Raw genomic sequence first — 41,857 nt, forward strand, 5'->3', positions numbered from 1 at the left:
AAAAGTAAAAAGCGCCACGGTTTATTTTAATGCCGCCGAAATTTCACAATTAGCAAGTGCCAATTTACCCGCAGGAACTAGTGAAATTGTCATAAAAAATGTCGCTGTTGATTTAAACGAAAGTTCGATACAAATAGGATCTCCTTCGACAGTTACGGTGCTTTCGGTTCAGTTTACCAATAACTATATTTCAGAATATGATACAGATACAAAATCTCCTGAATTAAAACGAGTGCGGGATAGTATTGTAATCGTACAAAAAGAAATTCAGAAAGTGAATAATACCATTAATTCTGAAAATAAAACAATTCAGCTTTTAGACAAAAACCAGCAAATCTATGGCGTTAATTCAGGTTTAAATGTAACCGAATTGATGAAAATGGTGGAGTATTATAAAACGAAGCAAATCGAGATTGCCAATAACATTAATACGCTTTCAGAAAAACAGCAAAAACTAAACGAGATCCTTTATAAACTACAAAGTAAACTGGAGATTAACGCTAACAAAGAGGAAAAAACTTCGTCAGGTAAATTAATTGTTCAGGTCATGAATGAAGTTGCGGGAATCGTTCCTTTAGACATTTCATACTTAACAAATAATGCTGCGTGGACTCCGTTTTATGATTTACGTGCCGAAAGTGTTACGGCACCAATTAATATGATGTACAAAGCACAAGTTGTTCAAAATACCGGAATCGACTGGAAAAAAGTAAAACTTACTTTGTCAAGTGGAATGCCAAATCAAAACAATCAGGCTCCAATACTAAGTTCATGGTTTTTAAGAGATAATAGTTACGCTCAAAATGGTTATGGATCGCAAAGAAGCAAAATGAACCAATTGCAAGGACGAGTTGCGGGAGTTGCTGTTGAGGAAAAAGAATTACAGGAAGTTGTTATAAGTGCAGCGCCTATTATGAAAAAATCATCTGTTTCAGATTTCACAACTGTTGAAGAAAATCAATTGAATGTTTCGTTTGATATTGATATTCCGTATGATATTTTATCTAACGGAAAAGTTCATAGTGTTTCTTTAAAAGAAATAAAATTACCAGCATCTTATAAATATTATGCTGCACCAAGAGTGGAAAACGAAGCTTTTCTTCTAGCCGAAATAGCAGATTACAGTAAATACAATTTATTAAGAGGTGAAGCGAATATTATTTTTGAAGGCATGTATGTAGGCAAAACTTTTATAGAACCAAATCAAACGAGTGATACTTTGAATTTAAGTATGGGACGCGACAAGAAAGTATCTATTAAACGTGAAAAAGTAGCCGATAAATCAGGAACTAAGTTTTTATCTTCAAAAAAAGAACAGACTTTCACTTATGATATCACAGTAAGAAATAACAAGAAGGAAAACATTGAACTTTTACTGAAGGATCAATATCCTTTGACTACTAATAAAGAAATCGAGGTTGAATTATTGCAAAGCGACAGTGCAAAAGTGAATACCGAAACAGGAATTTTAACCTGGCAATTGCAGATGAAACCTAATGAAGTCAAGAAATTCCGAATTAGTTACAGAGTGAGATATCCTAAAGATCAGGTTTTGAATTTATAATAAAATAAAATCCCGATAAAAACTTATTGTATCGGGATTTTATATTTTTCTAATGAAACTATGTTGAAGAAACCTGTTAGGTTTGTCGAATCACTTAATCAAAATTATTACGGTGCCGGATCAGGAATTATTGCCTGAACAGCAGCAATTTCGGTCAGAACTTCTTTTGATAAAAACACATCAATTGTATCAATGTTTTCTTTTAATTGCTCCATTGTTGTTGCACCAATAATCGCGCTGGTTAAAAATGGCTGTTGCAATACAAATCCCATTGCAAGTTCTGTCAAAGTCAAGCCGTGTTTTTGTGCAATTTCCTGATACAGTTTTGTAGCTTGTGTACATTGCTCGCTGTTGTAACGTGTATATTGAGGAAAAAGATTGATTCTCGCATTTGGATGTGCTTCTCCCGATAAAAATTTACCAGTTAAAACTCCAAACGCTAATGGAGAATACGCCAATAAACCAACATTTTCATATTTTGAAACTTCGGCAGAACCTACTTCAAAAAGGCGATTTAATAAATTATACGGATTTTGAATGGTTTTAATTCTTGGAAGATTCTGGTACTTGCTTTCTTCAAGAAGACGCATCATTCCCCAGGCATTTTCATTAGAAACTCCAATGTGTTTTATTTTTCCCTGTTTGATTAAGCCATCAAAAGTTTCAAGGATTTCTCTAAAATTATCTTCCCAGGCATCATCATGACCTCCAAAACCACGTTGCCCGAAATAATTAGTATCTCTTGCCGGCCAGTGCATCTGGTACAAATCGATATAATCTGTTTGAAGGCGTTTTAAGCTATTTTCTAAAGCATATGTAATACTTGCCGGAGAAAAATCTACTTTCTCACGCATGTAAGTGAAATTTGGATTTGGACCTGCAATTTTAGAAGCAAGAACTACTTTCTCACGATTTCCGGTTTTCTTAAACCATGTTCCTATAATTTTTTCTGTACTTCCGTACCTTGCTTCGTTTGCCGGAACTGAATACATCTCGGCAGTATCAAAAAAATTAATGCCTCTTTCAAGCGCATAATCCATTTGTTGATGTCCGTCGGCTTCAGTGTTTTGCTGTCCGAAAGTCATTGTTCCGAGGTTGATTTTACTAACCTTTATGTCGGTATTGGGTAAAGTAGTGTATTTCATTTTTCTTTGAGGTTCTAAGTTGCTGAGTGAATAAGATTCTAAGTTATCAGCTTTCAATTATACAACTCAAAGATACGACGGGATTTTTCAAACGAAAATACGACAAAAGTTAAAAAAAGGATAAGGTTTTTTTAAAGGGGCTAAGTTTTAAAGTTCTGAGTTGCTAAGTTTTTTTTTGGACTGTTTAATGATAATTTAATTTTCCTGTCATGTTTAGCCATTATTCTTTATCCCAATCTTGCATTTCTTTCGATAAATCTTCTTTTGAAATTATTCGATTGTATTTCTCATCATTCAAACCTTCTTCAACTTTATTATTATATTCAGATAAAGTCAAAGGATTTCCCTGCGCATCATATGAAACCACCTCATTTAAGTAATTATCAAAAACAGAAGAAACAATTCGCAATACTCTTTCATCAGCTAAATCTAATTGATGGCGTATTTTATCTTTTAATTCTGGAAGTCCCATAATTATAATTTTAGAAATTCAAAGTTGCGAAATAATAAGAATGGAAATTCCAATTTTTAAATTCCAAATTCCAACCAGGATATCAATAAATTTCGTTGCATCTTTTGTAATAAAAACAAAAAAGGCTCAAAGTAAAAACTCTGAGCCTTAAATCTTAGAAACTTAGTCCCTTAGAGACTTAGCATCTTAATTAATACTATTAAGCATTTCAGCGATTTCATCTAATCTTGGTGTTAGGATGATTTCGATTCTACGGTTTTTCGCCTTTCCTTCCGGAGTTGCATTGCTTGCAAGTGGAGAAAATTCACTGCGTCCGGCTGCTGTTAATTTTTGTTTGTTGATTTTAGCGTTTTCGCTTAAAATATTTACAATTGCTGTAGCTCTTTTTGTAGATAAATCCCAGTTGTTTGCAATTGGACCTGAACCTGCATAAGGATCATCATCTGTGTGACCTTCGATAAGAACCGAAAGATCCGGATTATCACCTAATACTTTTCCTAATTCTACAACTGCTTTTCTACCTTCTACTCCTACTGCCCAACTTCCCGAGTTGAAAAGTAATTTGTTTTCCATAGAAACGTAAACTTTTCCATTTTTCTGTTCAACCGTTAATCCCTTACCTTCAAAACCGTTTAAGGCTTTTGATAAAGTTTCTTTCAGTTTGCGCATTGCCTCTTCTTTAGCGGCAATCATTGCTTCAAGTTCGTTTAAACGGCTTGCCGTTTTATCCAGACGTGCTTGTTCATCAGCTAATTTTTTAGATTTTGCTTCTAATTGCGCTAACAATTCACGGTTTTTAGCCATGTTGCTTTCTAATGCATCGTTGCTATTTTTCTCTAATGCATTATAAGAATCCTGTAGCACTTTATACTTTTTTTGCTGAGCCGCTAAATCTGCTTTTTGTTTTTCAAGATCAGATTTTGTTGCGCTTAAATCTTTTGTTAATGCATCGCGATCTAATTCAAGCTGATTTTTTGATTTTTGTAAATCGGTATTTTGATCAGCAATTGAACGGTTTTCTTTTTTTAGATCTGAATATTTAGTTTCAAGATCGTTGTAAATTTTCTTGGATACACATGATGTCATAGACATTGCTACAACCAGTAATCCGATGGAGGCCTTTTTAATCATTTTCTTTTCGTTTTTATTTGGGGCGCATTAATAATCCAACAATGTCAAAATTCAATATCAATGACAATATTAATTTTTGAAATTTAAACTCGCTATCCTCTCAACAACAACAATACCAAAATTATTCAATTTCGACTAAAACCGGACAGTGATCTGAATGTACGGCATCCGGAAGAATCACGGCACGTTTTAATCTGTGCTGCAGTGAATCGCTGACTAAATTGTAATCTATACGCCATCCTTTATTGTTTCCTCTGGCTCCGGCGCGGTAACTCCACCATGAATAATGATGCGCATCTTTGTTGAAATGGCGGAAACTGTCGATAAAACCGGATTTCATGAATCCGTCCAGCCAGGCACGCTCTGAAGGTAAAAATCCCGAAACCGTTTTGTTACGAACCGGATCATGAATATCGATCGCTTCATGGCAAATGTTGTAGTCGCCGCAAATAATCAAATTCGGAATTGTTAGTTTTAGCTCGTTAATGTAGGTTTGAAAGTCATCCATAAACATAAATTTATGGTCTAATCTCTCAATATTTGTTCCTGACGGAAGATATAAACTCATTACAGAACAGTCGTCAAAATCAGCACGAAGGTTACGTCCTTCAAAATCCATGTGCTGAATTCCGGTTCCGTGAACTACATTATTGGGTTTTATTTTGGATAAAATTGCCACTCCGCTGTAGCCTTTTTTGGTCGCAGAATAATAATATTGATACGGATAACCCGCGGCAGTAATAGCGTCAACCGGAATTTGTTCCTCAGTCGCTTTTATTTCCTGAAGGCAAATAACATCAGGATTCGCCTGTTGTAACCATTCGATAAAGCCTTTAGTTATTGCGGCACGTATTCCGTTTACATTATAAGAAATAATTTTCATCAGTGTTTTTTTAAGGATTCCAAATGTAATAAAAAAGTGGAAAGTTTGTGTTTGAATCAACGAAAAGTAGAGTTTTTTGTTATCTTTGTTCGCTGCTCTAATAAATTAAAAATAGTACATGGGTTTAGTTACCGCGAAAGAAGTTGCAAAGGCAATAAATGTTGATAAGTACGGAGTTCTTGGTACTTTTTCAGGCTGGATTCTTATGAAGGTCCTTAAGATCTCTACCCTTAATAAAATTTACGATCATAATAAACATTTAGAAGATGTTGCGTTTTTAAACGGAGTATTAGATGAATTACAAATTAAGTTTGAAATTCCTGAAGAAGATTTAAAACGTTTGCCTAAAGAAGGCGCTTATATTACCATTTCAAATCATCCGCTTGGAGGAATTGATGGGATTTTGCTTTTGAAATTAATGCTTGAAAGAGAACCTAATTTCAAGATTATAGCTAACTTTTTATTACACCGAATTGTTCCGCTTAAAAAATACATCATGCCGGTTAATCCTTTTGAGAATCATAGGGATGCTAAATCCAGTGTGGTAGGAATCAAGGAAACGTTACGCCATTTAAGCGATGGAAAGCCGTTGGGAATTTTCCCTGCAGGAGAAGTCTCTACTTACAGAGATGGAAAACTGGTTGTTGACAAACCTTGGGAAGAAGGTGCTTTGAAACTGATCAGAAAAGCCAAAGTTCCGGTTGTGCCGATTTATTTTCACGCTAAAAACAGCCGATTATTTTATTGGCTTTCTAAAATCGATGATACTTTAAGAACTGCAAAATTACCATCTGAATTGTTAACTCAAAAAGATCGTGTAATTAAAGTTCGTATTGGGAAACCAATTTCTGTAAACGAGCAAAACGAATTTGAATCGTTTGAAGATTACTCAGAATTTTTAAGAAAGAAAACTTATATGCTGGCAAATCCTTTTGAAAAGGACAGCAAATTATTAGATACTGCAAGTTTAAAAATACCAAAATCTCCTAAAAAAATTGTAACTCCTGCAAGCGAGCCAAAAATGATTGACGAGGTTAATGCTTTAAGAAACAGCGATTGTCGTTTACTGCAAAGTAAAAATTATGAAGTATTTTTTGCAACAGCAAAATCTATCCCAAATATTCTGCATGAAATTGGTCGTTTACGTGAAATTACTTTTCGTGAAGTAGGCGAAGGAACAAATGAATCTATTGACTTAGATAAATTTGATCAATATTATCACCATATGTTTTTATGGGATGATGAAACTAAAAAAATTGCCGGCGCTTATCGTATGGGATTGGGTTCTGAAATTTACCCAAAATACGGAATTGAAGGTTTTTATTTGAATGACTTATTTAGATTTGAGCCTGAATTGCATGATATGATGCATAAATCAATAGAAATGGGCCGCGCTTTTATCATTAAGGAATATCAGCAAAAACCAATGCCTTTGTTTTTATTATGGAAAGGTATTATTCATACCACTTTGCGTTATCCTGAACATAAATATTTATTAGGTGGTGTAAGCATTAGCAATCAATTCTCTGATTTCTCGAAATCATTGATGATTGAGTTCATGAAATCTAATTATTACGATCCGTATATTGCTCAATATATTCATCCGAAGAAAGCATATAAAGTTAAACTGAAAGATGCCGATAAAGATTTTATCTTCGACGAAGCTGAATCTGACTTGAATAAATTTGATAAAATCATTGACGAATTAGAACCGGGAAATTTACGTTTACCTGTTTTAATTAAAAAATACATCAAGCAAAACGCACGTGTTGTAGCTTTTAACGTCGATCCTTTGTTCAACAATGCCATAGATGGTTTAATGTACATTAGAATCGCAGATATTCCTGAAAGCACTATGAAACCTGTAATTGAAGAGTTTCAAATAGAATTAGAGCGTAAATTAGCTGAGAAAGAAGATTAAATTCAAAACCAATATTAAAAAGAAAAATCCCGTTTGCTGAGGCAAATGGGATTTCTCTTTTTATATAATAATTACTCTTTTCCAATTTCATCCATTTCATCAAATATATTTTTAGGATCATTTCCGTAATCATTTCTACTTTGATCTCCTTCTTTACAAAACAAAATCAGCAACCAAATTACTCCTATCAAAGGAATTAATACTATAAAAGAAAACCATCCACTTTTATTTATATCATGTAATCTTCGAACTGAAACAGCCAAACCCGGCAAAAAAATAGCCAAACCATATACCAGTCCTAATATTCCAGTTTTAGCAACTCCAAAAGTTAAGCCTGAAACCTGGTCAATTATCATTAAAACAATCGAGATAATTAAACCCGCGAGATTATAAAACCAAAATTCTTCTCTTCTTGCTCTTCCGTTGAAATTCGCATAGTTTTCAAAAACTACTTTTTTGTACCATTCAATCATAATTATTTATTTACAAAATTATTCCCTACTCTTTTGGATTTCGGTTACTCCTTTTGATACTTATATAAAAACATAAGATTAAGGAATCTAAATTCGCGCGGGGATTGTAAAAGTTTTATTTGTAATAGAAAAAGGTATTATAAAGCGGAATGAACTATAAAATTGAAGGAATAAATTCTCCATAAAAAAATCCCATTCGAAAATGGGATTTTGTATGTTTTAAAACCAGATAGACTGATGTAATATATCATCAAAAGAACTGTTTCTAATAAAAAGAACCAATCTTATTAAATGATAAAAGGCTAAAAAGTAAGCCAAACTATATGCCAGTTTTCGATTGTATAAAAGCCCGGTAAAGTATTCTTTTTTGGTAATAATTTCTGTCGTTAATACAATAATCGTTAACCAGCAAAATACAATAACAAAAGGACCTAAAATATGATAACTGACAGACTTGTACAAATCACCCTGATAGAAATAAACCAATGATTTCGTAATCCCACAACCGGGACAGGGAAAACCCGTAACCATTTTGAAAGGGCAAAACGACTGATCTGATTCCAGATGATCATTGTGATTGTCAAGCATTAAAAAAAACGGAATTATCAGTGTAATTGCTGCACCGATAATTCCGTAAATTTTACGTTTTATTCTGTTATTATTTGTATAATCTATTGATGTCACCTTGTACAATCATTGCTGCTGCGATAGGAAAAAAGAATCCTAACAGAATTAATAAAGTGGATTGGTCTTTTTGAAGTTCACCGGTTTTTTCATAAACTTTTGGCAACGCTTCTTTTCCAGCCAGGTAATAAAAATAAATATTTACAGGCATACAGCATCCGGCAAAAATGGCGATAGGCTGAGAAATAACTTCTCTTTCTGCTACGGCATTAAAAACCTCAGATACTTTAATATTCCAGTAAATCAAATATAATCCACAAGTTAAAAAACCAAAAACCAAAACCATTATAGGATCTACCTTAAATACCGGAATTGGCTCGCTAACCTTGTTAGATGTTTCGTGTAAATTATTCTCCATTTTTTATAATTAATTATTACAAGTCAACTTTTCCGATTTCGTTGATTTCTTTAAATTCATTTTTAGGATCAGGACCGTATTCATTTACTCCTTTATCACCTTCTGTACAAGCTAAAATTAAATTGTAGATTGGAATAAGCAGAAACCATCCGCTTTTACCTACATCATGCATTCTTCTAACACCAACTGCAATAGAAGGAACTAAAACGGCAAGACTGTAAACATTTGCAGCCAAACCTAAAGTTGGCGAAATTAGTCCAAGAACAAAACCTAAAGCAAAACTGATAATAACGTTAGCCAGGAAAAACATCCAATATTCTTTTCTTCTAGCTCTTCCATCAAAATTTGCGTAGTTTTCAAAAACTACTTTTTTGTACCATTCAATCATAATTATAAAATTAGTTAGTTAAATGCCTACTCTTTTAGGATTTTCGGCTACTCCTTATTATCTAAAATTTTGTTAAAATCTGAAACAATATTAAAAAAAAATACTTATAAAAACTAATTCTAAATAACTTTATTCTACAGAAAAGACTTGTTATTAAAATCTAAACAAAAAGCTAAGAATTTTATTAGAAAATGGATTTGATTTTATTGACTATAACTTGTGCTAAACGTTCGTGACTTTCAAATGTCCAACCTGCTATATGAGGTGTTAGAAGAACATTTTTAGCTTCGAGCAAATATTGAAAAGCTGCAGGAGTGTTTTTATCCTGAAAAAGTGTTTCAAAAGATAACTTCTCATATTCCAAAACGTCCAGACCTGCTCCCAGAATCTTTTTAGCCTTCATTGCTTCAACTAAATCTGCTGTAACAATATTTTTACCGCGAGATGTATTAATAATCCAAAATGGCTTTGCAAATGCGTTTATAAAATCTGAATTTACCATTTTGTCCGTTTCCGAAGTCCACGGAAGATGCAGACTTAAAACATCCGCTTTTTGTTGTAATTCCTGCAACGAAACCTGTTTTGCATTTTCATCTCCTATATTTTCTACAATATCATGAAATAAAACCTCTACATCAAAACCGCGAAGTTTTTTGGCGAAAGCTTTCCCCATGTTTCCGTAACCAATAATTCCAACCGTTTTCCCGTCAAGCTCATGACCGCGATTGCTTTCACGATTCCATTGTCCGGCTTTTATTTCGGCATCAGCCTGATTTAAATTATTGAATAATGACAAAATTACTCCCAATGAATGTTCTGCAACAGCGTTGCGATTACCTTCGGGAGCAGCGATTAAATGAATTCCTTTTGCTTCGGCATAATCACAATCGATACTTTCTAAACCCGCGCCAACTCTGGCAATAAACTGTAAATTGGTCGCTTTATCTAAAAAAGTTTTATCAATTTTAAAACGGCTTCTGATTACGATTCCGTTATAATCCTGAATTTTAGCTTCAATTTCTTCTTTAGAAGATTTAAAATCGGTGTGGTTTTCAAAACCTGCGTCTTCTAGTTGTTGCCAAAGAATAGGATGATTGCTGTCGATATGTAGAATTTTTACGCTCATAAATTAAACTTTAATTAAGAAAACAAAGTAACAAAAAAATTGCCGTTTATTATTTTGACAAAATTAATTCAACAAGAAATGCGTAAATTAGCATAAAAAGGAATATGAAAACAATTGGCTTAATTGGAGGAATGTCTTGGGAAAGTTCTTCATTATATTATCAGATAATAAACCGAACTATTCAGGAAAAATTAGGTGGTGTCCATTCCGGCAAATCGTTGTTATATTCTGTAGATTTTAATGAGATAGCATTATTGCAAAAAGAAGGAAACTGGGAAAAATTGGGATATTTAATGATTGAAGCTGCACAAAAACTCGAAAAAGGTGGTGCTGATTTTATTATTTTATGTACCAATACCATGCATAAAGTATCTGACGAAATAGAAAAAAATGTGTCAATTCCGTTAATTCATATTGTTGATGCAGTTGCCGAAAAGATTGTGGAGAAAAGTATAAAAAAAATAGGTTTATTAGGTACGTCGTTTACTATGGAACAAGATTTTTTTAAAGTTCGTTTGCTTGATAAATACAAAATCGAAACTATAATCCCAAACGAGAAACAAAGAGCCAATATACACCGAATTATATATGAAGAATTAGTAAAAGGAATTATAAATGTTGATTCAAGAAATATCTTTTTAGAAATAATTACTGATTTAATTCATAAAGGAGCCGAAGGAATAATATTGGGCTGCACAGAGATTGAATTATTAATTACTAATGAACATACGAATGCTGAATTGTTTAACACTACTGAAATCCATGCAAAAAAAGCTGTTGAATTTTCATTAGAATAAAACATTAAAAACACAAAATGAAATTATCCAAAACTTTTAAATCTTTTTTTGAAAACGAAAAATCCGGAGGATTACTCTTGCTTTTTGTTACAATTATATCCTTATATCTTGCCAATTCGTCTTTTCAAATAGAATATATCTCATTATGGGAAAAAGATTTTTTTGGTCATTCGATCACGCATTGGATCAATGACGGTTTAATGACTATTTTCTTTTTACTGATTGGGTTAGAACTGGAACGTGAAATTTATCATGGTGAACTTTCGAGTTTCAAAAATGCCTCTTTGCCTATTATGGCGGCTTTTGGCGGAATGTTGGTTCCTGCAGCTACTTTTCTGGCGTTGAATTTTGGAACCGCAACACAAAACGGAGCAGGAATCCCAATGGCGACTGATATTGCTTTTGCAATTGGAATTTTATCTCTTTTAGGAAAAAAAGTTCCCGCATCATTAAAAGTATTTTTGACGGCATTAGCGGTTATTGACGATTTAGGCGCTATTATAGTAATTGCGATTTTTTATACTACTTCAATTGCTTTTGTAAATCTTGCCATAGCTTTAGGAATCTGGGCTTTCTTGTTCCTTTTAAACCGAATGAAAATTCATAACCTGATTCCTTATTTAATTGGAGTAGTTGCAATGTGGTATTTTATGCTGAATTCCGGTGTTCATGCTACAATTACCGGCGTTATATTGGCATTTGTGATTCCGTTTGGTGATGGCGGAGAAAAATCAAGTTCATATCGATTACAGCACTTTTTACACAAACCAGTCGCTTTTGTAATTCTGCCTTTATTTGCCATTGCAAACACTTGTATTGCCATACAATCTGACTGGCATCAAGGTTTAAATCATCCCAATACTCTTGGAATTATTTTGGGTTTAGTAATTGGAAAACCTTTAGGAATTATACTTTTTTCTTCAATTGGAGTAAGTGCAGGTTTATGCGCTTTACCAAAAAGTTTAAAATGGGCGCACATTCTGGGCGCAGGAATGTTAGGCGGAATTGGTTTTACCATGTCCATTTTTATCACGCTTTTAGCGTTTAAAGATCCTGAAGTTATTGTTTTTTCGAAAATTGCAATTCTTGTTGCTTCGGTGCTTTCCGGAATAATTGGTTTTGTTTATCTGAAATATATTTTGGCAAAGAAAAAAGCCGTTTAATTTTTTTGGCGTGATTTGACATTTAACAATATTGACAAACCAGAATCATAACAACATACAACTGTTTAACTATGAAATCAATACCTAATTTTCTCTTTATTCTTTTCTTAATCCTGTCTTTTTCAGCTTGCGCTAATAAAGAAAAACCTGTAGAAGAAAAAGAATCATCTGAAACCGATATCGCACTTCAAACCAATCAAAAAGAAGAATCTATGGAAGGTTTTTATGAAACACAACCAGACGAAAACAATACCGGAGAATGTAAAATTTCGGTGGAAATTAAAAAAGAGAAAAACGGTTACTCTTATTTTCTAAAAACAAACCTTAGAAAACTAAAAGGCAATGCGCGTTTTACAACTAATGAATCTGGTGAAAAATATATAGTTTTAGAAGGTATAAAATGGGATGAATTTGAAGGAGATATTAGTCACGAAGAAGAATCTGATTCTATTACAGATTCAGAAACTAAAGAACTTGAAATCCCAACAGGAATTAATGCAGGTTATGTAAAAGATACGCTGACAATTCAGAATTACGGCAATGCAATGAATTCCTATACTAAGATTTCAGAATGCGGGAGGAAGTATATACAGTTGATTAAGAAGTAAAAATCACGATAGATATTGGGATAATTCCAATATTTTAAAATTCCAAATTCCAATTTTGCTTTAAATGAAAAGAATTAATCAAATACTTTTTTCTTCGATATCAATTATAATTTTGCTTGTTGGGATAAATTATTGCTCAAGAACACGTTACTAAATTCTAAAAACAAAATTCCAAACTCCACTTATCAAAGTTGGAATTTGGAATTTTTATATTAGAATTTTAATTTATCCCTTAATCTGCTTCAAAGAAGTTTTGATTCCTTTTATCAATGATGAACTGAAACCATTATGTTCCATTTCGTTCAAACCAACGATTGTACAACCCTGAGGCGTTGTTACGCGATCGATTAATTGTTCCGGATGTACTTTTTCCTCCAGTAACATTTTTGCAGCTCCTTTTACGGTTTGTGCAGCAATCGCTAATGCAGTTTGAGAATCAAATCCTATTTCAATTCCGGCTTGCATTGAAGCGCGAATATATCTTAAAGCATAAGCTGTTCCGCATGCGCCAAGAACTGTTGCTGCGTCCATTAGTTTTTCATCGATAACCGGAGCAGTTCCTAAATCCTGAAATAAGTCAACAATTGGCAACGCTTTTTCTCTGTCCTTCTCAGGGAAAGAGATACAAGTTGCTGATTCTCCAAATTGTGCAGCGATATTGGGCATAATTCGGATTACCGGAAAAGCATTATTTGTTTTTTCCTGAAGCACTTCCAAAGACAAACCACTAACTGCCGAAGCAATTGTTTTTCCCTGAATTACCGGTAAAATCTCTGCAAAAACAGTATCAACCTGATATGGTTTTATAGTTAAAATCACCACATCGGCCTCTTGAATAGTATGTTTATTATCAGATGAAACCGTGATTCCATATTCTGATAAATATTCAATACTAGCTATATTTCTTCTTGTAACAGTAACCTGATTGTTTTTTGAGAATTTTGCAATCCCCAAGGCTATAGAAACCCCAAGATTTCCTCCTCCTATAATGTGTACTTTCATTGCTTGTTTTTTGGCTGGTTAATAGCATGTTTTTCAGCCACAAATTACACAGATTTTAGAGATCTTAAATCACTGCATTCTATTAATTTGTTGCAAAAACTTAAAACCCAAGAATCAATTTGGCTACTCCAAAATAAAGCATAATTCCAAATACGTCATTGGTTGTAGTGATAAAGGGACCCGTTGCAATTGCAGGGTCAATTTTGTTTTTATGTAAAAAAAGCGGTACTAAAGTTCCTAAAGTTGCAGCAAATAAAATCACTACAATCATAGAGATTGAAATCGCGATTCCCACTAAATACTGTTGGTACATTACGGAGTGATACGCCAGCAAAAGCAATGAAATTATAGTTCCCGAAATCATGGAAACACTAATTTCCTTACTGAAATAACCACGGCTAAATTCTTTTAAGGTTCCGTTAGCCAGACCCTGCACCACAATTGCCGATGCCTGAACACCAATATTTCCCGCGGTTGCAGAAAGTAATGGCACGAAAATAATCAAAGTTGAATATTTTTGAAAAGTAGCTTCGTTTCCTTTTAAAACAAAAGATGCGACAATCTCAATCACCATTCCTATTAACAGCCATGGCAAACGTGCTTTTGTTAATTCCAGAACACTATCGTTTGACTCAACATCTTGTGTAATACCTGCTGCTAACTGGTAATCTTTATCAGCTTCGTCCTTGATTACGTCAAGGATATCATCAATAGTAATTCTACCAACTAATCGTCCCAGTTCATCAACAACCGGAATTGCCTCTAAATCGTATTTTTGCATAATACGTGCTACCTCAACATCTTCGGTATCTACGTTTACGAAATTTAATTTTCTGATATAAATATCTCCAATTTGTGTTTTGGTCGAAGTCGTCAATAAATCTTTTAGGGATAATCTGCCTTTAAGTCGGTTTTCATCATCAACTACATAAATAGAATGTACTCTGGAAACATTTTCTGCCTGAATACGCATTTCTTTTACGCAAGTAAGTACATTCCAATTTTCATTGACTTTTACTAACTCTTTTCCCATTAAACCCCCGGCAGAATTTTCGTCGTAACGCAATAAGTCCACAATGTCCTTTGCATGTTCAACGTCAATCATTTCCGAGATAACTTCGGCTTTTATTTCCTGAGATAACTCGGCAATAATATCCGCAGCATCATTTGTTTCAAGCTCATCAAGCTCTTCTGCAATTTCTTTAGGCGAAAGTCGGCTTAAGATATTTTCACGCAAATCATCTTCTAATTCAAGAAGAATCTCTGCTGTTTTATCACTATCTAATACCTTAAAAATATAAGTTGCTTCGTCAAAATCCAGTTCGTCAAGGATTTCGGCAATATCTGCGTGGTGCAGATCGTTAAGTAAAACTTCAAGTTCTTTGTCGTTTTTATTAACAATATGCTCCTCTAACTGTTGGATTAAATCTTTACTAACTTTGAACTCCATCGGCTTCTATTTTTTGAGTCAAAACAATAAATTCCTCGACACTTAATTGCTCAGGACGCTTATCAAAGATAATGTCTAATCGCAATTCATCTGATAAATTTAATGTTTTCAAACTGTTACGTAATGTTTTTCGTCTTTGCTGAAAAGCCGTTTTTACCACTGTAAAAAACAACCTTTCACCACACGGAAGGCTATAATCCTCCTTTCGGGTCATTTTCATCACACCCGACTTGACCTTGGGCGGAGGAATAAAAACATTTTCGTCTACAGTAAATAAATACTCAGTAACATAGAAAGCCTGTGCTAATACGGATAAGATTCCGTAAGCTTTTGAGCCTTTTTTCTCGCATATTCGTTCAGCGACTTCTTTTTGAAACATCCCCGAAAATTCCGGAATCTGATGTTTGTATTCTAAAGTTCTAAAAACGATTTGCGTAGAAATATTATATGGAAAATTTCCAATTATAGCAAATTGTTTATCCTTGTAAACCTCGCTAATATTGTATTTCAGGAAATCCTGAGAGATAATTTTATCTTTTAATTTTGGATAATTTTCACCCAAATACACCACAGATTCTGTGTCAATCTCGATCACATGTGTATTAATTGGTTTGTCAAGCAAATACTTAGTCAACACACCCATCCCCGGTCCTATTTCTAAAACCTCATCGTATCCTTTTAAGCTCAAAGTATCTGCAATTGCTTTAGCTATACTTTCGTCTTTCAGGAAGTGTTGTCCTAAATGTTTTTTGGCTTTTACTTTTTCCATTTTCTTTTTTGTTCGCCTTAAAGGCACTAAGGTTTTCTTGCCACGAAGGCACTAGGGCGCAAAGTTTTATTTATTATTTATTTCTCGAAGCTGTTGAACATCAAATAAATCCTTTGTTCTATTTGCTTTAATTTTACTTGTAATCAGATCTTCTAAAGACAAAACATTCCATCTTAAAAAAGTTTTATCCTTTACAGTAATTTCCTCACTATCGTTATAAGCCTCTTCAAAACTTTTATTCACTGAAAATTTAGTTATCAACTCTAAATCTAAATCAACAGGAGAAAATTTTATTGATATATTTTGTTCTTGTTTTTTTACATTTTCAGGAAAATCTTCTATTTCATATCCCATATCATTAAAAACAGCAACCAATTTTTTAAAATTTTCATCTGTTGTTTCTATCCAAAAATCAACATCAGCGGAATGCCTCTGATATCCATGAAAATTTACCGCCCCACCACCAACCATAAGCATACGAACATTATGCTTGTCAGCCAAAGCTATAAATTCATCAATGTTTTGATCCCAAATTTTTGACATCTTATCTTGATTTTATAATAATTACAAAATTGTCTTTGTTCTTATCTACTTTATTCTTTACAGGAAATTTGCTTATACGCTCGCTTAAACGTAAAAAACTATAAAACCTTTCAACTTTAGACAACTTTAAAAATTCTTCTTGTTGTTGTTTATTACTTTCTTCCTTAGTTTGAAATCGAATTTCCATAATATTTTTTTTAAAACTGAAACTGAAAACCGAGACTAAAAACTAATGTTCCGAAATAACTTCTAATTCAGTTCTAAACGAAAGCATTTTATCAGCGAATAAATCCAAAGCTTCCTGATGAAATTTGGGTTCATCCTCAATATAATATTGTTCCAAAATTTCTTTGCTATCCGTAACATATTGAACTGAATATGTAATTCCGCCCATTTCTTCTTCAATCAAAACCCTTACAATTCTTGCCGAAGAAAACTTTTCTGTCGCCAGAATTTCCGGTATGTGTTTTTCCTGCATCCATTTCAACCATTGGTCGTGAACGCTCTCGTGTATATTTGTGGTAACGTTGTAAATTATCATTTTTTTTAGATTGTTAGATTATTAGACTACTTAGATTGTTAGACTTTTCGAATAATCCAACAATCTAAAAATCCTATAATCTGCATTATAAATTCTTATCTCCTCTTAACTCTCTGTATTTTTTTCTCGCGTCAACAAAGTAAATACTATCCTGATGGTTAAAAATCACCTTTTCATACAAAGGTTTTGCTTTTTCTGTATCTTTTAATTCGTCATTGTAAATTTCTGCCGAAAAAAACAGCGCTTCATCCACATAAATTCCGTCGCTATGATTGTCAATGATCTGCTGGTATTGGCTTAACGCCGAATTAAAATCTTTTTGACTTTCATAAATTTTACCTAAACGCAACAATGTTACAGCTTCGATTTCCTGTCCTTTAAAGGTTTTTAAAATCATCTGAAAATGACTTATAGCTTCCGGTTTCTTATTCTGATAAATTAAAAAATCACCTTTTGCGAATTGCTTTAATGCCGTTTGTGTCGAATCAGCGACAGTATTGTCATTTATCAATAAAAAATATTCCAGAGCATCATTTGCAATTAACTGTGTATTTGCCGCTTTCAGTTCTTTAAATTGTTTCAAAGCCCATTCAAAATCACCTTTATAATAACTTGTTTTTGCTGCCTTTAAACTTGCTTCGTGCGCCATGACATCATTCTTTAAATCCAACTGAATCTGCGAATAATAAATCAGCGCCTGATTGAACTTTTCTTCCAGAAGCAAAATGTCTGCCAACTCCATTTTTGCATCAGCTTGCTGATAATCGTTCAAATTTAATTCTAAGGCCTTTTTAATAATTGCCTTTCCTTCTTCAGTCTTTTTAAGATTGAAAGCCAGGAAATGCGCCTGAATTATTTGCAAAGATAAGGTAAAAGGAGTTATTTCATAGGTTGTAAGCAATTGTTGTAACTCAGTATTGATAATTGGGTAGTCTTTTTCCTGCGCTTTATCGATTTTAATTTGCATTAAATAGGAATTAGTCTGAATTAGTAAATCCAGATCTTTAGTATTTTGAAGTATAAAGTTCAAAATTTCAGTTGCCGTATCAGTATCATCTTCGTTTAAGGCAAACTGACTTAAATTGACAATACTCGAAAGTGATTCCGGATCACGTTTATAGATTGCTTTTTCCTGAATAAAGGCTTTTCCAAATTCTTTTTGCTGCACATAAAACCAACTCAAATAATGATTCCAGAATACATCCTGATCTTTTTGGGTTCTTATAATTAGCGCTTTACGCATTGCATCTTTAAAAGCAGTATTATCTGTTTCCCCATTCATGAAACGGGATAATTGCGTCTGGATTAAATTAGCGTTTTGCTGATTAGTGTACGATTCTGTTAGCAAAAGATCAATCATCTGATCTGTTTTTCCTAACTGCCCGTACAACATTCCAATCTGGAAATTAAAATTGTAATTCGGCTGAACCTGCATTGCGGTTTGATAGGATTTTAAGGCATATTCAATCAATACTTTTTTCTCAAAAGAATTCCCTATTCCGTAAACATCATTAGGACTTGTTTTTATTTTTTCAATTGCCTGATCGTAGTAATTTTTGGCTTTCGATTCGTTTTTTTGAAGTTGGAAGTTATAACCTAACTCTACTAAAAAAACACCTTGTTTGTACCTGTTATATCGCTCCTGAATTACTTTTTGAGCTAAATCAAACTGTTGTAATTGCTGATAAGATTCGACTGTTCTTAAAAAATATTGGGTATTGGATGGAGAACTTTTTAAAAGCTCTTCATAACTGATTTTTGCTTTTTCAAAATCACCTTTATCATAATAATATTGAGCCAGTTGCTCATTTTGAGATAGTGCAAAAGTAGACCACAATAAAACGATATAGATAAAGATGTTTTTCATATTCAGTTTTTTTTAGTCTGTTTTTTTAAAAGTCGCGGTTTTCAGTCGCGGTTTTCAGTCGCAGTCGCAGTCTCAGTATTCAGTCGCATTTAGTCACATCATTCAGTCCAATTAAACTGTAAACTGAGACTGTGACTGTGATTCTGACTGTGACTGTAAACTTTTCATTTTCCATATTACCAATACCAAACCTATTATTATAAACGGAATACTTAATATTTGCCCCATATTGATGAGCATATTATTCTCGAAGCTTTCTTGATTTTCCTTGAAAAATTCAATTATAAACCTTGCCACAAATAAAAGCATGAAGAAAGTTCCAAAGATTAATCCGCTGGCATTTCTGATTTTTTCAAATTTATACATGTATAATAAAATTCCGAAAATCAATAAATAAGCAAATGCTTCGTACAATTGCGTTGGATGCCTTGGGATCAAATCATCTCTTTGAAAAACAATACCCCAGTTTCCGTTAGTTGGTTTTCCATAGATTTCAGAATTCATAAAATTCCCCAATCTGATAAAAGCACCCGTAACCGGGACTCCAATTGCCATTCTGTCCAAAAGCCATAAGAACTTAACTTTATATTTTCGACAGTATAAAATGATTGCTATAAGCACTCCAATTGTGCCTCCATGACTTGCTAAACCCTGAAATCCAACAAATTTATAAACTCCGGCAACTTTCTGGATTGGTAAAAGAATTTCTATTGGATGTTGAAGAAAGTACGACGGTTCATAAAAGAAACAATGTCCTAATCTCGCTCCTAAAATTGTCCCAACGATAACATATACGAGTAAACTATCAAGATTGTCTAATGAAAGATGTTCTTTTTTGTAAATCTTTCTCACAATAGCATAACCCAATAATAATCCGCAGGCAAAAAAAGCTCCATAATATTTTAACGGAAAGCTGTCTGTTATCATGAAAATAACAGGATCTACGTTCCAATTTAAAACTCCATTCGTCATAGTCAGTTTTTAGTCGCAGTCTCGGTTTTCAGTCTCAGCGCAGTGTAAAACTGTAAACTGAGACTTCAAACTGAAACTTTATTCTTAATTTATAATATCAAATCCACAGTAAGGACGTAGAACTTCTGGTATTACGATTCCTTCCGGCGTTTGGTAGTTTTCTAATATTCCAGCCAAAACTCTAGGCAAAGCCAATGAACTTCCGTTAAGTGTATGAGCCAAATGATTTTTACCCTCTTTGTCTTTGAAACGTAATTTCAAGCGATTTGCCTGAAAAGTTTCGAAGTTAGAAACTGAACTGATCTCTAACCAGCGATCCTGCGCTGTAGAAAACACTTCAAAATCATACGTCAAAGCCGATGTGAATCCCATATCACCACCACATAAACGTAAAACGCGGTATGGCAATTTCAATTCTTTCAAAATATCTTTTACATGTTCAACCATTCCGTCAAGTGCTTCATAAGACTTATCAGGATGTTCAACACGTACGATTTCGACTTTGTCAAATTGGTGCAAACGATTTAATCCACGAACGTGTGCTCCGTAAGAACCTGCTTCACGACGGAAACATGGTGTGTATGCTGTATATAAAACCGGTAATTCAGTCTCGCTTAATAATACATCGCGGAACAAATTTGTAACTGGAACCTCAGCAGTTGGAATCAAATATAAATCATCAATTGTAGAGTGATACATTTGTCCTTCTTTATCCGGCAATTGTCCTGTTCCATAACCTGAAGCTTCATTTACCAAATGTGGCACCTGAACTTCATTATAACCTGCAGCAGTATTTTTATCTAAAAAGTAATTGATTAAAGCACGTTGTAAACGAGCTCCTTTTCCTTTATAAACAGGAAACCCTGCACCTGCAATTTTTACACCCAATTCAAAATCGATGATATCGTATTTTTTTACCAATTCCCAGTGAGGTTGTGCGCCTTCATGCAAAACCGGAATATCACCTTCCTGAAAAACATTCAAATTGTCGTCCGGAGTTTTTCCTTCAGGAACAATATCTGCCGGAAGATTTGGTAAAGTGTATAATTTATTGGTTAATTCGGTTGCAAGAGCTTCTGCTTTTTCACCTAATTCTTTACTTTTTTCTTTTAATGAAACCGTTTTTTCTTTTAAGATTGCAGCTTTAGATTTCTCTCCGGCTTTCATTAATTCTCCAATATCTTTGGATAATTTATTAGATTCAGATAAAGTGTTGTCTAATTCTACTTGCGTTGCGCGACGGGTTTCGTCTAGTTGCACCACTTCTTCAACAACGCTTTTAGCATCGATATTTCGTTTTGCTAAAGCCTTGATTACTTTCTCCTGATTCTCTCTAATAAATGCGATCTGTAACATAGCTTGATTTTTATAACTATTGTATTTTTTTATAATGGAAGCAAATTTAAGGAAATGTTTCCTAAGATTACGACAAAGTTCATCAGGAAAACATAATTGATAGTTATTCCACAGAGATATACGAAGGTTTCGCAGAGATACACAAGATTTTTTTTTTTATAAAATGGATTAAATCCATCCCAACTATATATACCGAACTTACGGCTCTCTTGTAGAAGTTCCAGAGGAATGATTTATTTTGTAGCAACGTCCCAAAGCTTCGGGATTAATCCTTTGAAAACAGTCTTTTTTTAATATTCCTTCGTGAAACTCTGTGAAATAGTTTGTGCACCTCTGTGAAATCTCCTCTTTCGAAAATAAAAATAAGTAAATTGCAATTAAAAAATTACAATATGCTTATCGATAACTTTATTGAAGATTTCTCAAAGACTTTTAGCGATTTAAATCAATCAGAACCTTGGAATATTACAAATAATCTCAAAAATATAATCGAAAAAATGATTATAAATCTTGGAGATGATTATAAAATTGAAAATAATATTGCCATTCACAAATCAGCCACGATTGAAAATAATGTCACAATAAAAAGTCCGGCAATTATTGGCGCGGATTGTTACATTGGCGCAAATGCTTATTTTAGAGAAGGTGTTTATTTAGATCAATCGGTAAAAATTGGTCCTGGTTGCGAAATAAAAAGCAGCATTATTTGTTCTAATACAGCAATTGCTCATTTTAATTATATCGGAAATAGTATCATTGGCAGAAACATTAATTTCGAAGCAGGTTCAATCGCTGCAAATCACTATAATGAAAGAATAAATAAAAAGATATCAGTACTTTATAATTCGGAAATTATAGAAACTAACTCTGATAAATTTGGATCTTTAATTGGTGATAACTCCAGAATTGGAGCAAATGCCGTATTATCTCCCGGCACAATATTAGTTAAAAATTCGATTGTAAAAAGACTGGAATTAGTTGAACAGGTGAAATAAGATTATTCCGCAGAGATACAGAAAATCACACAGCGATTTTTTTAAATTTTGAATAAAATCGAACCCCAGCGGGGTAATATATTTATAGAAACAACAAATTGATTCGATATAAAACCCCAGGGGGGTGAGATCTTTAACGCCTTAATATATCGCTCCAATCGAGCTTAAAATAAAAAAACAATAAATTTTCTATAAATATGCCGCTCCAATGGAGCTTTATTTCCAACATAAATGGCTATTACAAATACCCCTATTCTTTTATCACTTTAAAAGTTTCTACAAAATCACCTCTAGAAACTTTAAGCACATAAAATCCCGAAGATAAAGTCGAAACATCAATTTTACCATCTGTACTTTTACCTTTTAAAACCGAGACAGAATCAAAACTAAAAAACTCATAATCAAAATCAACAGAGCCAAAATTCTCCACTGAAATACTTGCAACAGCAGGATTAGGATAAACAAAAGGCTTTTTATTAATTGTAACTTCAGGTTGAACATTATTACAGGCACTCTCTAATAACGATGGCAAGTCAACCTCATCATATGCTAAAGTATAATTGAGTTCATTTGCTTGTCGGAACAGTTCGCAGGCTTTTTTGTATTTATGTTGATCGAGATAGATGATTCCGAGATTTTTCATCGCGTAAGAATTATTTTTATCCATTTCAAGCACATATTTCAAATCGGCAATTCCTTTATCTGATTCTCCAAGTTTATGATATATTAAACCACGCGTAGTTCTTAAATCCCTTCCTCCATAAGCTGTGGTTCTGTTTATTATTTCTTTTTCATATTTAAAAGCTATTGTAATATTTTCCATCGCTTTTTGATAATCGCCCATATCGCTCAATAACCTGGCAAGTGCCCATCGTGCGTGGGGTGTTTCAGATTTTTCGGCTACAATTTTCTCTAAATAATGGCGTGCCAGATCGTTTAATTTTCGTTTGTTGCAACAAAGTTGCAAAATTATATAAAATGCGTAAATCATCAGGAGCATTCTTTATTGCCTTGTAGTAATAATTAAACGCAAAACTTTCCATTTCCAGCGATGCATAAATGCTTGCTAATCTGTCATAAAGTTTACTTCTAAAAACATCCCGCTTTTTCTCTAATGAATCTGTTAGTACAATATTTTTATTTTTTGGATCTTTGTCAATAGAATATTCGACTTTTTTTAAATCTTCTAGCGCTAATGTTGTATTGCCAAGACTAATACTTAAAACACCCCGATTAAAAAGATCATTAACTCTCGTGGGATTATAATTTGTTTTGACGTTAATCTCCGTCATTAATTTAAGCGCATTTTTAACCGTTTCTTCCTTGTCTTTATTAAAAGGCAATTTATGATCTGTTCTACTTACTAATTTTCCATGCGAAAAATTCCAGGTTACCAGTTTTTCACCTTGTTTATTGAACTGAAAAGCATCTGAATCCTTTAACCCTTTATCATCATAATAAAAAATCTCATTCAATTTTCCGTTAGAATAATAGGTTTTTGTACTGTCTGGCTTTTTATCCGGTCCAAACCAAATTTCAACCGAAACAACATGGTCGTCATAAAAATAACGGGAAACATTTTCTGGCGTACTATTATTTTTTTCCTGACCTGAAAGTAAAACAGGCAGAAACAATAAACCAAAAATTATTTTTTTATACTTGATAAGTTGATTTGTCAAAGTTCACGGTTTAAATAGAAATCCAAATTACGGATAAAATTATTTCTGTTCTACTAACAATTCTTTCAAATCATTGGTTTTTAAAAATGCTGCAAAACGTCCGGACAATAGTAACATTTCACGTTCTTCGGGAGTAATTCTAAGTTTTGTTTCAACGTGCGATGCATATTCATATAGCATTAAAACTTGTTTTGCAGATAAATCCTTGAATTTTTCTTTGTCTAAAGTGGCAACAATTACAATTCCGTCTTTGTCCTTTTTAAAGGAATCTTCGCCAAATTTAGCAATCAGTTCCTGCTTGAAATTGGTATATAATTTGAACCAACTGCTCGATTCGTCATTTGTGTTTTTTAATTCAAACACTAAATCTTCATAATTATCGTCCTTTTCCATTTTCATTAAATAATCCCGAATCGTGGTAAAGCCAATAATCTGATAATTAGAAACCGGAATTTTATAACGCTCAAAAGTGTTTTCTATATCTTTATCAAAAGTCATATATCGCGTTTGAACCGTGTATAAAGAAGCGGTTTCAAACAACGAAATCAATCTGATTTTTGCGTCGCTTATATAGGGCGTTTTTTTCCCTTGTCCGAGGCAATCAATAAAAAGGGCTTTCTTGTTTTTGTCATTTACTTTTGTATCGTTATGAAGCAATTCGACCAACGTTTTATAACCCATATTATCAGATGCTCCGCCATCAACAATACACAAAATTTTATCCTGATTTTTTACGCCAAATTTCACTTTTGGCAAAACTCCCGGAAATGCTGAACTTGCCGTGATTGCATAAGTCACGGGGAAATTATAACCGTCGTTTACTTTATTTTCGTTCAAAACCATTTCGGCTTTATTGGGCGCCAAAGATGAATTTAGATTCAAACCCCGAATAATATGTGGCATAAACGGAACACGTTCGCCATTATTAAAAGCAGTTCCATTCGCCACAAACATTGGTAAAGACGGAATCGTTTTACTATCCTTTGGAATAAAAAAATCCGACAACATCATTTGCGAATCAAACTTATTGACATTATCAGGATTTATGGCATCGTATTGCAAAATATCCGAATCAATGCGTTGTGTCATCGATATTTTATCGCCTTTTTCGTTTCGGCTATTGTTTAGTAAAGACAAAATATTTGCCGATTTATCGACATAATCTTTATAGGCATCGGCTTTAGAAAAGTAGAATTCATTGAAAGAGCAATTATCAAAAAACAGTTTATTCTTGAGAATCGTCAAATAATATCCTGCAGAAAAACAACCGCCGGAAACTGTAGAGAAATAATCAATTTCGTTTAAAAAGTTACGTTGCGAATTGGTTTCCTGAATTTCTTCTAATCCTAAAAGTACGCCCATACTAAAAAACTGCGCTCGTGAACCACCGCCCGAAATCCCAATTCCCAAAGCAATATTTGGATTCTGAAACTTTTTATCCCGTTCCTGAACCGATTTATAATCGCTCAACGAAACCGAAGGAATCGAATTATAATTAATCTCTGAAAAAAGGTTGATTTTGTTTTGAGAAAATCCTATTTGAAGAAAAAGCAATATTAGGCAGTATCTGTATTTCATTTTGGGCTCTTTTAATCTCTAAATTGCTCAATGCTAAATTAATGAAGTTATTTCAGAAAGTAATGAGAACACTTCATAAAGATTCCCTAAGTTTTTTAAAGAGATTAATTTAAATCGCGCAAAAACGCAAAGGCGCAAAGTTTTATTTTCTTTGCGCCTTTGTGTGAAATTTTGTAGACATGCAAACAACAACTATGCGGGGCTTCGACTCCGCTCAGCCTGACAATATTGAGACAATAAACTTAGAATTTCTAAACCCTAATAATTATGCGCACTTAATCTTTGCGCTGATGGATTAAAATCCATCTCTACAATATAAATCAAGCCAAAGGCTCTTTCTAAAAACCTTTGATCCTTTGAACCTCTGCCTCTTTGAACCTAAAAACCTTTGTTGCTTTGAACCTTTGTCCCTTTAAACCTCTAAAAAAACTAAGCTCTCTTAATTTCATGCCCAACATATTCCTCTAATGTAGCAAACATATCATCAACCGAAAGCACTTCAAAATCAGGATGATTCTTCAGGAAATCAGCATTTAGCGTAATCAGATTTTCTTCTATTTCATAAAAAGTATCATTGTTGAGTAAATCTCTCGTTGGGTTTACGCCTTCCAATTTTCCGCTAAGAAATTTATTCAGCTTAACGCTGCTCATTAATTTTACTTTTTTGCTTAGTTGCTGGAACAATTCCAGATGTTTTTCGGCACCAATTAAAGCCAAACCTTCTTCAATAAGTTCATTCAATTCCTTATTCCAACCGGATTTATGCACAAACTGAGCAAAATTTCCTTCGGCGTATTGCGAATAGTAATAATCAAGATAATAACTCATCAAAGCATCTTCGTGAATAAACTCATCATCGACACCTTCCTCACGCATTAAATTGATTACCGAAATATTTGAGTGAATCACATCCTGAAGATTTTCACTATTCATTGCCGTTTCAGAAATTATTATTCTACCGAATTCCTCCATTTTGATTTTTTTAGATATTGATTTGCAAATTTCAGTTAAATAAAAACAGAAAAGAAATACAATCTGATTTAAATAACATCAGATTCGTCGCTATTCTTTTTCTGATTCATTTTTGTAACCAAAGCTTTCAAACGCAATGCATGCGCTTTTTTCTCTTCCTGAATTTTGGCTTTTTTCTTATTTAGCAATTTGGTATGCAAAGCCTTGTTTTTGGTGTTTTTTTCGGGACCTTTTGCCATGATTTTTGCTTTTAATTTACGTTTACAAAGATATGAAACTTGATACAAATAAATTCTTGGGCGTTTCCCTCCGGGTCGGGCTTCCCGATAACTATCGGGACGCTGCAAGTCCTCGCACTTCCTTTTTACTTCTATTCCAATATCATTAAGTTAAGCTTTTAAAAAATAAAATCATTGCAAATCAAATCCGTTTTTATCCGCGTTTTTACGAAGTAAATCTGTTTTATCCGCGTCAAAAATTAGACGCTGATTTTACTGATTCGCTAACGCAAAAACGCGGATAAAAACGGATTTTTTCTAATTGCTTTCTTGATTAAACTGTTAAGTAATTTTATATATTTCATCTTAACTTAGTGACATTCGATGCTAGCCCTAACGCGAACTCAGGATAAAATGACAAGATTGTATTGATTAAACACTTTTAAAATCCGAAATAAGTATTTCATTAATTTCACTTAACATTTCAAATTCATCTAAAGGAAACATTTGGAGAACAGTTTCTAAAATAAGACTAACATTAATAGTAGAACTTTTTTGTGCTTCGTCAATTTTATGTACTTCGTTATCAAGCGCTAAAATGCATAATTTTAACATGTTGGTAATTATACAACCAAGTTCATAATAATCTACTAACTCAATTTTAGCGGTGTGAAACTCCGTTTTGTCAGTAGATAAATTTAAAGTGGTACAATATCGGGCAGTTAATTTTCTAAGATTCTCTAAAATTTTAGTTTCTTTTGATTCCATGTGTATGTTTTTATTGTATTATTGTTAATAGGTTTAATTTTTTCCATTCTTTATAATAAGAAAAATACTACTTTTGTTTAAGGTCGCAAGTAACCATTAGATTCTATTGTTAACAACAACTTATAATGGTTTAATACAAATGAAAACTTGTGTTTAACTAAATAAAACAATAAATTTTTTAAAGAATTTTAAATACCTTTGAATTATGAGTATAGCAACTAAACCAAAACATATTGGGCGAAATATTAGCCGAATCAGAGAACTTCGAGGAATGAAACAAGAAGCACTTGCTTTTGCAATTGGTTTAAGCCAGCAATCTGTTTCTAATATTGAAGGAAGTGAAAATGTTGATGAAGAAAAATTAACTGCAATTGCTGAAGTTTTAGGCGTTTCTGCTGAGGCTATTAAAAATTATAGTGACGAAACAGTATTAAATGTTATTAATAATACTTTTACTAGCAATGATAATTCGACTATAAATGGAGTAAACTTGCAACCCAATTTCAATCCTCTTGACAAAATACTTGAATTATACGAACGTTTGGTTGAAGTCGAAAAAGAAAAAATTGAGTATTTAGAAAGATTATTAAAAGGTAAATAACCTTTTAAAATTATAATGATTGCAAAAAGAGACTTACGAGTCTCTTTTTAGTTTTAAACTAAGAAAACTAAGAAAATCCGATAGCGCGGATTTACAATCCGTGCCCGCAACGATATGACAAAATCTTAAAAGCGCAATATTTTAAATCAGTTTGCGGGCACGGATTGTAAATCCGCGCTATCGGTCGGCTTATTAGGAATCAAATACTTTATTATGAAAGTAAAAATTATACTTATTTCATTAGTTTTATTATTTCTCTTTGGTTGTAAAAAAGAAGAAGAAGTGAACGAATTTCCTTTTGATAGTTTTGTTTTATCTTATTCAGGTTTACGACATGTTGGTGCAATTAAGTTTACAAAAAGCGATACTGTTTATTTTCAAAGAAGATTTCCCGAACCAATTCAAAATTTTTACGCCATAATTCCAGCTGATAAAAAAACCAAGCTAAACAAATACCTTCAATCTTTAAATCTCAAAAAATTTGAATCTGAATACACACAAGAACATTTGTGTGATGGTGGAAGTTATCTAATAAACGTGTCAAGTAACGGTAAGAATAAATCCATTTTGATATATGGAGGTACTGCTCCAAAAGAACTTTATAAATACGCTAATTTTTTAAGAAAATTTAAAGAAGAACTGAAGTTTATTGCAACCAAAAAAGTCATTGATTTTGGAGATTTAGGTCCTATCTTACCGCCGCCACTACCGCCATTAAAAACTGAATAAAATGAAACCAACCTTCTTCCCAAATCAAGAAAATTTCAGAGAATGGCTGGAAAAGCATCACCAAAATGAAACCGAATTATTGGTTGGTTTTTATAAAGTGAACAGCAAAAAACCGTCAATGTCGTGGTCAGAATCTGTAGATCAGGCACTTTGTTTTGGCTGGATTGATGGCGTTCGAAGATCTATAGATGACGAAAGTTATTCGATCAGGTTTACACCAAGAAAGAAATCCAGTATTTGGAGCGCGATCAACATCAAAAAAGTCGAAGATCTCACAAAAGCCGGATTGATGACTGAAGCAGGTGAAAAAGCTTTCGCATTAAGATCTAAAGAAAGATCCGGAATTTACTCGCACGAAAAAGAACCTTCAATTCTTGATCCGGATTTTGAGAAACAATTTAAAGCCAATAAAATAGCCTGGGAATATTTTAATACGCAAGCGCCATCGTACAAAAAAGTAATGATTCACTGGATTATGACGGCAAAACAGGAAAAAACCAGAATTTCCCGACTTGAAAAAACAATAAATATAAGCGCAGAACAAAAACGAATGTTATAAAAAAAAGGAATGATTGTAACTTAGATCAAAATACAAACCTTAACTTTATTCTATCGAAAAATTGAAGCAAACGAAAGTTCTATCTCTGAATTATTTTTTTCACGCAGATTGAGCAGATTTTCTTTCTAATATTTGAATTTGATTTAAAATGCATAAAAAAGCAGGTTTCTATGCTCAAAACAATTAGATACAACGAGTAGCTTTTAATATGAACTTACATCACTTATATGGTGAAAAAACAACTATAAATAATGAAAGATAGAATAGCCTTAGAATATTTCGTTTTAGATGTATTCTCTAATAAAAGTTACAAAGGAAATCCGTTGTCTGTTGTTTTTACTGATGGCGATTTAGCATTAGAATCGTATCACAACATTGCAAAGGAATTTGGTTATTCTGAAACTTCATTTGTTTATTATTCTACCGCTCAAAAAGCACTAAAAGTTCGGTCTTTTACACCTACAGGTTTTGAAGTTGATGGCGCAGGACACAATTTATTGGGCGCCGTTTGTGCCGCATTACTTAAAAATATAAAAATATTTGATGAACAAAATGGAACCGATCATTTTGTCATCATGAAAGATAATCCAATCAAATTAACGACAAGTTTTGATCCGGTTACAGAATATCCGATAGTTCAAATGCACCAAAAACAAGCTGTTATTGGTCAGGAAGTGCCAGCTTCGAGAATCGCAAAAGCACTTGGATTAACAATTGACGATTTAACGGTTGATGATCTTTTGCCTACAATAGTTCAAACCGAAGTTGCTCATGTAATGGTTCCCATAAAAAACCGACGATTTCTACACGATTGTATTCCAGACAACAAGCGCTTAATCGAAATCTCAAAAGAATATGACTTCGAAGGTTTCTACTGTTTTACAATTGCCGACGAAGATCCCCAAAATATAGTCGAAGCCAGATTTTTTAATCCGCTAATTGGTATCGATGAAGATGCTGCCACAGGAACCGCTGCTGGTCCGTTAATTGGATTTTTAACTGCTAATAAATACGCTCAACCTAATATAGAATACAAAATTTTGCAAGGTGTAAAACTGAGTCAGCCTTCGTTGATTGAAGTAATGTCGAGGGAAAATGATATTTTGGTTGGTGGTTCTGCGGTTATCACTATGCGTGGAGAAATATATCTATAAAAAAAAGCCGCATAATGCAGCTTTCATATAATAACCAGAAAATAAGATTTCTTAGCTTGTTTTCATTGGTGGTAAATCGAATGCGATTGAATCGTGTTCGAAGTTATTACGGTGTCCGCCATCGCAAAAAGGTTTGTTTGCAGATAATCCGCAACGGCAAAGTCCTAATGCAGCTCTTCCTTGTAATCCGTAAACAGTTCCTTCAGCATCCATGATTTCGAAGTCACCTTCTATCTTGATAGATCCGTTTTTATTGATGATTAATTTTGTCTTGCTCATAAAATTGTCTTTGTTTTTTTTCAGGGCAAAGGTTGCAAAATAATTTTTGAAGATTTTAATTCGAGAGCTAGTTTAAACTGGTTCTATTTTATGAGGTTATTTCACAATCTATTTTAGAATTATTCCACAGAGAAAAACAGAGAAAAAGCGCTGAGATTCACAAATTTTTCTTTATGTTTTTTCAGGCTGAGCGATCCCGAAGCCCCGCAAATATTGGCGACTCCAAACACGGAGACTGGACTGAAGTCCAGCCCTACAAAATAAATCGTTCCTCAGAAACTTTTAAAGAAAACTTCGCTTCGCAACATATTGTAGGGCTGGACTTCAGGAGACTTGACAGAAGTTCACGCCTAAAAAATAAATCGTTCCTCCAGAACTTAAAAGAGAACCGCAGGTTCGGAACATATTGTAGGGCTGGACTTCAGGAGACTTGACAGAAGTTCACGCCTAAAAAACAAATCGTTCCTCCAGAACTTAAAAGAGAACCGGAGTTTCAGAACATATTGTAGGGCTGGACTTCAGGAGACTTGACAGAAGTTCACGCCCATAAAATAAATCGTTCCTCCAGAACTTAAAAGAGAACCGCAGGTTCGGAACATATTGTAGGGCTGGACTTCAGTCCAGTTTATAATATGCATTGAAATGATAAACGAATAGACGAAATAAAAAACAAGAAATTCCGTAGAGAAATGTCGCCAATCTTTGCGGGGCTTCGACTCCGCTCAGTCTGATAATTGGGGTATTGAATAAAATGCATTTTTGACAAAGTGGGGTTTTCTAGCCCCGATAGAAGTGAAAATCCTTTTGTGCCGTCCCGATAGCCATCGGGAAGCGGAATTAGCTCCTGAAAAACATCACACAAGATTTTATTTCACGCAGATTATGCAGATTGAGCAGATCTTAACTTAAAAATCATTTTAATTCTTTAATCTGTGGTATTAATTTAAAAAACTTTGCGTCTTCGCGTCTTTGCGAGATTAAAAAACTCAGCGAATCTCAGCGCTTTTTCTCTGTGAAACTCGGCGGAATAACAAAATCTCAATTCTATTGCTTATTTTTGCACTCAATAAAATTGAGTTATGATACAAAATCCAAAGAGATATACTATTACGGCGGCATTGCCTTACACGAATGGACCTATACATATTGGGCATTTGGCGGGGGTTTACGTGCCTGCAGATATTTATTCGAGATATTTACGTTTGCAAGGAAAAGACGTCGCGTTTATTTGCGGAAGCGATGAACACGGGGTTGCAATTTCGATGAAAGCCAAAAAAGAAGGAATTACACCACAAGAAGTTATTGATAAATATGACGGAATTATTAGAAAATCATTCGCTGATTTCGGAATTTCGTTTGATAATTATTCTCGAACTTCGGCTAAAATTCATCATGATACGGCTCAGGAATTTTTTAGAAAACTGTATGATAATGGTGATTTTATTGAAAAAGTGACGGAGCAATTATACGATGCAAAAGCAGATCAGTTTCTGGCAGATCGTTTTGTTGTGGGAACTTGCCCAAAATGCGGTCATGATGGAGCTTACGGAGATCAGTGCGAAAATTGTGGATCGACTTTGAATGCGACGGATTTAATAAACCCAAAATCGACAATTACTGGAGAAACTCCGATTTTGAAATCGACAAAACACTGGTTTTTACCTCTTGACCGTTATACCGAATTCTTGACTGAATGGATTTTGGTTGGACATAAAAACGACTGGAAACCTAATGTTTACGGACAAGTAAAATCATGGGTTGATGGAGGTCTTGAACCTCGCGCTGTGACTCGTGACCTTGATTGGGGAATTGATGTTCCGGTTGAAGGTGCCGAAGGAAAAAAATTATATGTTTGGTTTGATGCACCAATCGGGTACATTTCATCGACTAAAGAATGGGCGTTGCGCGAAGGAAAAGACTGGGAACCTTACTGGAAAGATGAAGACACAAAACTGGTTCATTTTATTGGGAAAGACAATATTGTTTTTCACTGTATCATTTTCCCTGCGATGCTTAAAGCCGAAGGAAGCTATATTTTGCCGGACAATGTTCCTGCAAATGAGTTTTTGAATTTGGAAGGAAACAAACTTTCTACATCTAAAAACTGGGCGGTTTGGTTACATGAATATTTAGAAGAATTTCCGGAGAAACAAGACGTTTTGCGTTATGCATTAACCTCTAATGCTCCTGAAACTAAGGATAATGATTTTACATGGAAAGATTTCCAAGCTAGAAACAACAATGAATTAGTTGCCATTTTTGGTAATTTTATTAATCGTGTTGTGGTTTTAACCAATAAATATTACGACGGATATATCCCAACTCCAAATGAATTATCTGAAGTTGATGAAAAAACGTTGGCAGAATTAAAAGCGTATCCAGCCGTAATTTCAAGTTCGGTGGAGCGTTACAGATTCCGTGAAGCTTTAGGCGAATTGATGAATGTTGCTCGTTTAGGAAATAAATATCTTGCCGATGAAGAGCCTTGGAAAGTAATGAAAGACAATCCGGAGCGTGTAAAAACTCAAATGTATGTTGCCTTGCAAATTGCTGCTGCGTTGAGTATTCTTGCTGAACCGTTCTTGCCTTTTACTGCAGCGAAATTATCAGGAATCCTGAAAAATGAAGGCAAATTGAAATGGAATGATGTTACTGAAAATTCAGAATTGATTCCGGAAGGTCACCAAATTGGGGAAGCAGAATTATTATTCGCAAAAATAGAAGACGAAGAAATACAAAAACAAATAGACAAATTGGAAGCTACAAAAACCGCTAATATTGCTGAAAACAAACAAGCAGAACCTCAAAAAGATTTAATTCAATATGAGGATTTTGCCAAAATGGATTTACGTGTAGGAACTATTATTGAAGCAGAAAAAATGCCAAAGGCAAACAAACTTTTGGTTTTGAAAATTGATACCGGAATTGACGTTCGCACGATTGTTTCGGGAATTGCAGAAAGCTTTTCGCCAGAAGAAATCATTGGTAAACGTGTTACTGTTTTGGCAAACTTAGCGCCAAGAGCTTTACGCGGAGTTGAAAGCCAGGGAATGATTCTGATGACAACAAATGCTGAAGGTAAATTGGTTTTTGTAAATCCTGATACTGATGCACCAAATGGTGAAACAATAAATTAAGGTTTTATATCCTGTTTTAAAAAGCATGAATCAATTACTGTTTAATTGATTCATGCTTTTTGCTTTTAGAAAACATCTTAAATAATTTTATAGTTTCTCTTTTATTTAAGTAAAAAATAGGATATTCGCTCAAAATTAAAAACAATTGCTAATGCTTAAAAAACTATTCTTTGCGTATGTATTTTTTAATAGTATAGTTTCTTTTTCGCAGGAAATTGTAAATTCTACATCAATTGAATTGAAAAAGAATGTTCAGATTTTTCAGGTTGTAGACGATTCCATTAAACAAACTACAATGTTTATGGCTGATGAAAACCGAATTAAAGCAATTCGTCTTGATGATAAAATGAAATTTATTGATTCTACTTCATCACCAAAACCAGAAAAAAGTTATTCTGCAATGATTGGAAATATTATTTCCGGCAATAAAACGACATTGTTTTGGGCATCATCAAACAAAAAGAAAATTCTTGCACAAATATTTGATTCAGAAAACAATAAAACGCTTGAAAAAGCTCATGTTTTAGAATTTAAAAATGAAGTATATCTTCAGGAATTTTCAGTTGGAAATAAATTCATAATTTTAACTTTACCAAAGAAAAGTAATATTTTTAAATTGTATGTTTTTGATCATCAGGGAAATTTAGAAATTAAAGATTTCGATTTAACCAAAAATAAATTCTATCATCGATCAACTTTATATGAAATATTTGAAGAAGGACTTTTGCCTTTTGAAAGACCGTTTTCACTAGTCCAAATTAATTCTGAAAGCCCAACTTCTTTAGTTAATACGGCTAAAAAGAGAAAATGTTATACACAAAATAATAAAATCATTATAACTGTTGATACTGATATTAGTTATACACTAGTAATTTCTCTTGATTTAAAAACGTATACTGCCACTTTGCAAAATATTTTAAACACATCTCCCAGTAAATTTAGTCAGGATGATTATAATATAAAATCGAATTCGTTTATAAACGGTAATAAATTGTATCAAATAAAATCATCTTCAGATAAAATTTTTATGACAATCAAGGATATAAATGGTACTTTAATAAAAGAATATTCTACGACTGAAGAAACTACTATTGACTTTAAAAATTCTGAAATCAATTTAAAAGGAGGCGATTTTGGAGGGAAAAGAGTATTAGAAACTTCATCGCAATTTTTACGAAAAGTAAACAATTTAAATCCGGGTATTTCCTGCTATCAGGTTGGAGAAAACACTTTAATGACATTAGGAGGTGTTTCACAAGAACAACAGAGTACGTCACAAGTACTATTAGGTGGTTTTGGATTTATTGGCGCTGTACTTTATTATACAGTTGTTTATAGCCCAATTATAGATAATTTTAATTCGTATGAAAGAAGAAAAGTGGTTAAAATCGAGGGATTATTTGACAAAAACGGGAATCACGTTACAGGAGATTTGCAACCTCTGGCATTTGACAAAATAAGTACATTTCTGGAAAGCAATAAAGATATTAAAGCACAAACCATGTTTAAATTAGATAGTTACTATTATTTTGGCTATTATGATAAAGATGCCAAAGAATACATTATTAGAAAATTTGCTGATTAATATAATTTTTGATTGACTCATAAACAAAACTATAATTTAAAATGAGAAATTTCTGATAATTTTATTTATACTCTGAAGTTATAGTTGTAGGTTTGTACCGACAAAACATTTCTTCGGCGAAAAATCCGAAAACTTAATTTAAGTTAACATAAACGAGCCCTCGTTCACGTTGAAGGAGCTAGTGATAGCCCTAATCTCATTCCAAGGAATGTTTTGTCACAACCGAAAACGAGGGCTTCGTGCGTTTAATATTTTCAGAAAATGACAGAAGAAAATCAAAAAACATCAGAAACAGCTGTAATTACCGCAATGGCAAAATTTCTTTCAGACCTTTGGTTTGAAGAGGATTTTAGAGATCAACCGGAACATTTGTCCGAAATTTTTGAGACAATTCTCTTAAATGAAATGGGTGATGACCAGGATCTCAGGATGACAATGATAAGTTCTATTAGAACGAGTAAATTATTGGCGAGCGCGCTTGGCTCTTTTTCGGATATGGAAATTAACAATGCCTGCAAGAAAATCATGACTGCATAATACCACACAAAAACAAGTTTTATCCTAAATTTTTATAAATGCCAATTTAAGGCAGAAATTCTGTGCCGTTAGTCACTAAATATTGCTAGAAATGATGAAATACGAATAGATTTAGCGCGCCGTAGGTACGCAATTGTCGTTTGTTGCGTACCTACGGCACGCCAACGAAATTTCATTCCTGTTTTTTTCTACCAATATTTAGTGCGTAACGGCACATTTTTCAAATTTTGATTCGGCATTATTTATTAAACACATATTCCCTCGCTAAGGTGCTGGAACAGGAAACTGTCCTAAATCTATCCTTTTGGATATTTAGTCACATCTAAAGCTGGGGGTTTATGTGTTTTATATTTTCTTTTTTTGCTAAAGAAAAAAATGAGATCTTCGCTAAAAAGTAACCAATCCTACCAATGATGAAAAAAATATTCCTTGCCTCTTTATTTTTAAGCAGTTTATACTCTTTCTCTCAGGAAATTGTAAGCTCTACACCTGTTGAATTTAAAAAAAATGTAGATGTTTTTCAAACAGTAAACAATGACAATAATAAAGTTACTTTGTTTATGAGTGACAAAATCAAGGTGAAAGCCATTCAGCTTAACGAAAAAATGCAAGTTGCAGACAGTATTTCTATTGAAAGACCAGATACTAAAATATACAAATCGATGATTGGCTATAACATTAGTAATGATAATACGCGATTGTTCTGGTCATCGTCTGATAGCGATGCTATTTTTTCTCAGTTATTTGACTTTAATTCAAGAAAAGTAGTCACAAAACAATATGCTTTAGTTTTAAAAAACGAAAAAGTTTTACAGCAGTTTAGTGAAAATGATAATTTCTATATTTTAAGCGTTATTAAAAAAAGCAACAATTTAAAACTTCATATTTTTGATAAAAATGGTGATTATAACGAGAAAACAATTTCTTTAGATGGATTTCACTTCTTTAAATTAAATTACATCAAATCTGATTTATATGGCGTTTTAGAGCAAAATTTACTTGCTTTTGAACCTCCTTTTTCCTTACCAGACATTAATGTAAATAATCCAACTTCATTAAACGAGACTGCAAAAAGAAGAAAATGCTATTTTGACAAAAAACAGCTTGTAATAACTATTGACTTAAATGTTGATTTTACTCAAGTGATTATAATTGATCTGGAGAAATTTACAGCTGCTGAAAAAATTATAAAATCAACTTCTATTTCAAAATTAAGCAGTTCCGGATTTCAAAAAAATATCAGCTCAAATTCCTTTTTTATTGACAATAAACTTTACCAAATCAAAACCTCATCTGACGAGTTTTATTTCACAATAAAAGATTTAGAAGGCAATTTAATAAAAGAATACACAACAAGTTCTGAAACTCCAATTGAATTTAAAAATTCAGAAATTACTCAGGAAGGCGGCGATTTTTCAGGAAGCAGAACTTTAGAAACCAGTTCACAGTTTCTTAGAAAAATCAACAATTTGAATACTGGTATTTCTTGCTATCACATTGGCGAAAATATTTTGGTGACGTTTGGAGGTATTTCCGGACCAAAGCAATCCGGAGGACAAGCAGCCTTGGGGCAGTTTGGATTTATTGGTTCAATAATGGGAAATGTTTTCTTTAATCCTACTATGGACAACTTTAATGCGTATGCAAACAAAAAAGTGGTTAAAATCGACGGTTTGTTTGATAAAGAAGGCAATCATATTAAAGGTGATTTACAACCTTTGGCATTTGATAAAATCAGAACTTTTTTTGATAAAAACAATGATGTATCAGCGCAAATCTTATTTAAAATAAAAGATTATTATTTAGGATATTACGACAATAAAACGAAAGAATATATCATTAGAAAATTTAACGATTAGTACTTCGCTTAATCATAAAACTCAAGTATTTAAACTCTATTAAGTTAGAAAAAGCATAAACAATGAAAATCACCAAACCAAGATTAGCCTTAATTTGCGGAATACTTTGTATTTCAATCTTCCCAATATTGGTTAAATTGAAACTAGCACCTGGCTTAATCTCGGCTTTCTACCGAATGTTTTTTGCTGTGATTTTACTTTTGCCTTATGTTGTGATTACCAAAAATTTCAAACTTCCAAATACTAGATTTTTACTTTTAGCGGCACTTTGCGGGATTTTATTCGCATCTGATGTTGCAGTTTGGAATATCGCCATTCAGGATTCAAGCGCGACTCAGGCTTCGTTGCTGACTAATTTATCTCCACTTTGGGTTGGAATTGGATCTTTTTTCTTTTTGAAAGTTCGACCTGCAACTAATTTCTGGATTGGAACCGTAGTTTCATTATTCGGGATGATTACTTTGGTTGGTTTTAGCTTTTTTATGGAGCTGAATTTCAATCAGGCTTTTCTGTTTGCGGTTTTCTCCGGAATCCTTTATTCTATTTATCTTTTGGTGAGCAAAAATGTCCTTTCAGATGTTGATGTTTTATCATTTATGACAATTAGTTTAATTGCATCGAGCATTTATTTAGGAATTCTTTGTTATGCTTTGAACGAACCTTTTACAGGATTTTCAGATACTGGTTGGTTTGTATTGCTATTGCAAGCTGTAATTTGTCAGTTGTGCGCCTGGTTATCTATTAGTTATGCCACACAACATATGCGCGCAACCAGAGTTTCATTAAGTTTATTGAGCCAGGCGGTAATTACATCCATATTAGCTTGGTTGTTTTTAGAAGAACAAATAACTTTACAAATGGTTTTTGGCGGAATTATTTTGCTTTTTGGGATAAGAATTACTTTTTACGATAAGACAATATCTCTTAAGAGGCTTTTTTCTAAGGATTGAAAGATTGCTCACGGATTATGTGGATTTAAACAGATTTACGCGGATTTACTTTTAAAATAATTCGTGAATTCGTGGCAGAAAATTTTCTCACCTTGATTTGGCAGATAAAGCAAATTTCTTTTTTAATCTTTGAATCATTTTAATCTGTGGCAAAAAGTTTTCTCGCAGATTTGGCAGATTGAGCAGATTTTTTTTAAACCTTTGAAATCATTTATCCCGATAGTTATCTGGAATGGTAAAAAAATTCGAGAAAATTAGTGCAATTCGTGGCAATTCGTGGCAAAAAAGGACAACAAAAGCAAAAACCTGAAACAAAAGAAACCTAAAACTTGAAACAAAAACATTATGTTACATAAAAACAAAATACCAAATTTAAAAGTAATCGCATTTGATGCCGATGATACTTTGTTTGTCAACGAACCTTACTTTCAGGAAACTGAACATAAATTTTGTGCTTTGATGGAAGATTATCTTTCGCATCAGGGGATTTCACAGGAATTATTTAAAATCGAAATCGAGAATTTACCTCTATATGGTTATGGAATAAAAGGATATATTTTATCAATGATTGAAGCGGCGATGAACATTTCGAACAATACAATTCCTATTGAAGTTGTTCAGAAAATTATTCAGTACGGAAAAGAATTATTGGAGAAACCAATTGAACTTCTCGACGGAATCGAGGAAACATTGCAATCATTACACGGGAAATACAAACTGGTTGTTGCTACAAAAGGCGACTTAAAAGACCAACACAGTAAATTACACCGTTCTGGTTTGGGACATTATTTTCATCATATCGAAGTAATGTCAGACAAACAGGAAATTGATTACGAAAAATTACTGGGTCGTTTAGACATTCAGTCTAATGAGTTTTTGATGATTGGAAATTCATTAAAATCTGATGTTTTACCAGTTTTAGGAATTGGAGGTTACGCCGTACATATTCCGTTTCACACTACTTGGGAACACGAAAAAATTAGTCATAAAGTCGAGCACGAACATTTTAGTTCATTCGAAAAAATTACTGAAATACTTCAGAACTTATTATAATGAAAACACTTTTAGATTTAGAAAACTGGAACCGCAAGGAACATTTCCAGCATTTCAAACAAATGGAAGAACCATTCTTTGGCGCCACCGTACAAATAGATTGCACAAAAGCATATCAAACCGCAAAAAGCCTGAAATCTTCTTTCTTTATTTTTTACTTGCATAAAACATTGGTTGCGGTAAATTCTATCGAAAATTTTAAGTATAGAATCGACAATAACGCTATTTATATCAATGATCGCGTTGACGCTTCGGCTACAATTGGTCGCGAAGATGGTACGTTTGGGTTTTCATTGATTGAATATAACCCTGATTTTACAATATTCGAGCAAACTGCTTTAACCGAAATTGAACGTATTCAAAACACAACCGGACTTTTTACAAGAGCGTTTGATAATGATAATCTGATTCACTTTTCGGCAATTCCGTGGTTGAATTTTACTTCCCTTTCTCATGCCCGTAGTTACACTTTTCCAGATAGTTGCCCTAAAATTTCTTTTGGTAAAATGATGACTTCAGAAACTGGAAAAAGAACAATTGCAATGTCTGTTCACGTTCATCACGGCTTAATGGATGGGTTACATTTAGGACAATTTACAGATCATTTTCAGGAATTAATGAACAGTTAAAAACAGCCATAATTATATTTAACCTTATTCTGTTACATTAATAACTTTTACTGGAGAACAAATCTTACAATAAATTGTTGTTTTGGGGAAAATTTAAAATCTCAAATACAATGAAAAAAATTGTAATTATTCTTGCATTTTCGCTTGGTTTAACAAACCTCCATGCACAAACAGAAACTGCTTCAAACGACTATAATAAATGGTCTGTTGAAGTTAGTGGTGGGGTTCATAAACCTCAACGCCCATTTTCTTCAGGTTATTCTACTTCAACACCAAGTTTTTTTGTTGGAGATCTTGGGGTTAGATATATGTTAAATAACAAATTTGGTTTGAAAGCTGATTTTGGATACAACAGTTTTACAGCAAAAAACAATACTGTAGACTTTGATTCAAAATACTACAGAGTAGATTTGCAAGCTGTTGCAAACTTAGGAAGAATCATGAACTTTGAAACCTGGACTAAAACTATTGGTTTGTTAGGTCACGCAGGTTTTGGTGTTGCTCAGTTAGAGAACAAAGATTTTCATGTTAAAGACAGAGTTGGTAATTTTATTGCTGGTGTTACGGGACAAATCAGGCTAACTGACAGACTTGCTTTAACTGGTGATTTTACAACTATTTTAAACGCTTCACAAGATTATACTTTTGATGGTGCTTATGTTGCGGAAAACAGAGGTTTTTCAGGACTTATTTTTCAGGGAACAGTTGGACTAAATGTTTATTTAGGAAAAAACTCAAAACATGCTGACTGGACTGTAATTTCGCAAGATTTTGATAGTTCTGCATTAGAAAACAAGATTGCTGATCTTGAAAATCTAGTTAAAAAAATGCCGGAAAAACAAGTAATTATTGAAAAGCAAATAAGTGGTCCTGTAGTTTCTGATAAAGATGTTATCAAAGAAATGATCAATGATAAATATTACAGCGTTTATTTTGACTTTAACAAATCAACTCCAATCGAAAATTCGACAGCTGCAATTGATGTTGTTTTAACTTATTTAAGAAAAACTCCTTCAGCTTCTATTGATATTTTAGGTTTTGCTGATCAGGTTGGAAGTTCAGAATACAATGATAAATTATCAAACACAAGAGCAAACAACGTTAAAACTATTTTTGAAAAAGCAGGTATTGCATCTTCAAGATTAAACGTAGTTGCTGGTGGAGCTGATACTTCTATTCAAAAAGATTCAGAAGAAGCTAGAAGATTAGCCAGAAGAGTTACTTTTAGAGTAAAATAACCCGTTGGGTGTAATTATTTCAAGTAAAAAATACGGACTAGATATTGTTCAAGATACTGAAATTCAGTATCTTGATGTCGCCAAACAAAACAATATCTATGTCAAATATAATAAAAAATTATCT

Annotated in this window: 43 protein-coding genes (1 of these 43 running past the window's edge); 18 read left to right on the forward strand and 25 right to left on the reverse strand. The window is 33.2% G+C overall.

The features are described 5' to 3' along the window. Window positions 1–1,564, forward strand: the 3' portion of a protein-coding gene (locus KHA90_RS16175; RefSeq protein WP_213302800.1) for a DUF4139 domain-containing protein. 80 nt of this gene lie to the left of the window's left edge; 1,564 of the gene's 1,644 nt are visible here — the last part of the coding sequence; its start codon lies off the left edge, out of view; it ends in the stop codon at window positions 1,562–1,564. A gap of 107 nt (window positions 1,565–1,671) precedes the next feature. Here KHA90_RS16175 and KHA90_RS16180 read toward each other — a convergent pair whose 3' ends face one another. The 4 genes from KHA90_RS16180 to KHA90_RS16195 all read right to left on the reverse strand — a co-directional run bounded on the left by KHA90_RS16180 (window position 1,672) and on the right by KHA90_RS16195 (window position 5,195). Continuing rightward, window positions 1,672–2,709: an aldo/keto reductase gene (locus KHA90_RS16180; protein ID WP_213302803.1), complete on the reverse strand. Its 1,038-nt coding sequence runs from the start codon at window positions 2,707–2,709 to the stop codon at window positions 1,672–1,674. Window positions 2,710–2,929: 220 nt separating this feature from the next. Continuing rightward, the gene (locus KHA90_RS16185) at window positions 2,930–3,181 is read right to left on the reverse strand and encodes a hypothetical protein (protein WP_213302806.1); all 252 of its coding nucleotides are present in this window, start codon (window positions 3,179–3,181) and stop codon (window positions 2,930–2,932) included. 186 nt (window positions 3,182–3,367) lie between these two features. Continuing rightward, window positions 3,368–4,312, reverse strand: coding sequence for an OmpA family protein (locus KHA90_RS16190; RefSeq protein WP_213302809.1), 945 nt, complete (start codon window positions 4,310–4,312; stop codon window positions 3,368–3,370). Between the two features lie 121 nt (window positions 4,313–4,433). Continuing rightward, on the reverse strand, window positions 4,434–5,195 hold the full coding sequence (locus tag KHA90_RS16195; protein WP_213302812.1) for an exodeoxyribonuclease III: 762 nt from the start codon (window positions 5,193–5,195) through the stop codon (window positions 4,434–4,436). 118 nt (window positions 5,196–5,313) lie between these two features. Between KHA90_RS16195 and KHA90_RS16200 the strand changes: the two genes are divergently transcribed. Next, complete coding sequence (locus KHA90_RS16200) at window positions 5,314–7,116, forward strand: GNAT family N-acyltransferase (RefSeq protein WP_213302815.1); 1,803 nt, start codon at window positions 5,314–5,316, stop codon at window positions 7,114–7,116. Window positions 7,117–7,187: 71 nt separating this feature from the next. Here the strand turns inward: KHA90_RS16200 and KHA90_RS16205 are convergent, their stop codons facing one another. The 5 genes from KHA90_RS16205 to KHA90_RS16225 form a co-directional block, all read right to left on the reverse strand. Then, entirely contained in the window at window positions 7,188–7,589 is a 402-nt protein-coding gene (locus KHA90_RS16205; RefSeq protein WP_213302818.1) for a DUF805 domain-containing protein, read from the reverse strand. A gap of 219 nt (window positions 7,590–7,808) precedes the next feature. After that, window positions 7,809–8,273, reverse strand: a complete 465-nt coding sequence (locus KHA90_RS16210; protein WP_213302821.1) for a DUF2752 domain-containing protein — start codon at window positions 8,271–8,273, stop codon at window positions 7,809–7,811. Then, complete coding sequence (locus KHA90_RS16215) at window positions 8,248–8,631, reverse strand: DUF4234 domain-containing protein (RefSeq protein ID WP_213302824.1); 384 nt, start codon at window positions 8,629–8,631, stop codon at window positions 8,248–8,250. The genes KHA90_RS16210 and KHA90_RS16215 overlap by 26 nt, the downstream gene beginning before the upstream one ends. 16 nt (window positions 8,632–8,647) lie before the next feature. Continuing rightward, window positions 8,648–9,019: a DUF805 domain-containing protein gene (locus KHA90_RS16220; RefSeq protein ID WP_213302827.1), complete on the reverse strand. Its 372-nt coding sequence runs from the start codon at window positions 9,017–9,019 to the stop codon at window positions 8,648–8,650. 184 nt (window positions 9,020–9,203) lie between these two features. Continuing rightward, window positions 9,204–10,145: a 2-hydroxyacid dehydrogenase gene (locus tag KHA90_RS16225; protein ID WP_213302830.1), complete on the reverse strand. Its 942-nt coding sequence runs from the start codon at window positions 10,143–10,145 to the stop codon at window positions 9,204–9,206. A gap of 104 nt (window positions 10,146–10,249) precedes the next feature. On the opposite strand from KHA90_RS16225, the gene KHA90_RS16230 reads away from it, so the two are divergent. The 3 genes from KHA90_RS16230 (at window position 10,250) to KHA90_RS16240 (ending at window position 12,713) form a co-directional block, all read left to right on the forward strand. After that, a complete protein-coding gene (locus tag KHA90_RS16230; protein WP_213302832.1) occupies window positions 10,250–10,942 on the forward strand; it encodes an aspartate/glutamate racemase family protein in 693 nt (230 codons plus the stop codon). A gap of 17 nt (window positions 10,943–10,959) precedes the next feature. Next, entirely contained in the window at window positions 10,960–12,105 is a 1,146-nt protein-coding gene (gene nhaA / locus KHA90_RS16235; RefSeq protein ID WP_213302834.1) for a Na+/H+ antiporter NhaA, read from the forward strand. Between the two features lie 71 nt (window positions 12,106–12,176). Continuing rightward, the gene (locus KHA90_RS16240) at window positions 12,177–12,713 is read left to right on the forward strand and encodes a hypothetical protein (protein ID WP_213302836.1); all 537 of its coding nucleotides are present in this window, start codon (window positions 12,177–12,179) and stop codon (window positions 12,711–12,713) included. A gap of 225 nt (window positions 12,714–12,938) precedes the next feature. On the opposite strand, the gene proC is transcribed toward KHA90_RS16240, so the two are convergent. The 9 genes from proC to serS all read right to left on the reverse strand — a co-directional run bounded on the left by proC (window position 12,939) and on the right by serS (window position 21,213). Then, complete coding sequence (gene proC / locus KHA90_RS16245; protein ID WP_213302839.1) at window positions 12,939–13,715, reverse strand: pyrroline-5-carboxylate reductase; 777 nt, start codon at window positions 13,713–13,715, stop codon at window positions 12,939–12,941. A 100-nt stretch (window positions 13,716–13,815) separates the two neighbouring features. Next, window positions 13,816–15,165 carry a magnesium transporter gene (gene mgtE / locus KHA90_RS16250; RefSeq protein WP_213302843.1) on the reverse strand — a complete coding sequence of 450 codons (1,350 nt, stop codon included), beginning with the start codon at window positions 15,163–15,165 and terminating at the stop codon, window positions 13,816–13,818. After that, window positions 15,149–15,934, reverse strand: a complete 786-nt coding sequence (gene rsmA, locus KHA90_RS16255) for a 16S rRNA (adenine(1518)-N(6)/adenine(1519)-N(6))-dimethyltransferase RsmA (RefSeq protein WP_213302846.1) — start codon at window positions 15,932–15,934, stop codon at window positions 15,149–15,151. Before rsmA ends, mgtE begins: the two co-directional genes overlap by 17 nt. A 66-nt stretch (window positions 15,935–16,000) precedes the next feature. Then, complete coding sequence (locus KHA90_RS16260; RefSeq protein ID WP_213302849.1) at window positions 16,001–16,477, reverse strand: nucleotidyl transferase AbiEii/AbiGii toxin family protein; 477 nt, start codon at window positions 16,475–16,477, stop codon at window positions 16,001–16,003. Between the two features lies 1 nt (window position 16,478). Beyond that, window positions 16,479–16,664: a hypothetical protein gene (locus tag KHA90_RS16265; protein ID WP_213302852.1), complete on the reverse strand. Its 186-nt coding sequence runs from the start codon at window positions 16,662–16,664 to the stop codon at window positions 16,479–16,481. Between the two features lie 42 nt (window positions 16,665–16,706). Next, entirely contained in the window at window positions 16,707–17,018 is a 312-nt protein-coding gene (locus KHA90_RS16270) for a DUF4286 family protein (protein ID WP_213302855.1), read from the reverse strand. An 85-nt stretch (window positions 17,019–17,103) separates the two neighbouring features. Then, window positions 17,104–18,885, reverse strand: coding sequence for a tetratricopeptide repeat protein (locus tag KHA90_RS16275; protein ID WP_213302858.1), 1,782 nt, complete (start codon window positions 18,883–18,885; stop codon window positions 17,104–17,106). A 111-nt stretch (window positions 18,886–18,996) separates the two neighbouring features. Further along, window positions 18,997–19,857 (reverse strand): prolipoprotein diacylglyceryl transferase, encoded by an 861-nt coding sequence (gene lgt, locus KHA90_RS16280; protein WP_213302861.1) that lies wholly within the window; start codon window positions 19,855–19,857, stop codon window positions 18,997–18,999. An 84-nt stretch (window positions 19,858–19,941) separates the two neighbouring features. Beyond that, on the reverse strand, window positions 19,942–21,213 hold the full coding sequence (gene serS, locus KHA90_RS16285) for a serine--tRNA ligase (RefSeq protein ID WP_213302864.1): 1,272 nt from the start codon (window positions 21,211–21,213) through the stop codon (window positions 19,942–19,944). Between the two features lie 392 nt (window positions 21,214–21,605). On the opposite strand from serS, the gene KHA90_RS16290 reads away from it, so the two are divergent. Next, window positions 21,606–22,208, forward strand: coding sequence for a DapH/DapD/GlmU-related protein (locus tag KHA90_RS16290; protein WP_213302868.1), 603 nt, complete (start codon window positions 21,606–21,608; stop codon window positions 22,206–22,208). Between the two features lie 250 nt (window positions 22,209–22,458). Here the strand turns inward: KHA90_RS16290 and KHA90_RS25430 are convergent, their stop codons facing one another. The 6 genes from KHA90_RS25430 to KHA90_RS16315 form a co-directional block, all read right to left on the reverse strand. Then, window positions 22,459–23,199 carry a T9SS type A sorting domain-containing protein gene (locus KHA90_RS25430; protein WP_244860393.1) on the reverse strand — a complete coding sequence of 247 codons (741 nt, stop codon included), beginning with the start codon at window positions 23,197–23,199 and terminating at the stop codon, window positions 22,459–22,461. Then, window positions 23,096–23,887 carry a hypothetical protein gene (locus tag KHA90_RS25435; RefSeq protein ID WP_244860395.1) on the reverse strand — a complete coding sequence of 264 codons (792 nt, stop codon included), beginning with the start codon at window positions 23,885–23,887 and terminating at the stop codon, window positions 23,096–23,098. The genes KHA90_RS25430 and KHA90_RS25435 overlap by 104 nt, the downstream gene beginning before the upstream one ends. A 39-nt stretch (window positions 23,888–23,926) precedes the next feature. After that, the gene (locus KHA90_RS16300) at window positions 23,927–25,465 is read right to left on the reverse strand and encodes a patatin-like phospholipase family protein (RefSeq protein ID WP_213302871.1); all 1,539 of its coding nucleotides are present in this window, start codon (window positions 25,463–25,465) and stop codon (window positions 23,927–23,929) included. A 429-nt stretch (window positions 25,466–25,894) separates the two neighbouring features. Beyond that, entirely contained in the window at window positions 25,895–26,437 is a 543-nt protein-coding gene (locus tag KHA90_RS16305) for a DMP19 family protein (RefSeq protein WP_213302874.1), read from the reverse strand. A 68-nt stretch (window positions 26,438–26,505) separates the two neighbouring features. Next, the gene (locus KHA90_RS16310; protein WP_213302877.1) at window positions 26,506–26,676 is read right to left on the reverse strand and encodes a hypothetical protein; all 171 of its coding nucleotides are present in this window, start codon (window positions 26,674–26,676) and stop codon (window positions 26,506–26,508) included. Between the two features lie 411 nt (window positions 26,677–27,087). Next, on the reverse strand, window positions 27,088–27,423 hold the full coding sequence (locus tag KHA90_RS16315; protein WP_213302879.1) for a hypothetical protein: 336 nt from the start codon (window positions 27,421–27,423) through the stop codon (window positions 27,088–27,090). Window positions 27,424–27,628: 205 nt separating this feature from the next. Between KHA90_RS16315 and KHA90_RS16320 the strand changes: the two genes are divergently transcribed. The 4 genes from KHA90_RS16320 to KHA90_RS16335 all read left to right on the forward strand — a co-directional run bounded on the left by KHA90_RS16320 (window position 27,629) and on the right by KHA90_RS16335 (window position 30,466). Next, window positions 27,629–28,024 carry a helix-turn-helix domain-containing protein gene (locus tag KHA90_RS16320; RefSeq protein ID WP_213302883.1) on the forward strand — a complete coding sequence of 132 codons (396 nt, stop codon included), beginning with the start codon at window positions 27,629–27,631 and terminating at the stop codon, window positions 28,022–28,024. A gap of 213 nt (window positions 28,025–28,237) precedes the next feature. After that, window positions 28,238–28,753 (forward strand): hypothetical protein, encoded by a 516-nt coding sequence (locus KHA90_RS16325; protein WP_213302886.1) that lies wholly within the window; start codon window positions 28,238–28,240, stop codon window positions 28,751–28,753. Between the two features lies 1 nt (window position 28,754). Beyond that, window positions 28,755–29,312 carry a YdeI/OmpD-associated family protein gene (locus KHA90_RS16330; protein WP_213302889.1) on the forward strand — a complete coding sequence of 186 codons (558 nt, stop codon included), beginning with the start codon at window positions 28,755–28,757 and terminating at the stop codon, window positions 29,310–29,312. 251 nt (window positions 29,313–29,563) lie between these two features. Beyond that, on the forward strand, window positions 29,564–30,466 hold the full coding sequence (locus KHA90_RS16335) for a PhzF family phenazine biosynthesis protein (RefSeq protein ID WP_213302892.1): 903 nt from the start codon (window positions 29,564–29,566) through the stop codon (window positions 30,464–30,466). A 51-nt stretch (window positions 30,467–30,517) separates the two neighbouring features. On the opposite strand, the gene KHA90_RS16340 is transcribed toward KHA90_RS16335, so the two are convergent. Next, window positions 30,518–30,745, reverse strand: a complete 228-nt coding sequence (locus KHA90_RS16340; protein ID WP_213302895.1) for a CDGSH iron-sulfur domain-containing protein — start codon at window positions 30,743–30,745, stop codon at window positions 30,518–30,520. Window positions 30,746–31,824: 1,079 nt separating this feature from the next. On the opposite strand from KHA90_RS16340, the gene metG reads away from it, so the two are divergent. The 8 genes from metG (at window position 31,825) to KHA90_RS16380 (ending at window position 41,733) form a co-directional block, all read left to right on the forward strand. Next, entirely contained in the window at window positions 31,825–33,882 is a 2,058-nt protein-coding gene (gene metG / locus KHA90_RS16345; RefSeq protein ID WP_213302907.1) for a methionine--tRNA ligase, read from the forward strand. Window positions 33,883–34,033: 151 nt separating this feature from the next. Further along, window positions 34,034–35,467, forward strand: a complete 1,434-nt coding sequence (locus KHA90_RS16350) for a hypothetical protein (RefSeq protein WP_213302910.1) — start codon at window positions 34,034–34,036, stop codon at window positions 35,465–35,467. Between the two features lie 261 nt (window positions 35,468–35,728). Next, a complete protein-coding gene (locus tag KHA90_RS16355) occupies window positions 35,729–36,004 on the forward strand; it encodes a hypothetical protein (protein WP_213302912.1) in 276 nt (91 codons plus the stop codon). A 410-nt stretch (window positions 36,005–36,414) separates the two neighbouring features. Next, window positions 36,415–37,863 carry a hypothetical protein gene (locus KHA90_RS16360; protein ID WP_213302914.1) on the forward strand — a complete coding sequence of 483 codons (1,449 nt, stop codon included), beginning with the start codon at window positions 36,415–36,417 and terminating at the stop codon, window positions 37,861–37,863. Between the two features lie 62 nt (window positions 37,864–37,925). Beyond that, the gene (locus KHA90_RS16365; protein WP_213302917.1) at window positions 37,926–38,813 is read left to right on the forward strand and encodes a DMT family transporter; all 888 of its coding nucleotides are present in this window, start codon (window positions 37,926–37,928) and stop codon (window positions 38,811–38,813) included. Window positions 38,814–39,158: 345 nt separating this feature from the next. Further along, entirely contained in the window at window positions 39,159–39,866 is a 708-nt protein-coding gene (locus KHA90_RS16370) for an HAD family hydrolase (protein WP_213302920.1), read from the forward strand. Continuing rightward, entirely contained in the window at window positions 39,866–40,495 is a 630-nt protein-coding gene (locus KHA90_RS16375) for a chloramphenicol acetyltransferase (protein ID WP_213302923.1), read from the forward strand. Before KHA90_RS16370 ends, KHA90_RS16375 begins: the two co-directional genes overlap by 1 nt. A 110-nt stretch (window positions 40,496–40,605) precedes the next feature. Continuing rightward, complete coding sequence (locus KHA90_RS16380; protein ID WP_213302927.1) at window positions 40,606–41,733, forward strand: OmpA family protein; 1,128 nt, start codon at window positions 40,606–40,608, stop codon at window positions 41,731–41,733. The last annotated feature ends 124 nt before the right edge of the window (window positions 41,734–41,857 follow it).

Origin of the sequence: Flavobacterium psychroterrae (assembly GCF_018380615.1) — a bacterium.
Taxonomy (GTDB): domain Bacteria; phylum Bacteroidota; class Bacteroidia; order Flavobacteriales; family Flavobacteriaceae; genus Flavobacterium; species Flavobacterium psychroterrae.

What these genes read in the sequence shown, in the direction of transcription:
- KHA90_RS16180 (WP_213302803.1), bottom strand. Translation starts at nt 2,709, where the DNA reads ATGAAATACACTACTTTACCCAATACCGACATAAAGGTTAGTAAAATC.
- KHA90_RS16185 (WP_213302806.1), bottom strand. Translation starts at nt 3,181, where the DNA reads ATGGGACTTCCAGAATTAAAAGATAAAATACGCCATCAATTAGATTTA.
- KHA90_RS16190 (WP_213302809.1), bottom strand. Translation starts at nt 4,312, where the DNA reads ATGATTAAAAAGGCCTCCATCGGATTACTGGTTGTAGCAATGTCTATG.
- KHA90_RS16195 (WP_213302812.1), bottom strand. Translation starts at nt 5,195, where the DNA reads ATGAAAATTATTTCTTATAATGTAAACGGAATACGTGCCGCAATAACT.
- KHA90_RS16200 (WP_213302815.1), top strand. Translation starts at nt 5,314, where the DNA reads ATGGGTTTAGTTACCGCGAAAGAAGTTGCAAAGGCAATAAATGTTGAT.
- KHA90_RS16205 (WP_213302818.1), bottom strand. Translation starts at nt 7,589, where the DNA reads ATGATTGAATGGTACAAAAAAGTAGTTTTTGAAAACTATGCGAATTTC.
- KHA90_RS16215 (WP_213302824.1), bottom strand. Translation starts at nt 8,631, where the DNA reads ATGGAGAATAATTTACACGAAACATCTAACAAGGTTAGCGAGCCAATT.
- KHA90_RS16220 (WP_213302827.1), bottom strand. Translation starts at nt 9,019, where the DNA reads ATGATTGAATGGTACAAAAAAGTAGTTTTTGAAAACTACGCAAATTTT.
- KHA90_RS16225 (WP_213302830.1), bottom strand. Translation starts at nt 10,145, where the DNA reads ATGAGCGTAAAAATTCTACATATCGACAGCAATCATCCTATTCTTTGG.
- KHA90_RS16230 (WP_213302832.1), top strand. Translation starts at nt 10,250, where the DNA reads ATGAAAACAATTGGCTTAATTGGAGGAATGTCTTGGGAAAGTTCTTCA.
- nhaA (WP_213302834.1), top strand. Translation starts at nt 10,960, where the DNA reads ATGAAATTATCCAAAACTTTTAAATCTTTTTTTGAAAACGAAAAATCC.
- KHA90_RS16240 (WP_213302836.1), top strand. Translation starts at nt 12,177, where the DNA reads ATGAAATCAATACCTAATTTTCTCTTTATTCTTTTCTTAATCCTGTCT.
- proC (WP_213302839.1), bottom strand. Translation starts at nt 13,715, where the DNA reads ATGAAAGTACACATTATAGGAGGAGGAAATCTTGGGGTTTCTATAGCC.
- mgtE (WP_213302843.1), bottom strand. Translation starts at nt 15,165, where the DNA reads ATGGAGTTCAAAGTTAGTAAAGATTTAATCCAACAGTTAGAGGAGCAT.
- rsmA (WP_213302846.1), bottom strand. Translation starts at nt 15,934, where the DNA reads ATGGAAAAAGTAAAAGCCAAAAAACATTTAGGACAACACTTCCTGAAA.
- KHA90_RS16260 (WP_213302849.1), bottom strand. Translation starts at nt 16,477, where the DNA reads ATGTCAAAAATTTGGGATCAAAACATTGATGAATTTATAGCTTTGGCT.
- KHA90_RS16265 (WP_213302852.1), bottom strand. Translation starts at nt 16,664, where the DNA reads ATGGAAATTCGATTTCAAACTAAGGAAGAAAGTAATAAACAACAACAA.
- KHA90_RS16270 (WP_213302855.1), bottom strand. Translation starts at nt 17,018, where the DNA reads ATGATAATTTACAACGTTACCACAAATATACACGAGAGCGTTCACGAC.
- KHA90_RS16275 (WP_213302858.1), bottom strand. Translation starts at nt 18,885, where the DNA reads ATGAAAAACATCTTTATCTATATCGTTTTATTGTGGTCTACTTTTGCA.
- lgt (WP_213302861.1), bottom strand. Translation starts at nt 19,857, where the DNA reads ATGACGAATGGAGTTTTAAATTGGAACGTAGATCCTGTTATTTTCATG.
- serS (WP_213302864.1), bottom strand. Translation starts at nt 21,213, where the DNA reads ATGTTACAGATCGCATTTATTAGAGAGAATCAGGAGAAAGTAATCAAG.
- KHA90_RS16290 (WP_213302868.1), top strand. Translation starts at nt 21,606, where the DNA reads ATGCTTATCGATAACTTTATTGAAGATTTCTCAAAGACTTTTAGCGAT.
- KHA90_RS25430 (WP_244860393.1), bottom strand. Translation starts at nt 23,199, where the DNA reads ATGATTTACGCATTTTATATAATTTTGCAACTTTGTTGCAACAAACGA.
- KHA90_RS16300 (WP_213302871.1), bottom strand. Translation starts at nt 25,465, where the DNA reads ATGAAATACAGATACTGCCTAATATTGCTTTTTCTTCAAATAGGATTT.
- KHA90_RS16305 (WP_213302874.1), bottom strand. Translation starts at nt 26,437, where the DNA reads ATGGAGGAATTCGGTAGAATAATAATTTCTGAAACGGCAATGAATAGT.
- KHA90_RS16310 (WP_213302877.1), bottom strand. Translation starts at nt 26,676, where the DNA reads ATGGCAAAAGGTCCCGAAAAAAACACCAAAAACAAGGCTTTGCATACC.
- KHA90_RS16315 (WP_213302879.1), bottom strand. Translation starts at nt 27,423, where the DNA reads ATGGAATCAAAAGAAACTAAAATTTTAGAGAATCTTAGAAAATTAACT.
- KHA90_RS16320 (WP_213302883.1), top strand. Translation starts at nt 27,629, where the DNA reads ATGAGTATAGCAACTAAACCAAAACATATTGGGCGAAATATTAGCCGA.
- KHA90_RS16325 (WP_213302886.1), top strand. Translation starts at nt 28,238, where the DNA reads ATGAAAGTAAAAATTATACTTATTTCATTAGTTTTATTATTTCTCTTT.
- KHA90_RS16330 (WP_213302889.1), top strand. Translation starts at nt 28,755, where the DNA reads ATGAAACCAACCTTCTTCCCAAATCAAGAAAATTTCAGAGAATGGCTG.
- KHA90_RS16335 (WP_213302892.1), top strand. Translation starts at nt 29,564, where the DNA reads ATGAAAGATAGAATAGCCTTAGAATATTTCGTTTTAGATGTATTCTCT.
- KHA90_RS16340 (WP_213302895.1), bottom strand. Translation starts at nt 30,745, where the DNA reads ATGAGCAAGACAAAATTAATCATCAATAAAAACGGATCTATCAAGATA.
- metG (WP_213302907.1), top strand. Translation starts at nt 31,825, where the DNA reads ATGATACAAAATCCAAAGAGATATACTATTACGGCGGCATTGCCTTAC.
- KHA90_RS16350 (WP_213302910.1), top strand. Translation starts at nt 34,034, where the DNA reads ATGCTTAAAAAACTATTCTTTGCGTATGTATTTTTTAATAGTATAGTT.
- KHA90_RS16355 (WP_213302912.1), top strand. Translation starts at nt 35,729, where the DNA reads ATGACAGAAGAAAATCAAAAAACATCAGAAACAGCTGTAATTACCGCA.
- KHA90_RS16360 (WP_213302914.1), top strand. Translation starts at nt 36,415, where the DNA reads ATGATGAAAAAAATATTCCTTGCCTCTTTATTTTTAAGCAGTTTATAC.
- KHA90_RS16365 (WP_213302917.1), top strand. Translation starts at nt 37,926, where the DNA reads ATGAAAATCACCAAACCAAGATTAGCCTTAATTTGCGGAATACTTTGT.
- KHA90_RS16370 (WP_213302920.1), top strand. Translation starts at nt 39,159, where the DNA reads ATGTTACATAAAAACAAAATACCAAATTTAAAAGTAATCGCATTTGAT.
- KHA90_RS16375 (WP_213302923.1), top strand. Translation starts at nt 39,866, where the DNA reads ATGAAAACACTTTTAGATTTAGAAAACTGGAACCGCAAGGAACATTTC.
- KHA90_RS16380 (WP_213302927.1), top strand. Translation starts at nt 40,606, where the DNA reads ATGAAAAAAATTGTAATTATTCTTGCATTTTCGCTTGGTTTAACAAAC.